This window comes from Halegenticoccus tardaugens (genome assembly GCF_004116405.1).
In the GTDB taxonomy this organism is placed as follows: Archaea; Halobacteriota; Halobacteria; order Halobacteriales; family Haloferacaceae; genus Halegenticoccus; species Halegenticoccus tardaugens.
In genome coordinates, this window is the sequence record NZ_SDIC01000002.1 from 403,701 (window position 1) to 460,989 (window position 57,289).

Sequence of the window (57,289 nt, forward strand, 5' to 3'; positions counted from 1 at the left end):
GCATTCACGTAATCGCCGAAGCCGTAGGAGAGACCGGTAACGCTCGGGAGTGACTTCGCGCGTGCCGCGATACTCGAAAGGGCGAATAGCCCCGACGGCGTTTCAATCGTCGGAATCGCCTCCGGCGGTGATTCGCTCAGCTGCTCTGCGACAGCCACCATCGTTTCGAGTTGTCGCTCCGACTCGATCATCGGCAAGATCACCGTGTCGATCGCCGCGCCAGCAAGCGCCTGGAGATCCTGGATCCAACTCTTAGACTGGTATCCGTTGATTCGGACGCAAACCTCAGTGCTATCGAACGCCGTTTCCTTCGTGACGGACGCGATCCGGGCGCGCGCTTCCGGGACCGCCGCTGCAGGGATCGCATCTTCGAGATCGAAGATAACGGCATCCGAGGGGAGCGTTGCGCTCTTCTCCATCATCGAGCGGTCATCGGCGGGCGTGTAGAGGAACGACCGACGCAGCGGTCTGCTCATCGGCCGTCCCCTCCGATGACGGTGACGTCCTCGGCCGCCAACGTCTGAATCTCTGCCGGTGTGAGGGAGGTTTTCTCCGTCAGCACCTCGAGCGTGTGCTCACCGAGGCTCGGGCCCGGGTGGTCGATACGTCCGGGTGTCGCGGACAAGGTCGGGAAGACGCCGCGCATCGTGACTTCTCCGAGTTCGTCAGTTTCGACGGGCCGAATGGCCTCTCGATCGCTGAAGTGCGGATCGCTAAAGATATCCTCCATGTTATACACCGGACCGATCGCGGCTTCGTGTTCTTCGAACGTCTCGATGATCTCGTCACGCGTTCGGTCGACCATCCACTCTTGGACGATTGCGTCGAGTTCTTCGACGTGAGAGAGGCGCGCCTCCATCGTCGCAAAGCGCGGATCGGTCGCCAGTTCCTCTCCGCCGATGAGTCTGAGGATCCGGTCCGCAATGCTCGGCGCACTCCCAGAGATTGCGACCCAGCGGTCGTCCTTCGTTCGGTAGACGTTTCGTGGCGCGGTTCTCCGACTCCGATTGCCCGATCGGCGATGATCGGTCCCCTTGACGTCGTGTTCGATCACGTGATCGCCTAGGATACCGAACATCGATTCGAGGATCGAGGAATCGATGTACTGACCCGTCCCTCCCTCGAGGTCGCGCCAGTACAGCGCCATCATCGTGGCGTAGACCGAGTGAAACGCACACACGGAATCCGCCATCGCGACCGGTGGGAGCGTCGGTGGACCATCCGGCTGTCCCGTCGAGTACGCGTAGCCGCTCATCGACTCGACGAGCGTTCCGAAACCCGGGCGATCTCTGTACGGTCCCGTCTGGCCGAAGCCGGTCGTTCGGACCATGACGAGTCCGGGGTTGAGCTCCGAGAGCGTGTCCCACCCGAGCCCCCAGCGTTCGAGCGTTTCAGGTCGGAAGTTCTCGATGAGAACGTCGGCGTCCGCGGCGAGATCCTTGAGAACCGCTTGTCCGTCGGCTGTGTGCAGATCGAGCGGGGTACTCTTTTTATTTCGGTTGACCCAGAGGTACGAGAGTTCTTCCGGGTAATCGCCGAACTCCCGGAGCGGATCACCGGCGGTCGGGTGTTCGACTTTGATGACCTCCGCGCCGAAATCCCCGAGTATCATCGCCGCTAACGGTCCCGCATAGAGGGACGCGCAATCGATCACCGTGAGATCGTCTAACGGGGTTTGGCTGCGTTCATGCATTGGACGTGGATGTTGAAGCTGCTGAGAAGTCAGGTTGGCCGAGTTCCGTGCGCCTTTTGTGCGTGTTGGTGGGCTGGACTCGTTCGACGAAGGCGCTCCACGCGTCCCCGTTCGGGAAGTGCAACGCCCCGTCGCCGTCCCAGATGTACCCTGCGCGTTTCAGTATCCGGCGCGCTTTCTTCGGCTCGTACGTGTAATCTTTCGTCTTCGTAGTGTACCACCGCGTCAATTCGGAGATGTAGTTTTCACCGTCGGGGATGGATGCTTCGCCGAGCAGCACGTTTTCGACGAACGATCGTCTGTCGACGGATTTCGCGAACGCCACCCGGAACTCCTTGTCTCGAATGAGGGGATTCGAGTGCATCAGTTTGACCGCAACGGGCGCGAAGTTCTCCGCGGACATGCGTTCGATGCCGGCGGTAGACGCTGCGCGGTCGGCTTGCGCGTTCGAGAGCGTCGAACCGATCGCATCGAGTTCGCCGTTACTGAGCGCGCCGAGCATCGCATCGACGTTACCGACGTTGATCCACACGACACGTTCGATACCGGGGCCGCGCGTCGCGTGGTCGCCGAGGATCTCCGCGCGCCACTCGTCGTCGAACATCCAGTGGCTGTCGTTCCGTTTGACCACGAACCGCGTTCCCTGATCCCACGCGACGAATTCGAACGGTCCGGTCCCGATCGGGGTGTCCGGATTGTACTGCGCCGGGCTCTCGACGCGTCTCCACCGATGTTTCGGGACGATTGCGCTCCGAACCATTCGCTGAGTGGTGAACGAGGCGTCGGGCCGTTTCAAGGAAAATGCGACGCGGTGCCGAGAGAGAATCTCGACGCTTTCGATCGGTTCGTAGAAGGTTGCTTGGCTGGTCGACGACTCGTCGATGAAGAACTCGGTCGAGAATTTGACGTCCTCGGCGGTGAACGGCTCGCCGTCGTGCCATTCGACGTTCGGTCGAAGGTCGACTTCGACGGTCGTCGCGTCCGTGAACGTCGCATTGGTCGCGAGCCCGGGTATGACCTCGAGTTCGGGGGAGGCATCGAACAGCCCGTCGTAGATGAACTTGAGCCGTTTTTCTTCGTCCCCGCCGGCGGCCCAGGGGAGATTGAGCGAGTTCATCGACGTCGTCACGCCTTTCACGTACGTCGTCTCGTCCGTCCGTGGCTGGAGGTTTACCTCGCTCCATTGGAACGAATCGCCCGTCGGCCCGTTTCCCGGGGTTGGGACGTAGCCGTCCCACTTCTCCGTGTTAACGGCGGTAGTCACGTTCGGAAACAGGGTGACGATATCACCGACGTCTTCTGCAAAGATCCGTTGTATCCGCTCGACCAACTCGGCGCGCTTTTCGGTCCGGTCCGTCAGCTCACGCTGTGTTTCGAGCAGTTCGTTGACCCGCGGATGCCAGTAGTTGGTGTAATTGGAGCTGTTGTCCCCGTGAAACCGCATCAAAAATGGATTCGGATCGAGGCCGCGCTGAGGATCCGGACCGTGTGAACTCATCGAGACCATGTGTTCGAGCCCTGGCGTGTCCCAACTCTGCGCATAGAGTTGATTGAGCGGCCGATCGATCATCTCGACGGGCGCGCCCAAGTTGTCCAGCGCGCGCTGGATCAATAGCGCGTGCTCGCGCATCCACGGATCGTCTTCGCTCGCGTATTCGACCGTCACTGGGTCCAAGACCGCCCCCGGACGAGCGGTGTACTCCATGGGCGGTGTGCCGTCTTCTATCGTCGACCACTCGTGCCAGTAGCGCGTTTCCACGGCGTCAGGTGCGCCCTCCGGAACCTTCGGCTGGATCTCGTTCGCTCCGCTGCCGCTGCAGCCGGCGAGGGTGCTTACCCCCGCCGTCCCGGCGAGCGCCGAGGCGCGAAGCCAGTCGCGCCGCGATAGCAGCGGAGGCGACTGGCCGCCCGCGTGCGAGCCCCTTCGACTGTCATCATTTGCCATGTTGCATGTCGCCGACTAACAGGTAGAACAAAAGAGCTACCCCCGAAGTGCCGTGATACGTATCGTTCTTTATAAGCGGACGGGGGCGTGCGGGGAGCATCTCGGCTCGGCAGCCTTCGAGCACAGCGACGCGTAACTACTCCGACGGCGCGTCGTCCTTGCTCGCACCGAATATCAATCCGAGGAGCGTGTTCTCTGCCGTCCGGATCCGTTCGCTAAAGTTCGATTGGCTGATGTCGAGTTCTTCGGCGACGTCTGTCGCCGACGCTCGGCGAGGCACGGCGAAATAGCCCATATTGTACGCCGTCTCCAGTAATTGCAGTTGCTCGTCGGTGAGCTTCGTGATGAGCGTTTCAGAGAGGCGGCCGCTATCGAGCGGTTCGCCGAGATTGTCGATCTGTGTCACACGCTGGAGTTCGAAGTGCCCTAACTTGTTCTGTATGTCGTCGGCGACTGCTCGGAAGTGCCCCCACTCGCGGACAGTGGCAACGACACGGCACCGGTCGTTTTGCAGGAGGATTCGGTTAGGTATCGCTTCTTGTCGGAGGAGAAGTCCGAGAATGAACGGGTACGACTCCCGCGCTGTCACGATGAGCCGTTCGACGACCATTCCAGTCGGTCCGCTCGGGATCCGACGGTGAGAGAAGAGATCGACGCCGGAGATGGAGTCGACCATCGCTTCGCAGTCGAAATCGGATGCGACGGTAACGGTAAGAGACTCGATCCAGGCGCCGTCCTCCACGTAAAAGGCATTATCGAGTTCGATACTCCTGAGATCGTCGATACTGTCATCGAGCGTGTCGATAAACCCAGTCGGTTGTGTCTGAAACTCGATTCGAAGAATGACGAGACACCAACGGAACGAGAAACGGACTACGATAAACCAGTTTCGCTTCGACAGAAGCCGTGCCCGCAACCGGGGTTTCAGCCGCTCGAATCGGTTCTGCTCTCTTCTGCTATATTTTAGGATGACGAGGCCGTCGGTGAGAGAGTCGGCTACCGAAATCAGGGACGCGAAATCGGGGTGAAATGCGCTAAGAGGTGTTCCGCCCACCGATGGTTCGCATCCGCAGTCCGTCCCGCGATATGGGGCGTGTGGACGACGTTGTGTCGATCCAAGAGCGGGTCAGATAACGAAAGCGGCTCTTCGTCCCAGACGTCGGCGGCGAGCGCGATTTCGTCCGCGAGAACGCGCTCCCGCACCGCGTCCATGTCGCAGACGCCGGCGCGTGTAATCAACACTAAGAGAGCACCCTCGGGAAGCGCATTAACGTGGTCGGCCGTGATGAGACCTTTCGTCGCGTCGGTGAGTGGAACCGTCGGCGCGAAGACGTCGGCGTCGTGGACTAGCTCCTCTAAGTCGTGGACGCGTCGCGCTCCAGTCCGATGAAAACACGGTTCGTCGGCGTAGGGATCGTAGGCGGCGACGTCCGCGCCGAGGAAGTCAGCCGCGGAAGCGTATCGACTCCCAATATTCCCGACGCCCGCGACGCGTACACGCTTGCCGGCGACCGTTCCGTTGACGAACGTCGGGTCGTCGGCGAACTGGTGTCCGCGCGCCCCCGGGACCTCATTGTGTAACTGATCGAGGTCCCACGGACCGTGGCTTTCTATCATCGCTTTGTACTTTTGGGGGAGTTGACGGAGTCCGTTGATCGTGAGTGCGATGCCGAACTCGGCCACGGATTCGCTCCAGAACCCTTCGTTCGTGTGGTCGTGGACCGTGACGCCGCGCTCCTCTAGCTGTCTCTTTCGCTCCTCGTCGACGGCGTACATCGAGTCAGTCATCACGAAGGCTTCCTCCAGGTTATCGAACCGGTCGAGGCACGCCGGCGTCACTTCGACACCGAGCGAGACGAGTTGCGTCGCGGCCGAGTGCTCCTCGATCGCGCTTCCTAACGGCCGTTCGCGTGGTTCGGCAAGCCGGACGAGTTCGACCGGTCCGTCCTCCTCGGAATGCCGTCGAAGATGGTCGGCGACGAGCGGCCAGACGTCTTCGAAGAGCGGATCGACGACGATGTATCGAGTCATGATGTGTGGTGATGTCGTGGGTGTGTGAAAGCGTCGTTTGGTGTTCTGCTCGTTACTCGACCGGGTTACTTCGGCTCGAACACGTGTCGCACGTTTTCGAGTACCTGTTTCGGCATCCGTTCGGGAGACGACGGATACGCTGGAACCTCCGCGGTGATCCACCCTTCGTATCCGATATCGGTCAGCGCCGAAGCGACGGATTGCCAGTCGATGTCCCCCTGAAGCGGGTACGTCGGCCGATGTGCCTCGGTGAGCCAATCCTTGACGTGTACCTTCGCGATCCACTCGGAGAGTTCGCGGATCCAGCGATCGGGTAATCCCCAGCGGAATCCATTTCCGACGTCGAAGTAGGCGGCGACCGTTCCGGCGTCGGACACCGTCTCGAGGAATCGATCGAATTCGATCGGCGAGTACAGGAAGTCGTTCTGAACGTTCTCGATCGCGACCCTGACGTCCGTGTCGGCGGCATAGGTGACGAGTTCACGGACCGACGCGACGGCACGCTCGTGCGCCCGTTCGTAGTTCGTCCCGGGGTCGACGACGGCGGGAACGATGAGTACGTCGTCAGCGCCGAGCACCGACGCGGCGTCTATCATCCCCCTCGCGATTTCGAGTCCCTTCCGCCGCGTGCTCGGGTCGTCGCTCGACAGCGGATACTCCCAGTGGAGCGTCGTGGAGACGGCCGGTACGTCGAGATCGAACTCCGTTGCGGTTGCGGCGAGTCGCTCTCGTCCCGCCGTCGACGTCAGCGGTCCGGAGCCGGTGTAATTCGGTTCGACGCCGTCGTAGCCCGCGCGCGAGAGGTTCTCACAGGTCTCGCGGAAGTCCGACGTCGGGAAGCCGGCCTGATTGAGGCCATATCGGTGTCCCATGGGCGTTATCGCGCACCGTCTTCGACGCTGGACGCGCGACGGAAGAGGGCGGTCAAGAACTCCGCGTGACACCACGCCAGCGGCATGGCGAAACGGACGGCGTCCCGTTCGTCGGTCTGCGCTTCGAGGTCACGGTACGCGTTTTTCATGTGGCTCAGCTCTTCGGCGATCAGGTCGAAGGACACGTCCCGGAGCGTCGCGTCGTCGAACTCCTTCTCGAAGTCTCGCCGCGTGTTCCACTCCTCGTCGAAAAACGCCTCGAAGCGCGTCCGGGTAGTCAGGTGCTCTGGGATGTAGCCCTCCCTGTCAGCGTATCTGGCGATCGTTTCGAGGATCCGATCGCCCCGTTCGAGTTCCCCCGCGGCGAACCGGTACTGGGCGTGCCACGCGGTGTACTGCATCCACGGACCGTTGCCGCCGTGGTGCTGGACGTCGAAGTCCCCGTAGAATCCCATGAACCGCTGTAGACCGCCCAGCTCGGGATCTTCGAGCGCGGTCGAAGCTCGATCGATCGCTCCGTGGAGCTGGTCGCCGAAGAGGTCCTCGAGATTGAAGTAGAAGGGGGCGAACAGCGTCACGTCGGGTCGGACGTCGATGTCACCGTCCGGCGAGTACCGCCGCGGAAGCTCGCGAGTGCTCGTAAACGCGCGCTCGACGCCAGCTTCAAGGTGGGAGCCGAACGAGCTGAGTCGTTCGTCGAGGGCGTCTGTGTCCTCGGGGACGCGCGAAAGAGCATCGCGCGCTCGGCGGAGGGCCGCGATCATCGTACAGTTGACCCAGAGGGTATATCCGGATTCGATCCGGCCCTCGTGAATGCTCGTGGTGCTTTTGACGAGGTGGGCGTTCGGATCGAAGAGATCCGATTCGATGTGAGCCGTTGCGCGGTCGATCGCATCGACGATCGACCGTCGAAGCGAGTCCTCGACGCCGTCGAGTCTCTCCGTTTCGTCGAGCGCGCTGATCGCGTGCGCGAGAATCCGAACGCCGTGGCCTACGTTGTCCTCCTGTCGATAAAATCCCTTGTCGGTTCCGTCGAGCGCGTACCGCTGACGCCACTGCCCGCTTTCTTCTTGGACTGCGAGGAGGAATCGGGCGCTGTCGAGGATGCGCTGGCAGCACTCGGTCGGACGTACCCCGGCATCGATCGCTGCGAGCCACGCCTTCGTGATCGACGCGATATCTCGCGGGTACGCGTAGGGATACCGGTTATCCGGATCGCTCGCGAGCGGAACCGCACCGCCACATTCGGCCGGGTAAACCAGTTCGTCGAGAACGTCGAGATGGAACGCCGGATCGACGAGTTCGCTTGCTACCTGTGCGTCGTCTATGTGCATATCGTCGGGTGAAGTGGTGAACATCGTGTGTTCTTGGTTGTGCTGGACGATCTATTCGGACGCGGAGAGTCGCCGTTCCGGAGTCGAGCGGGAGGTGAGTCCCCTCGTTTTGAGGGAACGCCCCGTCTCGGCGTCGAAGAGATAGATGTCTCGCGGAGCGATCGAAACGTCGACCGTTTCCCCCGGTTCGGGATACGTCTCGGGCGGGACGCGCGCGGTGAGCGCCTGATCGGCCGCCGAGAGGTGGATGAAGTTGTCGTTCCCCTGGTATTCGGCGACGGTGACCGTCGCGGTGAACGTGGGCGCTCCTCGCGACGAACCGAGACGAAGGTCCTCCGGACGCAGGCCGAGCGTTACGGGATCGGTCGTCGGGAGATCGAGTCTCTCCGCGGGCACCGTCGCCAGAACGGCCTCGCCTCGCCGGAAGCGGTAGGCGTCTCCGACACGTTCGACCTCCGTTTCGACGGTGTTCATCGCTGGGCTCCCGAGGAACGTCGCGACGAACTCGTTCACCGGGTGATCGTACGCGACCTCGGGAGCGTCGATCTGCTGAAGCGCCCCGTCGTTCATGATGGCGATTCGGTCCGCCATCGTCATCGCCTCGGTCTGGTCGTGGGTGACGTATACCGTCGTCACGCCGAGCTCCGTCTGGAGTCGTTGCAGTTCGGTTCGCATCCGCGAGCGTAACTTCGCGTCGAGGTTCGACAGCGGCTCGTCGAGGAGAAACACGTCCGGATCACGAACGATGGCGCGACCGAGCGCGACGCGCTGTTTCTGCCCGCCGCTCATCTCATTGGGGACGTCGTCCAAGAGCTCGACGATATCCAGCAACTCCGCGATCTCCTCGACCTGTTCCGATCGTTCCTTCTTGGTCAGACCGGTCGAGTGCTTCAACCCGTAAGCCATGTTCTCCCGGGCCGTCATCTTGGTGTAGAGCGCGTAACTCTGGAACACCATCGCGACCGACCGTTCGCTCGGTGCCAAGTGCTGGACTTCGCGATCGCCGATTTCGATGGTTCCGTCGGTGACGGTCTCCAGACCGGCGAGCATTCGCAGGGTCGTCGATTTGCCGCAACCGGACGGGCCGACGAAGACGACAAACTCCCCGTCCTTGACCGTCAGATCGACTGACTCGACCGCCGTTTCGCGTCCCTGTGCGTCATCGTAGACCTTCGTCACGTCAGTGAGCTCAAGCGTCGTCACGGTGAACACCTCCGAGCTGATGGGAGGGGAGCCGGTCGGCAATCCAACCACGGGGTTCGGTGTCCCTCATCGAATCGCCTCCCCGTCCGCGTCAAACGCGTGTAGCTCGTCGCGGTCGAAGGCGACTTCCACGTTCGACCCTGTCGACACGCCCTCCGGGAGGCTGCGAAGGCGTGCGACAAACGACGTTTCCTCCCGGGCAAATTCGATCTCGTACGCGTTGCCGAGCGGTTCGACGACCGCTACCTCCGACGCGAACGGTTCCGTGAGATCACGAGTGTGACTGCCGTCACGGCCGGTATCGTACTTGGGGAGGTGGACGTGCTCCGGTCGAATCCCAGCCCGTTCTGCGGTTTCCGGGAGCGTCATCTCGAGTTCGTGCGGCGTCGTCGTCTCCCCGAACGCGATAGAAGGGCCGGGGGCCACGTCGAAGAAGTTCATTGGCGGATTGCCGATGAACCCGGCGACGAACTCGTTATTCGGCTCGGTGTAGACCTCCTTGGGAGTTCCGACTTGTTGGAGTTTTCCACCCTCCATAATGGCGATCCGATCCGCGACGCTCATCGCTTCCTCCTGATCGTGCGTGACGTAGATCGTCGTCGTGCCAAGCTGCTGTTGGAGGTCGCGAATCTCGAACCGCGTGTTCACGCGGAGCCTCGCGTCGAGGTTGCTGAGCGGTTCGTCCATCAGGAACGCCTTCGGCTCTCGAATGATGGTTCGGCCGACCGCGACGCGCTGTCGTTGGCCCCCGGACAGCTGCCCCGGCTTCTTTTCGAGAAGCTCGTCGATCTCGAGCAGCCTCGCGGTCTCTTCGATCTTCCGCCCTTTCTCATCGTCGCCGACTTCCATTTTCCCGAGGGGAAACGCGAGATTCTCTCGGACGGTCTTGTGCGGATAGAGCGCGTAGCTCTGAAAGACCATCGAGAGGTCGCGCTTCTGCGGGAGCGTCCGGGTGACGTCGTCCTCGCCGATCTCGACCGCTCCGCTCGTCGGCGTCTCGAGGCCCGCGATCATCCGCAGGGTCGTCGACTTCCCGCAGCCGGAGGGCCCGAGAAGGACGAGGAACTCCCCCGGTTCGACGTCGAGCGAGAGGCCGTTGACGGCGACGACGTCGCCGTACTCTTTTCGTAGATTCGAGAGCGTGACGCCCGCGGCATCCGCCTCGACGACCGGCGATTCACGTTCTGCCTTGTATTGTGTTTCTGCTGTCATGTGTTAGCCCTCCACGGAGCCGAAGGTCAGTCCCTCGACCATGTACTTTTCAAGGTAGACGAAGAGGACGATGATCGGAACGCTCGTCAGGATCGACGCGGCCATGATCTGTCCCCAGACCTGGTGGAAGCCCGACGAAAGCGCTTCTAATCCGATCGGGAGGGTGAATTGCGCCTGGTTTTGCAGGAAGATACTGGCGAAGAGGTACTCATTCCACGCGATCATGAAGGTGTAAATGAACACCGCGACGATCGCCGGCGCGGACAGCGGAAGCGTGATACGGAAGATCACCTCCAGCCGAGAGTACCCGTCCATCATCGCCGCCTCCTCGATTTCCGGCGGGACGCTCCGGAAGTAGTTTCCGAGCATGTAGAGCGAGACCGGGAGCGTCTGTACGAGATACGTGATGACGAGGCTATCTAGCGTGTCAACCAGTCCGAGCCAGACGACGATTTGGAAGAGTGGCACGACGAGAAGAATACCTGAGAACATGTAGACGAGAAGGACGCCCCGCGAGAAGAGACCTCGACCGCTGTACTTGAGGCGGGCGAAGCTGTACGCGCCGAACGTCGCCACGATCACGGAGAGCACGCCCGTGATCACAGAGACGATGAAGCTGTTCACGAAGTAGGTCACAAACGGGAACGTCTCGGGGCTGAAGATGCTCCGGTAATGTTGGAGCGTCAGTTCGCCAGGTAGCAACGACGGGGGGAGCGTGTAGATGGCGTTCTCCGGTGTGATGCTCGTAAGGACCATCCAGTAAAAGGGAAAGAGCGAGACGAGGAGCGTGAGAACGAGGGCGAGATAGAAGACCGCCCGTTCGAACCGACTCGTTTCGATGCGGCTCTGCCCGAACGCTGAGCGGAACCCGTCGACGGTCGTCGAGAGGATCGTTCCTACCATCGTTACCACTCCAGAATCCAGCTGACGTACACAAGGACGAACCCCATGAGCGCGAGGAACAGTACCATCGCGATGGCGGCCGCCTGGCCGTGATTGTAGTTGGCGAACGCGGTCTGATAGGCGTAGATCGGCAGCGTGTTGACCTCCCGGGTGAGAAGCCAGATGTCCGCGAACTTGTTGAAGTTCCAGATCCAGCGGAGCAAGAACACGGTCGCGAGAACGTACTTCAGTTCGGGGAGCGTGATGTCCTTAAACTGCGCGAATCGGCTCGCCCCGTCGATTTTGGCGGCCTCGTACATGTCGGATGGGATCGCCTGAACCCGTGCGATGATCATCAAGAACGCGAACGGGAAGTATCGCCACGCGTCGAAGACGATGACCATCGCGAGCGCTGACTTCGCGTTGTTCAGGAGATCGATCTCGCCGCCGTACAAGCCCAGAAGGTCGCTGAACACGAACGGGATGAGGCCGTAGAGCGGGTCCAAAAGCCACTGCCAAACGAACGCGACGGCGATGAGCGGCGCGACGTACGGCAACAGGATGAGTCCACGGAAGAGCCGTCGACCGCGGAACTTCCGATTCAAGAGGAGCGCGACCGCGAGTCCGCCGACCGTCGCCAGCGTGTCACTGAAGAGCGTGAAGACGACGGTCGTCGCGAGCGCATCCCAGAACTCGCTGCTCGATAGTAGCGCCTGATAGTGCGCCAACCCGACCCACGTCGGCGACTCGTTCGGCGTCAGCGGGACCTGCGTAAAGCTCAGGTAGATGTTGTAGACGACCGGATACAGAATGACCGCACCGACGAGGAGTATCGCGGGCGCGATGAGCAGGTACCCGAGGAGGGCCTCCTTCTGTTCGATTGTGAAGTTCCCCTCCCTGAGGTCACGTAGCGTCGAGATATTGGCTGAACTCATGTGTAAATCACGAATTCGATCATTTCGACTCACTCGGAGAGCGTCTGGCGCATCTTTTCGGCCTGTTCGGACGCGACTGTTTGAGCGTCCTCCCCATCGGTGACTCGCGAAACGGCCTCGGCGACGTGGAACTGATTCGTGATCTCCCCGAACTCGGGGAACACCTCTCCGTTGACGTATCCGAACCGCTCGATGTTCTCGAACGCACCAGAGATGTCTTCAACGGTCGATCCCCACGCCTCGAGCGTCTCGTTGCTCTGGTATTCATCGCTCTCCGCGACCGGTTTGAGAACGGGGTTCATGCCGCCGGGTGCCATGTGAAGCCAGTCGATGTACGCATCGCCAGTCATGAAGAACTCCGAGAGCGTCTTCCCCTGTTTTAACTCCTCGCCCGACGAGGATTTGAAGAGGTTGAGCGCGACGACCTGTCCGAACGAGCTCTTCCGTTTGTTTTCGATGTGCGGCGCGAACTTTGAGTCCTTCACCATCTCTTTGCCCTTGTCGCCGACGTCGCCCATGAGGTAGGTCGAGTATTCGACGAGGTGGCACTGGTCGTTGAGGTACGTGTTGTTGGCGGTCTCCCACGAATCCTTTCCAGGCGGTGTGAATTCGGCGAGTCTGGCGTAAAATTCGAGAGCTTCGACCATCTTCTCGCTGTCGAAGACGATTTCGCCGTTCTCGTCGAAGACGCGCGCGTCGTTCGAGCGAGCGAAGGGTGTGAAGCATTGCCGTGCGAACGAGGTCGGCTTCGTCCCCACGACGATTCCGAACTGGTTCTGATCGGGCTTGTGTAGCGTTTCCGCCGCGGTCAACAAACTGTCCCACGTAGTTGGCCTGTCGAGACCGTGTTCCTCGAAGACGCTCTGGCTGTACCAAAAGCCCTGAAGCCATCCGTGCATCGGAATTGCGAAATGGGCGCCGTCGGGTCCCTGCGTCAGATCGAGAACTCCCTGGTAGAACTTGTCCTTGCCGATCGACTCGATGACATCGTCGGCCGCTTGCGTCGAAAGAACGCCGTTGCTCCCGAGTTTCTGCATGTGCGACAGGCCAAATTCACCGACGACCGGAAGGGTATCCGACGCGCGTGCCGACGAGATGCGCGTGGGAAGATCGTCTTCCTGGATTGAAATCATCTGGACGGAACTCGATTTTTGCGACTCGAATCTCCCCAGTAAATCTCGAATGACCTGTTTTCGGTCGTTTTCGACTTGCGTCGTCCAAAACGTGAGGCCCTCTCCATTACCTTCGCTCGATTGTGAACCGTTTCCCCCGCTTCCACCTCGAAGTCTGCTGATACAGCCCGCGAGTCCGGTCGTTCCGAGAGCACCGAGCCCTGCTACTACTGTCCGCCGCGTCCGGCCGTTCGTACCATCATCATCATCGTTCATACTATCTCGACCTACAGCCACATGTAGGGTAAAGATATATAAATCTTTGCTCCTTAGTTGCTACTACAGTGAATATAATTGTACACGGTTCGTCATCCCCGAAGGCGTCGAATATCGGGTGCAAATGCTCTTCGAACGGCGGAAAGACACCGAGATAACGATGGAAACCGAGAAACTCAGAAAGGGCCTTTCCGAAGCGGGTCTCTCGAAGTACCAAGTGAACGCCTACGTCACGATCCTGGAGCTAGGAACGACACAGGCGACAACCGTGGCTGAGAAGGCAGACATCCCTCGGTCGCGCGTCTACGACGTCCTTCGCGATCTCGAAGACGAGGGGTACGTTGAGACGTTTAAGCAGGATTCGCTCAGCGTACGGGCACGAGAGCCGAGTGAGGTCTTCAGTAAGTTACGGTCACGCGCCAACCTCCTCTCGGAAACTGCGGCGGAAATCCAAGACCGGTGGGAGCAAACGAGCGTCGGCGGTCATCGGATCAGCGTTTTCAAGCGAGTCGATACCGTCGTCAAGCGAGCGGAAGAGGCGATTCGAAACGCAACGAACCAGGTGCAGCTCTCGCTCACACCGACCCAGTTCGAGCGTCTCTCACCCGCCCTTCGCGAGGCGTACGCCGACGAAGTATTCGTCTCCGTCTCGTTCAACGAGTCCCCACATCATCCCGAAGAGTTACCGCCCGACTCAGCACTAGCCGACACCGTTACCGAAGCGCGTCACCGTAACCTCCCAGCGCCGTTTCTCGTACTCGTCGACCGAGACCTCACCTGCTATGCGCCACACGAGCGTCCGATCGACCAATACGGCGTGGTCTTCGAGGACCCGATGCTCACCTACGTGTTCCACTGGTATTTCGAAGCCGCCCTCTGGGAATCGTGGCCCGTGCTCTTCACGAAACGAAGCGGCTCGCCGCCCGAAGAGTACGTTTCGATCCGGAGTTGTATTCGCGATATCGCACCCGTATTGGGAGAGGGTGCCAGAATCACTGCCTCGATTCGGGGGAGCAAGCCCGGCCAGCGGAGGGAGGTCACACTCGAAGGTGAAGTCGTCGACGTTCTCTTCGCGAGCGCATCAGACCGCTCGGGACCGTCGACGCCGACACTCTCGATGTTGGCCGGACAGGCGACGATCGTGTTAGAAACTGACGACAGCGAGTATGGCATCGGCGGCTGGGGCGCTCTGCTGGAAGATATCGAGGCCAAACGAATCGTCATAGAGTCGGTGAGATTTCCCGACGAAGGGGAGAGTCAACGGTAGCATCAGCGGGCGGCAGCGGGCGGAAACTGACGACAAACTGTCTTCGGTCCGATTGGAGCGTCGACAAAACACCTCGGATAGGCGTCTATCGACCGACCCACCGGACGGGCACTCGGTAGTTCAAAGGCGTCAAGTGAGTCGATCGCATCCGCGGTCAGATCGCACGGCGTGTTCCGATCGCGCTCTTCGGACCGGTCGTCGTTCCGATCGGCGGTGCGGTAGGTATCGAACCATCGCCCGGAGCCGATTCGACCGTTCGTCGAACGAACGGAGCGAGTTAGACCTCGAGAACGCGACAATCAGGCATCGATACCTCAACGTACAGCTAAGCCGCTCAGAAGCGTAGAGAAAGTGCGACGTCGGGAGGTGACCAAGTGTGACAACAGCTGAAGACAACGAGACGATCGCCCGCCGGATTTTCGAGGAGGTCTGGCAGAACCACAACTACGACGTTATCGACGAACTCGTCGCCGAGGACTACGTCCTTCACGACCCATCGATGCCGGAAGAGACCGAGTGGCCCGGCGGCCGCGAGGGCTACCGGATGATGGCCGAGATGGGTGCAGCCATCATCGACGGACCGCTCGACATCGAGCAGGTCGTCCCAGGGGGTGACCACGTCGTGGTCCGTTGGGCGCAAACCGGCACGCACGTCGGCGAGATGGGAACCATAGAGCCGACGAACGAGGAGGTGACCGTCACCGGGATCGAGATCGACCGCTTCGAGGACGGCAAGCTCGTCGAGACCTGGCAGGAAGTCAATATGCTTCCGATGCTCATGCAGGTCGGGGTCGTCCCGGAGGATCTGTTCTCCGACGAGATGCCGGCGGACGACTGATCGATCGACGCATCCTTCTTTTCCGACGCTCTGATCTACGAACTCGCGCGCGAGGGCGTCAGTCCTCAGTCGTCGAAGAGGTCGTCGTCGTCCCGCTGTGAGTCGATGAGAGCGCCGTTCGCGTCGTAGATCCGGTGGACGTCGTCGCCGTCCTCGTCGTTCTTCTCGTACACGCGGAGCGTCCCGTTCTCGTCGAACCACCACGTCCGCTCTTCGTCGTCGTCCTCTTCTCGCCGGAACCGGAGGGTTCCGTTCTCGTCGTAGATCCGTTCTTCCTCCTCGCCGTCCTCGTCTTCGGTCGTCCGGCGACGGATCAGCCCGTTCCGGTCGAACTCCGCACGCTCCTCGTCGCCGTCGTCGTCGATCTCTTCCGTGAATCCCCCGTCGGATCCGGCGCACTGTTCGAACTCTTCTCCGTCCCTTTCCTCGTACTCGACGAAGCGTGTACACCGATCGGTCGATCCACTCCGGAACTCGACGATGTCGTCGGCCCGAGCCCGGCCAGTAGCCCTCGAACTCCACGCAACCCCGGCGAAGAGCGCTGCGGCCGCTCTCAGGAAGGCGCGTCTATCGGTGGGGGATGCGGTCATACTAGATGTTGGTTCCCGACCGGCTTGAATTGGTGTCTTCCAATTCCATCGAATTCGCCCGCGACGTAGCGGTAGTCCGGTAGAACGACGAAATTGACATCCTCCCCGCGCTGGAGCGCGAGGTGTGAATTGCGGTTTCCAGAGCGAAACGAAAACGCAGATCGGATCAATGGACAGTCCAAAGACTTCCTGTTCGAGTTCCCCTCGGAAGCAGCCATCGCCACGTACGAAATCAACGACGATCCGACTAGGAGTGGTGGAGAAGTGAAGAGATAAATCCAAATACAAAAGTCATGCCAACCGGACCACCAGTTCTCCACTGCCTGATAAATGTTATTTGTTCGATATACGAGGAGCTACGCTGTTGAACGATTCTTCCGCCAAAAACCGCGGTCACGACATTCGTGTGTTGGGTTAATTGGCACATTATTGCCTTCATTTCCGAACTGTGAAAGCTTCTCGCCGTACCTCCACATTGTTCGAAGTTCCACATGTCTCACCATTTTTATGTGTGAGAGTCTGAGAAAATTCGGCGTCGATTCCTCGATATTTCTCGTTTTTAGCTTGAAATGGGGGTTTGTTTTCAGAAATAGTTGTGAATAGTTTGATTAGGTTTTTGAAGACATTCAGCCGTACATGAATTCTCTCCAAAGAACGAGACGAGAACGCTCGTTTTCAACACGGCTATCTGCGTTGTCGATCGCAAGTATTTGGAATTTATCGACGGGACTACCTACAGAGGGTCTCTTTAGTGGGTCAATTCACCGAATCGGGCTACTTGGACAGCGTATCGTCGATCGATATCATTCCCTTCACGATCGAGGGCTCCATCGACCGTCGGAACGCACGATCGATATCGGTGAGCGGAACCGTGAAGTCGACGATCTCATCGACGTCGACGACGCCGTCGGCTAACAGGTCGACCGCCGCGTCGTAGGTGTTCTTGTACCGGAACGAGCCGAGAACGTCGATCTCGTTGTCGATCACTTCCAGAACGTCGAACGGAACCGACGCCTCGGTGGCCAATCCGACGAGCACGACCGTTCCGCCCCTCCGGACGGCGTCGATAGTCGACCGGATGGACGACTTCGCCCCGGACGCCTCGATCACGACGTCCGCGCCGACGCCGTCGGTGTACTCCCCAACGTGATCCACGAGGTCCTTCTCGGAAACGTCGACGGCCAGATCGGCCCCTCGCTCTCGAGCCAATTTGAGTTTCTCCGGGACGACGTCGGTCACGATGACGTCCGTCGCGCCCGCTGCGCGGGCGGCTTCCATCACCAGTAGACCGATGGGACCCGCTCCGGTGACCAGGACGGTGTCGCCTCTGCCGACGCCGCCCCGACGGCTGGCGTGGATGCCGACCGAGAGGGGTTCACAGAGCGCCCCTTCGACGGTCGAGACGTTTTCTGGGAGCTCATAGGCGAAGTCGGCTGGCCAGGAGACGTACTCGGCGAACGCGCCGTCGTGGGGCGGCGTCGCCATGAACCGCACGTCCTCACAGAGGTGGTACTCACCACGTTTGCAGTGGGCGCACCTGCGACACGGGATGCCAGGTTCGAGAGCGACCCGGTCGCCAGCGGCGAGGTCGGTGACGTTTCCCCCGACGTCGACGACTTCGCCCGCGCTTTCGTGCCCGAGGATGAGCGGCTCCTCGACGACGTAGTCACCGATGCGGCCGTGTTCGTAGTAGTGGATGTCCGACCCACAGATACCCACTTTGTGGATAGCCACGAGAACGTCGTCTGGACCGGGCGATGGCCGGTCGCGTTCCTGCAATTCGAACTGGGTAGGCTCGACTAACACCGCAGTTTGCATGGCTGAGGACAGGAAGGGCGGCTACTAAAATGTACGGGGAAGCTTGGCCGAGGACGGCGAGTCGGCTCGATAATTCGGAACGAGCGAAACGTCGATACCGCCGCTACCCATCCCGAATCTATCCGTTGCAATCACCATTCGGCAACGCTACCATCCTCGTGGTGCCAGAGTGGACTGTACCAGTTGACCTGCGTCCGAGCCTGCTCGCGAAGATACGCTTCGTCGATTTCAATCCCGAGACCGGGGCCCGTCGGGCGGTCGACGTAACCGTCCTCGAACCGGAACGTCTCGGGGTCTTTGAGGAGAGCGAGTCGTTGACTCGATTCTGAATCGTGCAGCCCGAGGTCCTGTTCCTGCATTATGACGTTCTGTGAGCAAAAGCCCACCTGAAGGCTGGCGGCGAAGGCGACGGGGCTCAGGGGGCAATGCGGGATGACGGCGACGTCGAAGGATTCGGCCATCGAAGCCACCTTCTTCATCTCACTGATTCCTCCGACGTGGGTGACGTCGGGTTGGATGACCGAAACCGCTTCGTCGACGAACAACCGCTTGAAATCGTACCGCGAATACAGTCGTTCGCCGGTGGCGATCGGGATACGCGTTTGTTCGCTGATGCGCCGAAAGCCGTCGGCATGCTCCGGGAGTAACGGCTGATCGATGAACATCAGGTCGTACGGTTCAAGTCGTCTAACGAGTTCGGTAGCCATCGGCTTCGAGACGCGACCGTGAAAGTCGACGCCGAGATAGACGTCGTCACCAAGAGCGTCCCGGACAGCCGACACCCGTTTGACGGCCCGATCCATGGCCGCCGCCGTCTCCAGCGGTCGGAACTCGCGGACGAAGTTGAGCTTGAACGCACGATACCCCCGATCCAAATCCTGACGGGCCGACGCGGCGGTATCGTCGGGGTCGCTTCCACCCAGCCACTGGTAGACGAGCATACGGTCGCGGACGTGTCCGCCGAGCAGTTCGTGAATCGGCGCCCCGTAGTGACGTCCCTTGATGTCCCAGAGCGCCTGATCAATTCCAGCGAGTGCGCTCATCAGAATCGGCCCGCCGCGAAAGTAGCCGCTCTGGTAGAGCTTCCGCCAGTGATACTCCGTCCGAAGTGGATCCGCCCCGATGAGATACACCTCCAGCAGTTCGGCGACGGCCGCCCTGACGGTTTCGAGCCGACCCTGGACGATCGGCTCTCCCCACCCGGCCGTTCCCTCGTTCGTCTCTACCTTGAGTAACAGCCACCGCGGGGGGACAGCGAACAACTCGTAATCGGTGATTTTCATACCAGCGTTACGTGTGAGCGAATACTTGAATCGTCGGGCTCTCTGCGGTTCCGATCTGGATCGCAGTAAGTTTATTAAGGCACAGCGCGTCTTTGGAAACGGGAAATTCTGTCCTCAGTGAGGCCGCAAGGCCGAGTAAAACAGGGTAGTTCGCCGGTCATGGGAGTCAACCTCTAGCCTAGTGAATTAGCCATCGATAATAAAACTGTCCATCAGTCATACTCGTTACGTTCCCCCGGAATTCGATCGTAGCAAGGTTTTAATAGCCGTCCGAACACCTACTCATGAGACGGAATCGATGGGAACCGAGTGCGACTTCACTCCGTACTGTGGGCCGATCAACGACGCGACGTCGAAGGACCGCCCCAATTCGGACTGAGACACCGCGACAGTCAGATAACACCCACACAGCAGCCACATCGTATGAAACCCGACGCCCAATGCGCCTACGACACGAACCGAAACGCAGCGCTCAATGACGACCAGTTGAAGGAGAGTGAACGCTGATGCGCGCGACGACGCTGACAGATATCGGTGAAATCGCGGTACAAGACCGCGATCGGCCGGAACCGAGGGCAAACGAAGTGCTGGTTCAGGTCGGTGCCTGCGGCGTCTGCATGACAGATTATCACATGTATCACGGCTCTTTCCCCGTGGAGACGCCGCTGGTGCTCGGACATGAGAGCGCCGGCGAAGTCGTCGCGGTTGGCGAAGGAGTATCGTACGTGGGCGTAGGCGACCGCGTCGCCGTTAACCCGACGGTCCCGTGTAACGTCTGTTCGTACTGCAAGCGGGGCGAGACGCACCTCTGTGAGAACAACACGACCCTCGGCGGTGCTGGCGATACCATCCTCGACGGGGCGTTCGCGGAATACGTTCGCGTACCCGCTACCAACGTCGAGAATATCGGTGAAATGTCCTTCGAACGGGCCGCCTTGGCCGAGCCGCTCGCCTGTTGTATCCACGGCGTCGATCAGGTAGATCTCACACAGGGGGATAGCGTCGCTATTATCGGAGCCGGCCCTATCGGTCTCCTGTTGATACAGTCGTTCCGCAACGCGGGGGCCAGTCCCATCGTCGTCTCCGAACTCGACGTCGAGCGCCGAAAACACGCCGCCGAACTCGGTGCAGACGAGGTCGTTGACCCCGTAGAGTCAGATCCGGTCGCAGCCATCAAAGAAGCTGCGGGAGGCTGCGTTGACGTCGGCGTCGAGGCGATCGGGGGCGTTTCAACGATCGAACAGGCAAACGAGGTGACCGCGAGCGGCGGAACGACGCTCATCTTTGGTGTTCCGGACCGAGAGGCCGTCATGGAGGTCAGCCCCTTCGATATCTTCTTCGATGAGGTTGGCTACCGGGGATCGTACTCGCTCACCACTGAAGACTTCGAGCGTGCGGTGACGATGCTTAGATACGGACGGGTCGACGCCGAGAGGCTGATCACCGAGCGCCTCTCGCTCAATGACCTTCCTTCGGCGTTCGAACGGATGGAGAACGCCGAGGGACTGAAGAAACTCGTTATTCCGCGGGATACGTAGTAATACTGTGCTCCTCCACAGTCTTCTCCTGTAGACCTGGGAACCCTCGACTCGTGTGATCTTCGTCATCCGGATCTTCGAAGGCGTCGCATGTGCCACATCCGTTTCTCGTCGTCTACCGATTTTGTAAACGTGCTCGGGGCGAGGATGAGGTCGAAATTCAGTCCTGCAGAACGCATATATTTCGGTGGGAATAGCAGGGGCGTTCCTTGACGTTACCTATAAATCATGATTAACTAGCCGTGGTTCCTCTGTACCATCCCGCCCTCAATTGTTCTGCTCTCATGAACAAATTTTTCACCTAGGGATTCGTACGCGTACTGAGAATGAGCGATACATCGCCGTACGCCGTAGAAGCGACCGGGACGTCGATAGCAATCCTCGAAGCCCTCATCGAAATCGGAGAACCTCTGGGCGTTACGACCCTGGCAGATCGCGTCGGCGTTTCCAAGAGCGTTGCTCACAACCACCTTTCGACGCTCCGTACCCATGGATACGTGATCAAACGAGGGAGACAGTACGGGCCGTCCTTGCGAGCGCTGAAGCTCGGCAAACACGCGCGAGAAAATCTGGCGGTCTACCGGGCCGCAAAACGAGAGCTGGACAGTCTCGCTGCAGCGACCGGTGAAACAGCGACGCTATTCATTATCGAGGAACACAGTGGCGTACCAGCGTACGTCACGAACCCGGAGGATGGGTGGTCTCCTCCGTTTCTCGAAGGGGAACGGATGCCGCTGCACGTGAACGCTCCCGGAAAAGCGCTCTTGGCGTCACTTTCGGGGGAACAGTTGGAGGCGGTCCTCGATGCGACGGACCGTGTGATGTTCACGAACGCGACCATCACCGACCTCGATGAACTCACCGCTCAGCTTCGTCAGATCCGTGATGACGGGATTTCGTTCTGCAAAGAAGAACACTCTGAGGGGATCGTCGGCGTGGCCGCTCCGATTCCGTCCAGTAACGGAACTCGTACCGCCGCAGCCGGCGTCTGCGGCCCGATGGATCGACTAAATGGGCGCTATTTAGAGGAAGATATCGTCGGACAAGTCCTCAGCGCCACCAAGGCGGTCCATGCTACCCTTAGTGAACTATCCCACCCTACTCGCTCGCTTTCGCTCGCTCGGTGAGGGTGGGGCTTCCTGTTTCCACGACGCGCTTTGCAGGAACCACTGTGGTTCCCGTAGGGAGCGCAGTCTCCACAGGCGGTGATTCGGAGCGTCCCGCTCCTACTTTCGTGATACCACGCCGAAGGATGTTCCACGAGGCGTTCCAGTCTCGGTCGGCGGTGAACCCGCACGCCGGGCACGAGTGTTTGCGGACCCACAACGGCTTGTCGGTCTTGACACCACACGCCGCACATTCTTTCGTCGTGTTCCGCGGATCGACCGGAATGAAGTGTGTTCCTTCTCGCTCGCACTTGTATTCGAGCATCCGCAGAAAAGTCCCCCATGCGGCGGATGCTCGGTTACGCGAGTTTGAATTGAACTGCATCATTCCGGCGACGTTCAAGTCTTCGACGGCGACGAGGTCGTACTCTCGAGCGTAGTAGTTCGAGAGCTTATGCAAGAAGTCACGGCGCTTCCGTCGAAGGTCTGCGTGACACTTCGCGACCCGATGCCGTTGTTTCTCACAGTTGGCAGAGCCGTGTTGCTTCCGCGAGAGCTTCCGTTGTGCGCTCCAACCGCTCACGTTCGGAAGACAGGTCGAGCGACTCGACTGCTGTCCCGTCGGTATCGTGGGCGTACGTGAGAATCCCCACGTCGATACCAACACACCGCACGGGATTCCCGGGCCTCGTCGGCGGTTCACGGTCGAGTTCGACGCCGAAGGTAGCGTACCACTCGCCGGTCGGTTCCTTCTTGAGCGTGACCTGCTTGAGTTTCGCGTTGTCGGGGATGGCGCGGTGAAGCCGTATCGGAATGTCGCCGGGTTTTGAGAGGCACAGTCGCGTCCGACCGCCCTTCTTGTCGAGCTTGAAGCCGGATTGACTGTACGTGAAACTGCGGAACTCTCGTGGCGGTTTCCACGTGAGTTGGCCGACGCTGTAGCCGTTCTGTTTGAGCTTTCCGAGTGCGTTGACGTTATCAGCAATACGCATGACGGTCGTCTGAAGCACCGTCGAGTAGACGGTGGGAAGGTCGTCCCACCACTGTTTGAGGTCGGGGAGTTCGTCACGGATTGACTGGACGCGCTGTGTAACAGTGCCCACGTTGTCGGCAATTTGATTGAATCGGTAGAGCGCGTGATTGTACAGTTGCCTACAAATATCGCGGTGGCGGTCCAACTCCTCGCGGTGAGTGTCGGACGGCTTGAGACGATACTTGTAGGCGTAATACATACGCTACTCGCGTTCCTCGATGAGTTCGTCCAATTTGTCTTGAACGAACCGCGAGAGATTCAGGTGGTTCTCCTGAATCCATTCCTCTTGGTCGTCGCGTATCGAGATATTCTTGCGCTTTACCACACTATAAGTTACATAAGATACGTAGTTAAGTGTTACGGAACGTGGGCCTGTGGGCCTGCCACCGAACACGTTTGAGAACTGTGCGACGCTGTCTCCTCTCCCTGCTCGCGGCTTCGCCGCTCACTGATGAAGGGGGGCTTAGCGCCTCAATTCAGCTAACGATCACGAGCGGCATTGATCGGCACCAATAACGCGTGGTTCCGTAGAACACGTCTCAAGGACAATGCTCACTCGTTCACTGTACTGTGGACAACCACGATGCCGCGTCTCCACATTTACAGAGATAGGGGTGTAATGAAAACGGAAATAATTTGTCTATTGCTTTTGAACCAGATTCGGTTGGGAAAGAAACGTACGGTGTGAAGGCACAGAGCGGTTCGCACGCCTGTCTGCCGCCGCACCCCAGATTAGCGAGGATACGTTATCGAGAACATGAGACATGCAATAGAGTTAGAGATATCACCTGCTGCTCCTAGCAGAAACAGGAGGTCAATGGCGGCGTAGCTGCTTGGTATTCCGACCGAGGCCAGCGAGTATCTCGTTCGAAAAACCTTGAAAGAAGAGTGTGGGTTTCGAGGGATTCGTCGTCTCCGGTTGGAACTCGTTTCGAAAGTTCATCTACCACGGAGTAGCCGGCGACGAACGGGATGCAGCCCAGTTTGCCATCGAAGCCGGACCCGACGTGGACATAGTGAAACACATCTTTACCTAATTGAGGCGCTAAGCCCCCTTCATCAGTGAGCGGCGATGCCGCGAGCAGGGAGGGGATACAGCGTTCACAAGAGCGAAGCTCTTGTGTGCGAACGAGACGCTGCGCGTCTCGTCAACGTCGCGAGAAGCCGTAGACTTCTGGTTGGCAGCCAGAACGCTTCCGCGTTCTGGCGACGCCCGCACAGTTCTCAAACACATTCAATGCTCGGCCCATAGGCCCACGTTATCGGAAGTGTCATGTTTGGACAGTGTCTAAACACCAGTGATGGACAGGTACTCAATCGAAGGTCACGAGGTCCACGAGGTCCACGAAGGGACCGCTAAACCGACCGGAAACGGTGCCTATGTCCTCGTCCCAAAACTCTGGCTCGGTGCGGACGTAAAGGTCGTCCGCGTGTCCGAACCAGCCCAAACCGACGAGTAATGAACTTCAACTACAGGTATCGACTCCGACCGTCCGACGTCCTCGAAGAGCAGTTAGCGTGGACAGTTGATACCTGTAGGCAGGTCTATAACCACTTCCTGCATCGACTCAACCGAACCGACGATACCTCGGCACACTCCGAACAGAAACTCTTGCCGAGTCTCAGGAAGTGGTGGAGCGGCCTGAAAAGCGTTCACTCGAAGGTGCTACAGAAGGTCGTACAACGACTGTACGACAACCTCTCTCGGTTGGCGGACGCCAAGAACGCCGGTCGGAAGGTCGGTCGGTTGAAGTGGAAAGCGCCGGGGGAGTACCGCAGTTTTACCTACAGTCAATCCGGCTTCACGCTCAAGAACACGAGCGGTCGGACCCGACTGTGGCTCTCGAAACTCGGTGACATCCCCATTACCTTCCACCGCGACCTGCCAGACGACGCCGACATTAAGACCGTTACGGTCAAGCAGGAACCGACCAGCTACTGGTACATCATCCTCGGCGTCGAAACACCCGACGACCCACCCGCAAAACCGGAGACTCCCAAGAAGTGCGTCGGTATCGACGTGGGGATTCTCACGTACGCCCACGATACGGACGGTACGGCGATCGAATCGCTCGACCTGTCCGACGAACGCGAGCGGCTGGAGCGCGCCCATCGCGACCTTTCGCGGAAGGAACACGGCTCTGCGAATTGGGAGAAACAACGCCGCGTCGTGGCCCGACGGTACGCCGACCTCAAGCAGAAACGGCGCGACTTCCTCCACAAACTCTCGAACTACTACGCTCGGGAGTACGACCTCGTAGCGGTCGAGGACCTTGACGCCGCCGGACTGGTCGAACTGCCCGGTAACTCGCGGAACCGGGCAGGGGCGGCGTGGGGGACGTTCCTGCGGATGCTCGAATACAAGTGCGAGCGCGAAGGGACGCACTTTATCGCCGTGAATCCGAGAGGGACGACCAAGGAGTGCGCGGCGTGCGGTGTTTCGACAGACAAGCCGTTGTGGGTCCACGAACACTACTGTCCTGCCTGCGGACTCGAGGCGGACAGGGACGCGAATGCGGCGTGGAATATCCTTTCTCGCGGCATCAGGCGGGTAGGAGCGGGACGCTCCGAATTAACGCCTGTAGAGACTGTGCACCCTATGGACACTTCTGTGTCTGCAAAGCGCGTCGTTGAAACAGGAAGCCCCACCCTCAAGCGCGAGCCGTCAGGCGAGCGGTAGGGTGGGGTAGTTCACCGCGCCGGTAATCGGGAGCCGCTACCGCACGTGTGCAGCCAACAGGTCTTCGGACTCGACGACGCCGGTCTCGTGCTCCAACGTCTCGGCGTGGGCGTCGCGACCCGTCTCTCGGAGTCGTGCCGCGTACGCCGCTCGATTTCCGCGCTGGTAGAACGGCTGCCCTTCCCGGACGACCGCCAGGAGGGGATCGACGAGCGCATCCGACGCTTCGGAGATTCCGCCGGCGTCGCCCGTCGCATTCTCGATCATGCGGGCGCTGTACCAGCGCTGGAGCAAGCTGAGTCCGCGGTCGACTACACGCGGGCGTTCCACCACGAGGTTCGTCGTCTCGTGTGGGTCCGTCGTGAGGTTGAACAGCGCGAGCGGGGAGAACTCTCGCCAGCCATCGTGGTATGTCTGGATGAGCAACCAGTCATCCCAACGAACAGATCGTTGACAAGTCCATGTTCCCTGACTGAGGACCAGAAATTCGCGCCCGGCACCGTCGCAATCAGTGAGCGAGTCAGCGAACGAACGGCCGTCCCAACCCGCGGGAACGTCCCCGCCGACGAACTCCACGACGGTGGGCGCGAGGTCGATATTGTAGTGGAGACCGTCGTCGACTCCGGGTTTGACGCCGGGACCAGAGACGATGAGTGGCACTCGACAGGTCCACTCGTCGGCAAGTTGGTGGTCACCATACACGTTGAGTTCGCCCTGGTTTTCACCATGATCGGCCGTGACGATGAGCAGGGTTTCCTCGAGCACCCCTTTTTCCTCGAGGAGATCCAGAATCCGCCCGATGTGGTCGTCCATGTACCGAATACCCGTGTCGTAGCCGTCGATCCACTGCTTGAACGTCTCGCGGTCGCGGATCTCGTCTGGCGTTCGTGGGAGATCGTCCAACTCCCGACCGGTCATGTATTCGTGGTGGAGATCCCGGGCGCTGTGTGGGCCGTAGCTCTCGCGCTGTTCGTCGATTCGCTGCTGCGTGAGCCATCCGGGTGCGGGGTCATCCTCGAACGGGTTTCCGTACTCCTGGGGCGTGTCATAGTTGGTATGGGGATCCCAGAAGTTGACGTGGAGGTACCAATCGTCTTCCTCTGCGTGTCCTTCGAGCCATTTCTCAGCGTAGGGATAGACGACTTCAGCGCGCTCGGTGCCGCCGCCCTTCGTGTCGTGCCATTCGTTGAATCCATCGAGGACGTGCCAAGCGGCATGCCGTTGCGGGAACGGGCTGATGAACGCCGTGTGGTACTCTCGATTGCGCAGCGCCGTCATCCACGTTCGATAAGCGCCTGTGTTCGCTTCGTCGCGACCCGCTCCTTGCGACCGGAGGTCAGCCGCGGCGCCACCGTGGTTGACGACCCCCGTGTGGATGCCGAAGCGCCCGGTGAACAGCGCCGTCCGCGACGGGAGACAGGGAACGTCGGAGGCGTAATAGTTCACGAATCGGCGTCCCCCCTCGGCGATCCGGTCAATATTCGGCGACGTATTACGGTCGTAGCCGTAACATCCGAGGTGGTCGGGCCGCAGCGAGTCACAGTCGATGTACAGGATCCGCATGTACTCACCATCAAAGCGAGCTCATATGAAACATGAAGGTTCGCGTGTTTGCCATCCCACCTGCATATAGAATTCGCGTGGAGGTCGCTCTGCGATTGTGCTGGTCACTATTGGACGTGGGGACGCAAAATGAGAGATGTGCGACGAACCGAACCGTCTCATGGCTGCCGATCGCCCTCGATGAAACGAACGGCGTCGGCGAGGAGGCAGCAGGCGATCTTAGCCGGATCGGAAGGGATCGAGCCATCACCCCTCTGACGTGTTCATTACCGATCGGCGGATGATCCGGGCCGGATAGGTTTTGGCTGCCGCCCGCTTTCCGTCGAGGCGGGGTGCTGATACCCAAAACGCTTCGATAGGACGTCCCGATTCGCGACCCATGACAGAGACGCTCAGTCTCCTGATCGTTGGACCACACCCGGACGACTGCTCGATTAAGGCCGGCGGCATCGCCGCGAAGTACGTCGAGGCGGGTCACGACGTGACGTTTCTCTCCGTGACGGACGGCAGCGCGGGCCACCACGAGATGGGTCCCCGCGAGCTCGCCGCCCGCCGGAAGCGCGAGACGGAGGCCGTCGCTGAAACCCTCGGCGTCGGGTACGAGGTGTTCGACAATAGAGACGGTGAACTCGAACCGACGGTGGCGAACCGCCGGCGGCTCATCCGATTCGTCCGGGACGTCGACCCGGACCTCGTGCTAGGGCCCCGTCCCAACGATTACCACCCCGACCACCGCTACTGCGCGCAGTTGCTTCAGGACGCCGCCTACATGCTGATCGTCCCGAATGTTTGTCCCGACACGCCGCCGCTGAGCGCAAACCCCGTCATCGGGTACGTCGCCGACCACTTTCGGAAACCCGCGCCGTTCGAGCCGGACGTCGTCGTGGACGTAACCGACGTCGAAGCACGCAAGATAGATGCGCTCCACTGCCACGAATCACAGGTGTACGAGTGGCTCCCCTACACCTTCGGCGAACTCGACGCGGTTCCCGAGGGCGACGACGAGCGGCGCGAGTGGCTCGCCGACGACGGCCTGAGCCATCTGGTGGCGAACACCGAAATGAACGTCGCCGATCGCTTCCGCGAGGAGTTGGTGGATCGCTATGGTGAGGAGGCCGGCGCGCGCGTCAAGCACGCCGAAGCCGTTGAAATCTCGGAATACGGGGCTCCATTGAGCGGCGAGCTTCGGGAGACACTGTTCTTTTTCTGATGCCGTTTCACCTCGCCCGCGCTGAGTCGGACCAGAAAATTGCTCCGTCTTGCGGAGGTATCGTCGCGCCGGGGAGCGGCGAGGCCACGCTCCGACTTCGGAGGTTCGCCGCTGCAGAACCGACGCGAGCAGCGCGGTGCCGGCAGTGATCGGACCGAAACCGCGCCCACGAACGGCTGAGTCACCCGCTCGACGCTCACTAGCGAACGTAAGCGTTCCATTCGATGACACCCATAGACCTGTAACACAGACAGAGGCGTCGTTCGACCTTCTCGAACACCGACCGATCGCCGATACACCGGGCATTAACGGTGTGTGTGGAGGTGTACATGCGTTTTCCGGATATTTCCGTCCACCAATCGACGGATGTCCGTTCGTCATGAATGAACAACTATTTACACGTACGCTAACAACCCACTCTCCAACCATGAAAAAGGAATCGGACATAATCCAAGCGTCGCTCACGACGTTTCGCGTCGCGGAGGCGCTCAAACACCTCGAAGGGGCCGGCGTCACCGAACTCGCCGCCCACCTCGGGCTCCCGAAAAGTACGGTACACTACCACCTCCAAACGCTGATGGAAGCGGAGTTCATCGTCGCCGACGACGACGAATACCGCATTGGCCTCCGATTTCTCGACTTCGGAGAGTTCGTTCGTGACCGAGTCGAATTACTGGGTGCGGCGGAACCGGCGTTGCGTAAACTCGCCGAGGAGACCGGTGAGATCGCGAGTCTGATGGTCGAAGAGCACGGGAGAGGCGTCTATGTCGCCCGCGAGAAGAGCGAGGGAGCGGTGCAGACGAGTTTTCACACGGGCAAACGTGTTCCGCTCCATCAGACGTCAGCGGGAAAGGCGATACTTGCGTTCACCCCGCGTGAACGGGTCGAAGAGATCATCGACCGACACGGCCTTCCGGGGAAGACGCCGAACACGATCTCCGACGGGGACCGCCTCTTCGAGACGCTCGACGAGATACGCGAGCGAGGGTACGCGTATGACGACGAGGAGTGGCATCGCGGCCTCCGCTGTATCGCCGCGCCCATCAGGGACATGGACGACCAAGCGATCGGCGCCGTCAGCGTGGCCGCACCGCTCAGTCGAACGCGCGGGGACCGCTACCGGAGAGACCTCCCCGACGCCGTACTGAGCACGGCGAACGTCATCGAACTGAACATGGAGTACTCGTAGCCGGCGACACCGCTGCGGGGATAGATTCTTACCGGCGTCGGGGATAGCTACTCTCATGCAAACTGGGATAAACCTGTTTACGCTCAGAGGCATCCACGAACCGCTTCCACGGGTGCTCGAACGCGTCGCCGATGCCGGTTACGACGGGGTCGAGTTCCTGCACCGCCTCCCGGGCGCAGATGAAAACGAAGTGGTCAGAACCCTCGATCGGACGGGCCTCGCCGTCCCCGGAGCGCACCTCGGGCCGTTCACGGACCTGTCGGGACTCCCAGGGGAACTCGAACGGACGCTCGGCCTCTACGACGCGGTGGGCTGTGAGGCGCTCGCGGTGTCGATAGGCGAGGAGCGACTCGGCTCTCGGGACGTTATCCATGAGACGGCGACGCGACTGGAGAAGCTCGCCGCCCACGCCAGGGAGCGGGACGTCGGGCTCCTGTATCACAATCACCACTGGGAGTTCCGTCCGCTCGACGGGTCGACGCCCTTCGACATTCTGCTCGACGAGCTCGACGAGCGCATCGGCGTCGAACTGGACGTCGGCTGGGCAGCCGCCTGCGGCGACGACCCCGTCAAGCGGATTCGCGCCCTCGGGAATCGGCTGTCCATCCTTCACGTCAAGGACGTGGACGTCACTCGGAAGGCGTCGGTCGAGGTGGGCACAGGCGATGTCGATCTAGCGGCCTGCATCGAGGCGGCGGCGGCGGAGGGCGTCAAGTGGTGCATCTACGAGCACGACGAACCGGACGACCCGCTCGACTCACTCGACCGCGGCGTCGCGTTCCTCGAACGGTTCCGCTGACGCCGCTTACGACGGATCGACGTCGACGCGGCGACCGGTTCGGGCGGACTCGTATGCTGCGGCGGTCAGCGCGACGGCGCGGAACGAGTCAAGTGCGGTCGCCGGCGGTTCTTCGCCCGTGTCGAGTGCCTCAACGAACACTTCGACCTTATTCTGGTCGTCCTCTCGGTCGACGCGCGGCAGGCACTTGTTTCCCTCCTCGTCGATCAGTACCACCTCGTCCTCGTTGAACCGAATCTCCTCGTCGTCGGTCCAGACGCGGATGCGCTCCGTGAACCGGGGGGTCCGACCCGACACGGCCACGCTTCCGGTGGCCCCTCCTTCAAACGTGACGCTGAGCGCCGCGTCGGACTCGATCCGCCGGTCGTCGTCCTCGAACGACATCTCGGCGGAGACGCTGGCGGGGGTCAACCCGGTCGTCCAGAGGAGGCCATCGATCAGGTGGTTACCGGTGTCGTACGTGACGCTCCCGCCGCTGAGTTCGGGTGTCGTCCGCCACGTCCCGCCGAAAAGCTCCATGTACGGCTGGGTGATTTCGGCATCCACGTAGACGATGTCGTCTGACGACGCCGCGAGGTGTTGACGAGCCGTCCGGTACGCGCCGTTGAGGTGGCGCTGGTAGCCGAGCATCACCGTCCGATCGCTTCCTTCGACCCGATCGGCGATCTTCGCCGCGTTCGCCGGGTCGACACAGAGCGGTTTCTCGCAGAGCACGTCGAGTTCGGCGTCGAGCGCCGCGGCGACCTGCTCGTGGTGGAACGCGTGGGGGGTAGCGACGACGACGGCGTCGAGTTCCTCGGTCGCAAAGAGGTCCCGATACGTCTCGTACAGCGCCGCGTCTGGCAGCGCGAGTTCCATTCCGGCGCGTCGGCGCGCCTCGGGATCGACGTCGGCGACGGCGACGACACGCGTCCGTTCGTGGTCTCGAACCTGTCCCCCAATCACCCCGCCGAGCCACCCGTAGCCGACGACGCCGAATCGGTACGCTTCAGTCAAGTCATCGCTGTGTTGTCGACTCACATAGAGTGCCTCGCTGCAACCGAATTAAACCTTCTGCCGGCGGCGACGGATCACGGGTCGCGGTCCGTGGGCCGCGCTCGCGGCTCGCCGAACCAGCGGCCCATCGGCGGTCGCGGAACGATCGACGCTCGGTTCCCGTCTGGCTTCGAGTGTCAGTGGTCGATAGAACGTTCGAACCGCCCTTCGTAGCCGTCGAGGAAGTCTCGGAGTTCGTCGTACGTCGGCGGCGCGCCGTTCCGGACGAACCATCCGGCGACGGCGCTCCCGACGGCGAGTTGTGCGCCGCCATCGACCGCCGCGAGTTTCCCGACGAGGAGGCCCGCGTTGAAGTGGTCGCCGGCGCTCGTGGTGATCGTCGGTTGGGGTTCGCGCGGAATGGAGATGCGCCAACGTCCTTCGTCGTTGACCATCGCCGCCTCGGTTACCGCGTGGACGACGACTTCTGACACGCCGAGAGTGGCGTGCAGCGCGGCGGTGACGTCACCGATTTGCGTCTCATCGACGTTCGACCCGCCGAGGTTCGCTAACCGGAGCGCTTCAGCTCGGTTCGTGCTGACGGTGATGGGGACGACATCGTCGAGGGCGCGCAGTGAGGCAATACCCTGCGTGAGCGTCTCCGTCGAGAGCCGCCGTATGTCAGCCGGATCGACGAGAACGCGGCGAGGCGGATCTCGGAGGCGCGGCCAGAGCTCTTCTCGGAGCCCCGTCCAGATGGTGGGCATCCGGGGGATAGTCGCCCAGTAGCCGAGACCGAGTAGTTCCGTCCGGTCGACCGACGCGGCGAGCGAATTCAGGCCGACGACCGAGCTGATCCCCTCCCAGTCGAGATTCGCCAACCGGCGGGTTTCGCTCAGCAACACCTTTCCGTCGTCGAACTCGATGGCGTCGGTGACCGGCGCCTCACCGAGCGAGACGAGACGCGTGCGGTCGTATTCGCGCGTGAACGTCTCGCGCGGCGGCGACCCGTACGTCCCGACGATCGTCGGCCGGTGACCGAGCCGTTCCATCGCCCTGCCGAGGTGAGCTGTGTGGCCGCCGGCGCGTTTTCGTTCGCTAAACCATTCGATGCTGCAGGAGGTGTCGAGTGCCGCGGCGTCGACGATGCGCGTGCCGAACTCTTCGAGCGTCCCCATCCGTTCGTACTCCTCGGGGCCGGCTCGCGTCGCGACGGCGGTCCGCACACGATCGATGACGCCGTCGAAGCCGAACGCGACCTTTCGTTCTGCGAGCGACGAGGGCAGTTCACGCCGACAGGCGTCGACGTGTTCCCGTGTTGTGGTATCGAGACCCATGAGTGATAGATCGTGCTGGTGAGTCTACCCCCGGTGACTAAACTATTGCCCCGGGCGGGAGGCGCGTCGTTCCTCGGCCGCGGTCGAAAGATCGGCCGGACGGTCCGCGAGCCGCGGTAGCGACGCGAATCCGGGCGACAAGCGGTGGGGGCGACGATCGGTGGCCGGGACACACCGAACTGTCGCATCCAAAACTGCTTTGACGGTGCCTCGGGTATGGGTGGACGTTACATGCGCTCAGTAGCCGAGACGCCAGTGTGCCGGAACGGACGGTCGATTATCATCGCAATGGATCACGGCCTCGAACGCGGCCCGAGCGTGTTCGAATCCCTGCCCGAACGTGCGAACCCGTCGACCGTGTTCGATATCGCGACCCACGACGCGGTGACGGGATTAGCCGTCCAGAAGGGCGTCGCCGAGACGTACTACCCCTCCTACGAGGACGACGTGACGCTGGTCGCAAAGCTGAACGGCAAGACGGGGATGGTGATGGGTGACCGGTACTCGCCGCCGATCTGGACAGTCGAGGACGCGGCGGCGCTGGGTGCCGCCGCCGTCGGGTACACTGTCTACGCGGGATCGAACCGCGAGGCGGACATGTTCGAGGAGTTCAGCAGGGCACGCGACGAGGCTCGCGAGGTCGGTCTCCCGGTCGTCCTTTGGTCGTACCCGCGCGGGCAGGGCGTCAATGACCACGACGCCCCCGACGCCGTCGCCTACGCGGCGCGGATCGGCCTCGAACTCGGCGCGGACCTAGCGAAAATCAAGCACCCCGGGACGCGGGAGGCTGTCGAGTGGGCCGTTCACGTCGCCGGCGAGCTCCCTGTACTGATGAGCGGTGGGGCGTCGGTGAGCGAGGAGGCGTTCCTCCGCGACGTGCAGACGTTCATGCGCGCCGGCGGCCGGGGGCTGACCGTCGGTCGGAACATCTGGCAGCGCGAGAACCCGGCGGCCACCCTGGACAAACTCGAACGGCTCGTCTACGAGGACGCCGCCCTCGACGATGTCGTCTGAGCGCGACGAACGCCTTCGGCACATCCCGACCACCCACCGATGAAGATCCTCTACGTCGACTGCGATTCGCTCCGGGCCGATCACCTGGGTTGTTACGGATACGATCGGAACACGACGCCGACCGTCGACGCGCTCGCCGCCAACGGAACGGGATTCACCGAGTACTACGCGTCAGATCTCCCCTGTCTCCCGTCCCGGACGGCGCTCTTCTCCGGACGATTCGGCATCCACACGGGGGTCGTCAACCACGGCGGGCTCGCGTCGGAGCCCCGGCGGACCGGCCGAGAGCGGGGCTTTTCGGCCGACGGGCGATTCCGAACGCTGCCGGCCGTCCTTCGGGACGCCGGATACCGCACGGCGCTCGTCAGTTCGTTCCCCACCCGGCACGGCGCCTGGCACGTCCTCGACGGCTTCGAAGACTGGCGGGATCCCGGCGGGCGCGGGTTCGAACGCGCCGACGAGGTTTACGACCGCGCAGTGGGATGGCTCGACGAGCACGCGCGCGATGGGGACTGGTACCTCCACGTCACCTTCTGGGATGCCCACACGCCCTACGACACGCCCGCGGAGTACGGCAATCCGTTCGAGGGCGACCCAGCACCCGAGTGGCCCGACGAGGCGACGATCCGCGACCACTGGGAGGGGTACGGCCCGCACAGCGCCCGGGACCTCCACGGCGTCGGCAAGACGCCCGATGAGCACGTCGACTGGGGCGCGGATCCGGGTCTGGAACGGACGCCGGCGCGGATCGGCTCCCGCGAGGAATTCCGGCGGTGGATCGACGGCTACGACGTCGGGATCAGGTACCTGGACGACCACGTCGGGAAACTCCTCGCGCGACTCGAACGCCACGGCGTCCGGGACGAGACGCTGGTGATCGTCAGCGCGGATCACGGCGAAAATCAGGGCGAGTGTAACATCTACGGCGATCACCACACGGCCGACCTGCCGACCGGGCGCGTCCCGCTGGTGATGAGCGGCCCGGGCGTCGGCGTCGGCGTCGACGACAGCTTTCACTACGCCCTCGATCTCGCGCCGACGCTCGCAGAGCTGATCGGGGTGGAGGCGGCCGACGGGTGGGACGGCCGATCGTTCGCCCCCGCACTCGCCGACGGAGGCGGAGGGGGCGAGGGCGGCCGCGATCATCTCGTCCTCGGTCAGGGCGCGCTGACCTGCCAGCGCGGCGTCCGCTGGGACGACTGGCTCTTGCTGCGGACGTACCACGACGGGATTCACGACTTCGACGACGTCGAACTGTACGACGTCGATGTCGATCCGCACCAGACGACGAACCTCGCAGACAGACGCCCCGGCGTCGTCGCCGAGGGCACGCGCCGCCTTGAGGCGTGGCACGCCGCCCGGATGGAGGAGTCGGCCCGCGGCGAGCGCGGCGGCAACCCCGACGCGCCGACCGGACTTCGGGATCCGCTCTGGACGGTGATCGCGGAGGGCGGCCCGTACCACGCCACCCGGCGTCCGGAAAAGCTCCGGCGCTACGTCGACCGCCTCCGCGACACCGACCGCGCGGCGGCCGCGGACCGGATCGAACGCCAGTACAGTGACGTTCTTTGAGGCCTCGCCCGGCGAGGCCTCGGGTATCGAACTCAGACCGAGCCCGCGTCGACGCGCTCGACGCTCGTTTCCGTCGCGTACTCGCGGCCGCCGCGCGGAACCTCGTAGCGGTCGCCGACGACGTCGAAAGTCTCGGTCGCTTCGACGGCCGCGGCGGAGCGGCCGATCCGGACCTCGAACGGTCCGGGTTCGACCGCCAGGGTCATGTCCAGATCGTGGGAGGCCAGCATCGACGCCGACAGGTCGAACGAGACGCGGACCACCTCGCCCGCGTCGAGGTGGACGCGCCGGAAGCCCTTGAGCTCCTGAACCGGACGGACGAGCGACGGCTCGCGCTCGCTGACGTACAACTGGACGACCTCGTACCCGGCCCGTTCGCCCGTGTTCTCGACGGTGATCGCGGCAGTGATCGTTCCCGCCGGGCCGATCTCGCGGTCGGAGAGTTCGAGGTCCTCGTACGCGAACTCCGCGTACGAGCAGCCGTGACCGAAGGGGTACAGCGGGTCGCTGTCCGTGTAGACGTGCCGCTCGTTCCGGCTGTTCGGCCGACGGCTGTAGTACACGGGGAGCTGGCCGACGCTCTTCGGAATCGAGATCGGAAGGCGACCGCCGGGGTCGTGGTCCCCGAACAGCACGTCGGCGATGCCGTGGCCGCCCTCCTCGCCGGGGAGCCAGGCGTGGACCACGGCGGGAACGTGTTCGTCGGCCCACGTGAGGGTGTGGGGTTTGCCGCTGACGACGACGACCGCGAGCGGCGTTCCCGTTCCGTGTAGTTCTTCGAGGAGGTCGTTCTGCACCCCCGGTAGCGAGAGGTCGGTCACGTCCGCGCCCTCGCCGCTGGTGGGGAGATCGGGCCGTTCCGCCCGCGATTCGACGGCGTCCGAGAGCGCGAGCGCCGATCGGGCGCCGACGAAGGCGACGGCCACGTCGCTATCGGCGGCGGCGGCAGCGGCCTCGTCGAACCCGTCGGTCGCCGAGCCGGTCGTCGTACACCCTTCGCTGTACGCGACGGCGTCGTCGCCGAGTCGCGCCTCGAACGCTTCGAGCGACGTCACGACGCGACGGGTCGTCTCCTCGTCGGGGTAGTGCGCCGGGTAGGTGTAATCGCCGAGTTGTCCGACGGGCGCGTCCGCCTTCGGCCCGACGACCGCGACCGAACTGGGCTCCGAAAGCGGCAGGAGGCCGTCGTTCTTGAGCACCGTCACCGACTCGCGAGCGAGTTTGCGGGCGTACTCACGGTTCGCGTCGGGTCCGAACGCCGCCGCGGCGGCGTCGGGGTCGACGCCGCGCGATTCGAACAGCCCCTTCCGGAACTTCTGTCGGAGCACACGCCGGACGGCGGTGTCGACGGTCGCTTCCGAGAGGTCGCCGGCGTTGATGGCGTCGATCAACCGGTCGTAACAGTCGACCGCCGGGAGCTCGACGTCGATGCCGGCGGCGAGCGCCCGGACGGCGGCCTCGCGCGGCGTCTCGGCGACGCCGTGTTCCGTGACGAGGTGGACGACGCTGAAGTAATCCGAGACGACGGTTCCGTCGAACCCCCACTCCCCGCGAAGCACGCCGGTCAGCAGGTCGCGGTCGGCCGCGCAGGGGACGCCGTCGATGTCGTGGTAGGCGTTCATCACCGACTCGACGCCGGCCTCCCGGACGGCGACTTCGAACGGGTAGAGGTGGACGTCGCGTAGCTCCCGTTCGCCGAGGTGGACCGTCGGGCGGTTCTTGCCGCCCTCGCCGACGCCGTGGCCGGCGAAGTGCTTGACCGTCGCTGAGACGCCCTCCTCCGGCCCCTCGCCCTGGAGACCGTGGACGTACGCGCTACCCATCTCGGCGACGAGCTGGGGGTCCTCGCCGAACGTCTCCTCGGTCCGACCCCAGCGGGGGTCTCGGGCCACGTCGAGCACCGGCGAGAGCGCGTGGGCCGTCCCGATGGCGAGAAGTTGCTCCCGAATTCGCTCCGTCATCCCCTTGATCAGGTCTGGATCCCACGTGCTCGCCAGCCCGATCGCCTGCGGGTACGTCGTTCCGTCCGGGCCCATGTAGCCGGCCAGACACTCCTCGTGCGGGATCGCCGGGACGCCCAGGCGCGTCTCGGAGACGAGCACGTCCTGGAGTTCGTCGGTCACCGCGGCGGCGCGCTCGGGATCGAGCCCGCCGCCGCCACCGACGCGGGTGAGGTGCCCGACGCCGTGTTCGAACAGTTCGCGAGCGCGGGGGCGGTCGACGGTCCCGTCCTCGTCGATCACCGCGCCGTCGCTCCCGGGAAATCCGGCGACGGGGATCGGGGAAACCGACGTGAGCTGTGCGACTTTTTCGTCGAGGGTCATCCGATCGAGGAGGTCCTCGACCCGCCGCTCGGTGGGCACCGACGCGTCTCGATACGGTGCTTCCGGCCGATCACCTGACATGGCCTGTCACACGCACGACGCCGGCTAAATCCTTTGCCTTTCGCCGCACCGCGGCGGGCGCTTTCCGGTTCGACTCGCGTTCGAAACCGCTCTTCGGCCCTCGTGCGGTTGCCTGCGATGTGGACGCCGAGTGATCTTCGAACGTGAGCGGTCGTCGAAAGTGAGCGTCGTCGGTCGGTTGCCGGTCGAGGAAACTATTAGTGGCGACGCCCACAGAACTGGTGTGACGCGTGATTCCGTGCCGCGACCGGAGTATCCGCGGCCGCAGCTTCGTCGCGACGAGTGGCGGACCCTGAACGGTCGGTGGGCGTTCGAGATCGACCACGGGGCGAGCGGACGGGCCCGAGGGCTCCCGGAGGCCGACGCGCTCGACTCCGAGATCACCGTCCCGTTCGCCCCCGAGAGCGACCTGTCCGGGATCGGGCACGCAGACTTCATGGACGCCGTCTGGTACCGCCGCGAGATCGAAATTCCGGAACGCTGGTTCGACGGTCGCGTGAAACTTCGGTTCGGCGCGGTCGATTACACGACGGAGGTCTGGATCGATGGCGAATCGGTCGGCACCCACCGCGGCGGCTACACCCCGTTCGGCGTCGACGTTACCGATGTCGCCGAACCGGGACCCACCGTCGTTACGGTCTGTGCGGAAGACGATTCCCGGTCGGATCTCCAGCCCAGCGGCAAGCAGAGCCAGCAGTACGCCTCCCACGGTCCGCTCTACACGCGCGTGACGGGGGTCTGGCAACCCGTCTGGCTCGAACCCGTCCCGGAGACCTACGTCGAGAGCGTCCGGTTCGAACCTGATCCGGAAAACGGTGCGCTTGGCGTCGACGTCGTCCTCGCGGGCGCGCTGCAGAGCGGCGACGTGCGGGCGACCGCGCTGTTCGACGGCGACGCGGTGGGCGAGGCGATCGCCGCAACCGACGGTCGACACGCCGCGTTGAGACTCGACGTGGACGAAGTCCACCGATGGAGGCCCGAAGAGCCGAATCTCTACGATCTCGAACTGGCGTTCGTCACTGGCGGCGAGACTGTCGACACCGTCGAGAGCTACTTCGGCCTCCGGTCGGTGACACTCGGCGACGACTGCGTCTACGTCAACGGCGAGCCGGTGTTCCAGCGGCTCGTCCTCGATCAGGGTTACTACCCCGACGGATTGTACACCGCTCCAACCGACGACGCGCTCGTTCGCGACATCGAACTCGCACAGGAGATGGGGTTCAACGGCGCTCGCCTCCACCAGAAGGTGTTCGAGCCGCGCTTTCTCTATCATGCGGACCGCCTCGGATACCTCGTCTGGGATGAGCACGCAAACTGGGGGCTGGATCACGGTCGATCCGAGGCGCTCGGTCCTTTCCTTCAGGAGTGGCTGGAGGTCGTAGAGCGCGATTACAATCACCCGTCGGTGGTCGGCTGGACGCCGTTCAACGAAACCAAGCCCGAGCAGGACGAGGATCTCGTTCGAACGGTGTACCGCGTGACAAAGGCGTTGGATCCGACGCGGCCCGTCATTGACGCGAGCGGGTGGGTCCACGTCGAAACCGACCTCGTCGACGCGCACGACTACGAGCAAGACCCCGAGGCGTTCCGCGAGACGTACGGCGAGATCGACGGGCCCGTCGAACCGAGCGGGCACGGCTTCGCCGACTGGAGCGAGGAACTGAGCTACGTCAGCGAGTACGGGGGCATCCGGTGGAGCCCGGACACAGACGCCGAGGGCTGGGGGTACGGCGACCGCCCCGAAGACGAGGCGGCGTTCTTCGAGCGCTACCGCGGCCTGACCGAGACGCTGCTCGACAACGAGCAGCTGTGGGCGTTCTGCTACACTCAGCTGTACGACGTCGAACAGGAGACCAACGGACTGTACACGTACGACCGTAGGCCGAAGTTCGATCCCGGACGTATTCGAGAGATCAACGAGCGGCCCGCCGCCTTCGAGCGTCGGTCGTGACGCCGACGCATCCCGCAGGAACGATCGGCGCGTCGCGCGACCGTCGCCGTCGGGAACGCACCGTCGCGTCGGATACCGTTCCAATCCGTAACTATTTGTGAGACGGCCGGTTGTACGTAGGTATGAGTAGGCAACCCACGACCGAACAGGTCGCACGGCGAAGCGACCGGATGCGGGCGGTCGTCAACTACGAACCAGAGCGGGTCGACCTCCGCGAGGTCGACGTCCCCGAGATCGACGAGGGAGAGGCGCTGATTCGGGTCGAGGCGGTGGGGATCTGCGGCAGCGACGTCCACCAGTGGCACGGCAGTCACAGTTGGGACGTGAACTATCCGGTCACGCTCGGCCACGAGTTCGGCGGGGTCGTCGAGGAGATCGAGGGAAGCGGCGAGTTCGCGCCCGGCGACCGCGTCGTCAGCGAGACGGCGGCCGAGATCGACGAGACGTCCCCGCTCAGTCGTCGGGGCTTGTACAATCTGGATCCCTCCCGGGAGGGGTTCGGCTACGGGACCGACGGCGCGATGGCGCGGTACGTGGCCGTCCCGGTCCGGTGTCTCCACCACATCCCCGACGAGCTCCCGTTCGAGCGGGCCGCGCTGACCGAACCGTGCAGCGTCGCCTACAACGCCGTCTGCGAAAACGCCGACGTCGACCCCGGCGAGAGCGTGCTCGTAATCGGCCCTGGCCCAATCGGTCTCCTGTGCGTTCAGATGGCGGTACTGGCCGGCGCGAGCACCGTCATCGCGAGCGGTTTACCCGCCGATCGAGACCGTCTCGACGTCGCCGAGGAGCTCGGGGCGACCCACGCCGTGACCGGCGATCCCGCGGGGGTGATCGACGACGTCGGCGACGGGCTCGGCGTCGACACCGTCATCGACGCGTCCGGCGTTTCGGCGGCCCTCGAGACGGCGATGGAGGCGGTCCGCCCGGACGGTCACATCACGAAAGTCGGCTGGGGGCCGCAGCCGATGGAGTACAGCATGGACCCCGTCGTTCAGAAAGCCGTCACGGTGCAGGGCAGCTTCTCGCACACGTGGCCGGTCTGGGAGAGGGTCATTACGCTACTCGACACCGGACAGCTCGACGTCGAGCCGATAGTCGATCGCGTCGCGCCGTTAGAAGCGTGGCGCGAGTGCTTCGAGGGGATGCACGACCGCGAGTACATAAAGTGCGTCCTGACCCCGAGCGCATGAGCCGGAAGTCGTCGCGGACGGGGCGAACGGGGGTGACCTTCTGAGATGCCGCTCGCCGCGTTTCCGAAGTGCTACCTCGGACAGCTGATGGACAGCAAGATGAGCCTCGACGCGTGGTTCGACGTCGCGAACGACATCGACGTCGACGGCGTCGAGTTCTACTGGGGGATCACGCCCGCGGACGACGCCGCCGAACTGGATCGCCTCCGGTCGGCGGCGGCAGACCGGGGACTCTCGATTCCGATGATGTGTTACTCGCCGGACTTCACGCATCCAGATCCGGCGGTCCGCCGAGCGGCGGTCGAACAGGAGAAACGAGCCATCGAAGTGACCGCGAGACTCGGCGGCGGGTACTGCCGCGTCCTCTCGGGGCAGCGGCGACCGGACGTCTCCAGGGAGGAGGGGCTGACGTGGGTGAGCGACTGCATCGGGGAACTGCTCCCCCACGCGGCCGACCACGAGGTGACGCTCGTCCTCGAAAACCACTACAAGGACGACTACTGGGAACACCCCGAGTTCGCCCAGCGGATGGACCGGTTTCTCGACCTGCTCGACCGGATCGACGAGAGCCCGTGGTTCGGCGTCAACTACGACCCCTCGAACGCCGTCATCGCCGACGACGACCCGATCGAACTGCTTGAGGCGGTGGCGGACCGCGTCGTGACGATGCACGCCAGCGATCGCTACCTCGAAGGCGGGACAATCGAGGACCTTCGCGTGATGGATGCCGAGGGCGGCCAGGGGTACGCCGACATCCTCCAGCACGGCGTCGTCGGCGAGGGGATGATCGACTACAACGCGGTGTTCTCAATCCTCGCCGACGCCGGCTTCGACGGTTGGATCTCGATCGAGGACGGCTACGACGCCGAGAAGGGGAAGGAGCACCTCGACCGCTCGGCGCGGTATCTCCGCGAGAAGATGGACGAGTACGGCCTGTCGTAGTTCCGAACCGACTAACGTCCGCGAACTCCTCTGCGCAGACGCGCGAATTCGACACCTATTCGAGAGCCCCGAACGTGGTCTTCCGGCGGTTGAGGGCCCCCGTCACCCCTCGACGAGTTCGAACATGCAGCCCTGTTCGACGTGGTGGACCGGCACGTCGGGGAACGCGCCGTCGAGGTGTTCGGCGAGCAGTCCGACGCTCCGCTCCTCGCTCGTCGCGTGGTTTACGACGACGACCGGCACGCCCGCGTCGACCGCGACGTGTCCGTCCCGCCAGTAGGAGAATCCATCGTCCGAGCAGACGACGAGGTCCGGGTCGTACGCGTCGAACATGTGTCGGAAGGGCGTTATCGCGCCCGTTCCGACAACGATACGTGAGATGGGTGTCGCGCCGTCGCCGAGTAGTTCGACCGCAGTCTGCCCGACATCGCCGAATTCACCGGCCATCTGACGGGCCACCTCTCGCGCTGGTCGCTCGCCCACTTCGTAGACGCGGTAGTAGTCTCCGGGGCCGAACGCTCTTGGCGGTTCGGGCATCCTGCCGACTGGCACCTCGTCCACCTCGTTGAAGCCGAGGTGGGTACCCCACGCGTCCGGGACGCCGATTTCCGGGTACTGGTCCCAGAGGTCGTGACACCGGAGTATGACGAGGTCGTGTTCCTCGACGAACGCCTGCTTCTCGTCGATCAACTCCACGACGCTCGGTGGGTGGTTGTCCCGAATCGGCTCGTCCTCGTGGTCGTAGTACGTTCCCTCATGGGTGAGGAAGACGTTGCAGCCGAGGTCGACGGCGCGTTCGAGTGCCCACCGGTAGCTCATCCAGCCGACGGCGACGCCCTCGACCTCGGCGTCAGGGTCGCCGGCCTTGAACGTGTCGACGGTGTCGTCCCACTCGACCCACCCGCCGTCGAGCGACCGCAGGTACTCGCGGAGCTCTCTCGCCTTCATCGGCTCACCTCCGCAGAGAGACGGACCACGCGGAGTTCGCGCGGGGTGAGGTCGACCTCGACCGCACCGTCGCTCGTCCCGAGCGACCGCCTGCGGTCGTCCTCTCCAAGCAGTCCAACAGTCCTCGCCGCCTCGACGCTGAAGACGCCGGGGGTGACCGTCGCGGTTCTGTCCTCGTCACTCGCGTTCAATAGGCCGACGTCGAATTCGTCCGCACCTCCGCCGGCAGTCCTCTCCACGGAATCCGCACCGCCGACGGACGCGTCTCCGATTCCAGCCGCCCGCGACGGGCGGACGAAGCAGACAAGCACGGGCGGTTCGGGGAGGTCGAGGACACGCCCACGCTCGGGGAGCGTCAGTTCGGAACCCACCTCGGCGATTGGCTGGACGAGCGGGGTCGCCTGTTCTGCGGCCGCGCCAACGGTGTGCGCCCGACCCTCGTCGAAGGGACCGTCGTGCGGGTGCAGGTGGTAGCGCGCTCGGACTCGGCCGGGTTGGTGGGCGCGGAAGTTCGTGTTGTAGTAGTTCGTGCTCACCCAGCCGAGCAGGAGCGCCCAGTCGAGGGAAAACTCTCGGTTGTGCTCGCCGAAGCGGAAATCGCCGAGCTGCACCATCGGGTTCAGCGGACAGCCGACGGTGACGCCGCGCTGCTCGTTCGACAGTTCGACCCACCGCTGGACCGTGTAGTAGTCGCGACAGGTCCCGGCTAGCTGGTCGGTTCCGGGACGCACCGCTTGTCCGCCGACGTCGACGTGCGCCCGCGGCTCCGGCAGGTCGAACGGGAAGACAAGATACGTCGAGGCGGGGTGGGTCGCGCGGCTCTCCTCCCAGGTCGCCTCGGCGACAACCTCGGTCCCCTCGTGCGGGACAGTCACCCGGAGGTCGACGGTGGAGTCGAGACCCTCGACCGAGAGCGTCTGCCGGACGTCGTAGCCGTGCGGCGTCCGGTAGACCCGGTGGCGGAGCACACGCTCCGGGCCGTACCGCTCGGCGTGCCAGTCGCGCTGGTAGCCCCACGTCGGCGCCTCCCACGTGTTGTCGGCGCCGGCCTCGGCCTCGACGAGGTCAGGCGCAGCGTTCCATAGTCCGTCGGGGTTATCCTCGCCGGCGGGCGGCGCCCGGAACAGTCGATCCCGCGGTGACTCGTCGCTCGAATCGGCGAGTCGCTCGCGCACGATGCCGGCGAGGGGATAGTCGCCCGCCTCGTCGACCCACTCGCAGTCGAGGCGCTTATCCCGCCAGCTGGTAATTCCGCCGCGCTCCCGATCGAACGTGATGCGGTAGTCGTCGGTCTCGACGACGTGGCGCTCGTCGAACGGCCAGCCTTCGTTCGGCGTGAGGTCACCTGTTGGGACGACGGCATAGCCGTAGCCTGGGACGTCTGTTGGCGGGAGGAGGTAGGCGTTGTCGTTGAACGAGCGGTCCTGCCAGTGACGGGCAGAGAGGTCGTCGTCCCCTCGGCCGCGTGGCTCGACGGCGTATTTCGAGACGGGACCCGAAATCGTCCGCTCCCACGGGAGCGGATTCGTGATGAGCACACGGTCGAACTCGTCGCTCATCGGTCACCCCCTGCGTCGGCGACACAGCGCGCGAGTTCGGCCACCGCGTCTCGACGGAGCAGGAGACTTCGACTCCGCGCGTCGTAGGCGTGTTTCGCTTTGTGGTGCCACTGGCTGCGGGTGTCCTCCGACTCCGGGCGTTCGACCGAGACGTCAGCGCCCCACGTGTGCTCGTCGTACATCGTCACGGCGCGCCAGGCGCGTTCTCGCTCGGCCGGTCCGCTCCGTCGGACGGGTGAACGGTTCTGCGGTCCGGAGTCCGCCGCCGTCAGCGCCGCCTCGATCGCGTCGGCGGTGCGCAGCCGACGGCGGCTCTCGCGCGTCACCGCCGTCTCGCGCGCACTCGTTATCGACCCGAAGCTCCAGTAATCGCTCCAGTCGCCGCGGTACACCGGAAGCTCTGCGTCGCAGGCGTCGACGGCCTCCCACCACTCCGTCGGTGTCGCGACTCGCAGCGACGGGAGTTCGCCGTCAGCAACGTCCGGCCTGTCGTTCCACTCGCGGACGAACGCTGGCAGCTCCGCGAGCGGTGGATTGTTGTCGAAGAAGGGATGGGTCGTCTGGACCATCAGTATCGGCAGCGGGTAGTCGATGTGATCGAGGAGCTCGTCGAGGTGAGGGAGCCACCGATCGGCAAGCGCCCCGGTGTCCCGGCCGATCCCCATGTTGTACCCGCCGCCGTACTGAAAGCCGTTGTACGTCGGGAGCGTTCGGCCGCTCGGACCCTCCCAGCGGAACGCCATCGGTCGCTCCACCGGGGCGCTCCCCCAGTGTCTGTTGACCGCCATCGAGAAGCCGTCGATGCCGGCGTCGAGCAGGCGATCGACCACGGGCCAGTTGTGCCCGTTCACGTCGCCGTTCATCGCGGTCCTGATCTCGAACCCGTACGCCTCGCGGAGACGCCGGAGCGGTCGAAGCGACTCGACGAACTCCGCTTGATCGTACAGCGGCGTGAGGTTGCCGAGCATCGCGGTCACCTCGATTCGACCCCGCTCTTCGAGCGCCCGGAATCTGGCGATGCGCTCGTCGTCCGCGATCCGGAGCCATCGCAGCAAGGGTTCGATCGTCTCGACCGTCCACCGGAACGCCTCGTCGTCCGGACGGTCGAGGTCGCGTTCGGCGAGGTCGATAACTCTCTCGATAAACCGGCGCTGGAGATCCCAGACGACCGGCTGGTCGTGCGTGTATCCGATGTCCGTATGGCAGTGGTGGACGACGAATATCTCGTCGAGTTGGCTCATCTGAACGGTGCGTTCGTCATGCGCCACCATCATATACGTTTGCCTCCCCGACCCGCGCCGAACGGTAACGTCTATCACCGTCGGCGCCGTCGGTGCGGCCGTCGATGAATCGGCCAAACGTCGTCTGTTTCGTCCTCGACCAGCTGCGGTACGATCACCTCGGCTACGCCGGCAATCCGACCGTCTAGACTCCGTTTATCGACGCGCTCGCCGAGCAAGGGGTCGCGCTGTCGTGCGCGTACGTCGCCAACCCGCTGTGTATGCCAGCTCGGGCAAGTCTGTTCACCGGACTCACGCCTCGGGATCACGGCGTCCGGACGAACGGCATTCCGCTCGACCCCTCGCTTCCGACGCTGCCTGGCGCGCTTCGAGACGCGGGGTACCGGACGCACGCGGTCGGGAAACTCCACCTGCACACCTACGACCTGCCGAACGGGACCGACGTCGCGGCAGAGATCGACTCAGCGGGAGACGCCGACGTTGTCGCGCCCGAGGAGTTCCCCGAGGCGCAGTCGCTGTGGAACGGTGGCCGTCACCGGGCACTGCCCGAACCGTACTACGGCCTCGAAACCGCGGACTTCACCGGCGGGCACGTGAGCTGGATCTTCGGGGAGTACCGTCAGTGGCTCGAAGGCGAGCACCCGGACGTGGCGGCGCGCTTGCGCGAGGATCACCCCGACAACGACCCTCGGCCGGCCCCGCAGACGTTCGACTGATCGCTCCCCGCAGAGCTTCACTACAACCGGTGGATTGCCGACCGCTCCCGTGAGTTCATCGACTCTGTGGGAGGTGTCGATCCGTTTTTCCTCTGGTGTTCATTCCCAGATCCGCATCACCCCTTCGCCGCGCCCGAACCGTGGGGCAGCAGGTACGACTCCGCCGACGTGACCCTCCCGACCCGACGCGAGGGAGAACTCGACGATCTGCCGCCGTTCTATCGCGAGTCCTACGCCGACACCGACACGCAGCTCAGCGGGTTCCACGGAACGAGCGATCTCTCCGACGATGAGCTTCGGGAGCAGATCGCCGCGACGTACGACATGATTAGCTTCGTCGATCGCGAGGTCGGACGCGTCCTGACCGCGCTCGACGAGGCCGGGCTTCGCGAGGGGACACTCATTGTGTTCATGTCCGATCACGGGGACATGATGGGCGACCACTGAATGCTCCGCAAGGGGCCGTTCCACTTCGAGGGGCTGCTCCGCGTGCCGATGGTGTGGGGTTGGCCGGGAGAACTACCGGCCGGTCGGCGGAGCGACGGACCCGCCAGCGCCGTCGACGTCGCGCCGACGGTACTGGACCTCTGCGACGTGCCGGTTCCGGAGGGGCGGGTGCCGCCCAAACGCAAGGCGGCGAACGAGCCGCCGGCGTGGCCGGGTCGATCGCTCCGTCCGCAGTTGACGGGCGAGGTCGACGCCGTCCGCGACGCCGTCGTTGTCGAGAACGACGAGGACTACCTCGGCCTCCGGGTCCGGACGTACGTCACCGACCGCTACAAGCTGACGGTGTACCCCGGCGAGCCGTACGGCGAGCTGTTCGATCTGCGCGAGGATCCGGACGAGCTGTACAACCGGTGGGACGACGAGCGGTACGCCGACGTCCGCCGGCGACTACGCCCGGAGTTCTTCGAGCGGTACGTGCTCTCAGAGCGGGGGCTCCCCCGGCGGTTGTGCCACGCGTAGGTCGACGCGCGCGATCGGCTCCGGGGGACGCGTCCCCGCCGCGTCGAACCGGTCGCCGAGCCGGCCGGGGCGTTAGGCGATCGCGTCGGCGCGCGCCGCGTCGAGGAAGTCGGGGACGTTCACCGGTTCGCCGTGCTCTGCGCTCTTCGGCGACGACGCGCAGTCGATCATCCTCAACTTCGACGGGTCGCCGCCGTCGAGCCACTCGACGAACTGCTCGACGAGCCAGGCGTTGCCCCACTTGTCCCGGTCGAGGAGGGGGATCTCCTCGCCCACGGGGTGGAGTCCGACCCAGTTGTCGTCGTCGGGATCGCGGTCGAACTGTTCGAGCGTCCGGTGGTCGAGGACGGTCGTCGCGTCCCGCGACTCGGCGCGGACGTACTCGTGGCCCCAGCCGTTCAGCCCGACGGCGTGCTCGTCGCCGCCTCGTTGAGCGCGCACGTTCCGTCCGCGAACGTTACGGCGGCGAGCGACTGCGCTCCGTTCCGAAAGTCGCTCCACGGGGGATTCCACGACTGGGCGTACACGGTCTCCGAGGCCGCGTCCGCGAGGTCGCAGAGAAGATCGAGGTGGTGGATCGCCCCGTCCATCAGCAGCGGATCGTCGACGTCGTACAGGCGGTCGTCCCACGCGCCTCGGGTCCGGTAGTCGCAGGTGAACCGGAACGCCAGATAGTCGAGCGGGCCGCCCGCTCCGGATCGAATCTCCCGCCTGAGCGTCATCTTGTCCCGGTCGAACCGGTGGGTCATCGTGACGCCCATTTTCCTACCGGCGCGGTCGATCTTGTCGGCGATGCAGACCGACGCCGCCATGGTGTCCGTGATCGGCTTCTCCGAGAGGACGTCCATCTCGTAATCGAGCGCCACGTCGACGACCGCCTCGTGGACGTGCGGCGGGACGACCACCGAACAGAAGTCGGCGTCGTGCTCGGCGAATGCCCGTTCGAGGTCCGCGTAGCACCGATCGTCTGGCAACCCGAGGTGATCTCACGCCGGCTCCATCGCGTCCGGGTTCACGTCAACCGCGGCGACGACGTTCACGAGTCCGTCCTCGGCGTTCGGCGGCAGATACTGCTCGCACCAGCGCGAGCCCTGGAGACCCACGCCCACCTGAATCATGTCGTACGTCATCGATTCCTTCGGATCGATAATTCCACCCTCGGACGATAAAACCCACCCCCGACGAGAAATCGGAGGCGGGGAAACCGGAGGGTTAGTCTCCCCGTTCGAAGGTGGAGGCGACGTCGAGAAGGTCCTTCTCCGCGTACCACGGACCGACCAACTGGAGGCCGACCGGGAGGCCGTCGACGTCGCCGCAGGGGACGCTGAGCGCCGGGTGACCGGTGACGTTCGCCGGCGCGAGCGCGCCGTTCGGCGGCGGCATCTCTTCGGTACCGAACGCGCCGAGTTCGGGGGCGACGGTCGGCGTCGACGGCGTTACCAGTGCGTCGTACTCGTCGAGTGACGCGTCGACGACGTCGGTGAGCGCCGCGCGGAGGTTCTGCGCCCTGACGTAGTGGTAGCCTCCGTGGTCGAACAGGAGGTGCGCGCCGAGCAGGATGACCTCCTTGGGGACGGCGCTGATGTCGTCGCTCGTGGCCCGGCGAACCCGCTCGAACCCCTTCGCGAGGCTCGGGATCCCTGCCCGCCTACGCCACAGCCCGACGTCGTTCGTGAGGTACGCGGCGGCGAACTCCGCCGGACCGATCCCCCACCATGCCGCGCCGACGTGGTCGAGTTCCGGCACTTCGATCGTCTCGATTGTCGCGCCGAGCGAGTTGAGGCGGTCGAGCGTGGCATCAAACTCTTCCACCACCGGGTCGCGGGCGAAGCCGTCGGCGTACCGATCGATCACGCCGAGTCGCGTCCCGTCGAGATTGCGTCCGAGATCGTCGACGAAGCGCTCGCGCTCCCCGCTGGCGAGCGGGTCGGCGATGACTTCCATCCCGCGAGCGGCGGTTTCCACGTCGATCGCCATCGGTCCGATCTCTTCGAGGGAGTCGCCCTGCGTGACGAACCCGCGCTTGGAGACGCGCCCGTGGGTGGGCTTTATCCCTACGACGCCGCAGTAGCTCGCCGGGATGCGGACGCTTCCTCCCGTGTCCGACCCGAGCGCGAGGTCGACGGCCCCGGCGGCGACGGCGGCACCGCTCCCGCCGGAGGAGCCGCCCGCGACCCGCTCGGCGCCGTGCGGGTTTGTCACCGGTCCGAACGCGCTGCTCTCGCTCGTCGGGCCCATGGCGAACTCGTCCAGGTTTGTCTTCCCGCGGAGACGAGCGCCGGCGTCGAGGAGGCGCTCGACGACCGCCGCGTTCGCCCCGGGGACGAACCCCTCGAATCCACGGGAGGCGTTCGTCAACTCCGCGCCGCGAACGCAGATGTTGTCCTTCACGCCGACCTCGACGCCCGAGAGGAGGCCGTCGGCACTCGGTCGGACGAGGTCAAAGCGGGAGATCCACGCGTTGTGCGGGTTCCCCCCGCTCGTCGGGCGGCGAGGTGGCGCTTCGTAGGCATCGCCGCTTCCCGAGAAGTCGCACAGCGCGTCGAGGGGTGCAGACTCCAGGTCGGCGTACGCGTCGGAGTCGGAGTAGGCGGCCGCCGACGCCGCCTCGCCCTCGGTCAACGTCATCCCGATCCGTTCTGCGAGCGCTTCCGCGTCGGCCTCCGTGAGTCGCCTGTATCTGCTCATCGTCGTCGAGCGTCAGTAGTCGAGATCGACGTCGATCCGTTCGCCGGTCCACGCGGACTCGTAGGCCGCCTCGGTCACCGCCGTCGACAGCAGGCCGTCGTGGACAGTGGCCGGCGGCTCGCCGTCGGTCTCGATGGCCTCGATGAAGGCGTCGGCCTTCGGAAGCTCCGATCCGAGGTTGAGGTTCGGCGCGTGGATATCGCCGTCGCTGTCGACGCGGCGGAACCTGCGCGGGTTCCACTCGTGTCCATCGATGAGCGTCGCCCCTGCTTCGCCCCAGAACTGGTACGCCTCACTCACGCGCGGCGCGTCCCCCGAGACGGCGATGGTCGCGACGCAGCCGTTTTCAAACTGGACCGTGAGCCCGGCCTGGATGTCGATCCGTTCGTCGTCGTCGTGGAACGTCATCTGCGCCGTCACAGACGACGGGGTTTCGTCCATCACCCACAGCACCGCGTCGACGACGTGACTCCCAGAGTCGTACAGCTGCCCGCCGCCGCTCAGGTCGGCGTTGGCCTTCCAGGATCCGCCCACCGCGTTGATCCAGTTCTGGGTGAGCTCGGCGGTCACGAACTCGGGGCTCGTCTCGCGCTCGCTCCAGTAGTCTCGGGCCGTCCGAAAGGCGGTGTCGAGGTGTCGTTGGTAGCCGAGCATCACCGTTCGGTCAGACCGTTCGACGCGACGGGCGAGATCCTTCGCGTCGTCGAGGGACGTACAGAGCGGCTTTTCACAGAGGACGTGGAGGTCATGCTCCAGCCCCGCGACGATCTGTTCGTGGTGGAGCCCGTGGGGCGTCGTTATCACCAGCCCGTCGAGATCTTCCTCGTCGAGCATCCGCTCGTAATCCTCGTACCGCGATCCCTCGGGGACGTCGAGTTCGTCCGCCGCCCCGACGAGAACGTCGGGATCGAGTTCGGTCAGTGCGCCGACGGTCGCCCGGTCGTGGCGGAGGAACTCCCGTCCCATCGCCTTGCCGAGAAACCCGGTGCCGACGATTCCCGCACGAAACGGTACGTCAGCAGAGTACGTGCTCTCCATGCTACGATTCACCACTATCGTGCGGTGTGTTAAACGTTTTCAATCGAGCAGCGAAGGAAACGTCGGCCCGTCTCACTCGGTTCGAACGACGACCGACCCGTCGAAGTTGAGGATGATCGACTGCGCGTCGTCGCCGAAGAGCGCCTTCCCCGTTGGCGACCGATTCGCGCCCGTGATGAAGACGTAATCGCAGTCGTGTTCGCGCGCCGCCGCCAGGATCTCCTCGCGTTTCTCGCCGAGCGCGCCGACGGCGGTGATCGTGACGTCCACGTCGCCGAGGAGTTCGGTGCCGACATTGGCGGCGTACTGTCTGGCACCCTCCTGGGCCGTCTCGACGCTGTACATCGACGTTCCCGACGACCCCTCGGCGAGGCGATCCTGATTCTCCCGAAACTCCTCTTCGGTCGTCACGTGTAAGATCACGACCTCGGCGTCGACGCCAGCGGCCAGTTCGCCGGCCTCGTGCACCATCTCCCTCGATCGTTCGTCCGAATCGACGACCGCTAACGCTCGTTGCATGGTCTACAGTTCAACCGTCCGTATTTATGTCTTGTTAGTGATTCGGGCGGGTTGGAGTGTCGAGCGGACAGGGGATCGTGCGGCGGGCGCGTTCGGTGATAGATACCTTTTTGCACACCCCGCGAAACCAGTTCAGACGCGATGGTTCAGGTCACCGTATGGAACGAACACCGTAGCGAGACGAAACACGAACGAGGCCGCGAACTCTATCCGGACGGTATCCACGCCGAACTCGCCGCCGTACTCGAGGCCGAGGGTCACGAGGTGCGGACGGCGACGCTGGACGAACCCGAACACGGGCTGACAGACGACGTGCTCGAAACGACGGACGTTCTGCTGTGGTGGGGACACGAGGCTCACGATGAGGTCGCGGACGACGTCGTCGAAAAGGTCAAAGCGCGGGTGCTCGACGGGATGGGTCTCCTGGCGCTGCACTCGGCCCACTACGCCAAAATATTCCGGGAGCTCATGGGCACGACCGGGTCGTTGAAGTGGCGCGACACGCGGCTGACCGACGGCGAGCGTGAACGGGTGTGGATCGTCGAGCCGGGGCACCCGATCGCCGACGGCTTGGATGAGGAGTACATCGAGATCCCGCAGGCGGAGATGTACGGTGAGCGCTTCGACGTCCCCGCGCCCGATACGCTCATCACCATCAGCTGGTTCGAGGGCGGCGAGGTGTTCCGCTCGGGATGCTGCTACCAGCGGGGGAAGGGCCGGGTGTTCTACTTCCGTCCGGGTCACGAAACGTACCCGGTCTACAAGCAGGACGAGGTTCGGACGGTCATCGCCAACGCCGTCGAGTGGGCGGCGCCCGTCGACGGGCCGGAACCGGCGTTCGCCGACCAGCGCGAACCGCTCGAAGCGATCGAGGAAGGGCTCCCTCCCGAGCACCGGTAAGCAGACGCCGTCTCGGCCGCCCCCCGCGTGCTGAACGGGAGGTCGTCCGGTCGCTCGGTGCCGACGCGAATCGACGCCGCCGGATCGCGGCGTGCACTCAATCGAGGGTCATCGGCCCTTCGACCGCGACGTCGTCCGATTTCAACCGGACGAGACGGCCGTCGTGGTCGCTCGATCGATAGATGCCCTCGATGACGCGCTGGACGACGAGCGCCTCGTCGATGGTGTTGATTCCCGGGGATTCGCCCGTCGCCACGGCGTCTAGAAAGCACCGCGCCTGCGCCTCTTTGCAGTTCCGTTCGGGGACGGCCACCGTCGAATCGACGTGGTGAGCGGTGCCGACGTCCCGGGTCTCGTACAGCGTCAGGTCGCCCGCCGCCTTGTCGAGCGTCGCGCCAGCCTCCGTTCCCCGCAGGGAGATGGTCTCCTCCCGCTCGCCGTTCGTCGCCCACGCGACGTCGAGCGAGACGGTCTGGCCGTCGGCGGTCTGCAGCATCGCCATCGCGGAGTCCTCGACGTCGAACGCGCCGGTGCCGGCGTCGTCGCCCCACATTTCGAGGTACGCGTAGTCGTCGCGGCTCCCGAACTCGGAGCGAGCGACGCCGGAGACCTGGGTCACCTCGGGGTAGCCGAGCACGTGCAGCGTCAGGTCGATGATGTGGACGCCGATGTCGACGAGCGCGCCGCCGCCGGCGATCTCGCTGGAGGTGAACCACGATCCCCGCCCGGGGACGCCCCGGCGTCGCAGGTAGTTCGTCTCGACGCGGGTCACGTCACCGAGGTGACCCTCCTCGACGTACCCCTGCAGCGCGGTCGCGGCGTTCGAAAACCGGTTGTGGAAGCCGACCATCCCGAAGGCGTCGGAGTCTTCGGCGGCCGCGGCGATTCGCTCCGCGCTGTCGAGTGTGTGCGCCAGCGGTTTCTCCAGGAGAAGGTCGACGTCCGCCTCGAAGGCGTCCACCGCGGCCGGTTCGTGAAACTTGTTCGGCGTGGTGACGATGACGGCGTCCAACCGCTCGTCGGCGTACAGGTCCTCGTGCGACGCGTAGGTGTCGATCCCCCACTTCCGCTCGTAGTGACGGCGCGCGTCCTCGACGACGTCCGCGCCGGCGACGACGTCGCCGCCCGCGTTTTCGACCAGTTCCGTGTGCCAGTGGCCCATCGAACCGAGTCCGACGATGCCGACCCGGATCTCCTCGTTACGTCGTTCCATGCTATCGGTTCACAGTTCAGTCACAGGCCCCTACGTATTACAGTTTTCGGGGGATATCCTCGACGAGTCTCTGAAGATTCCCGAGCCGCGCGACGCGAACGCGCTCGCGGCTTCACCGCTCCGTTCGCACCGGATGATTTTTCGGGTCGGGTGGGTAATCGGAGGTATGGTTCGAGAGAGCACACCGCGCGACGCGACCAGCGTCGGCGGCGTTCGAGGGACGCTCAGACGACGGATCGAGCGGCGAAAACGGGCCGGGAGTAACCCGATCGAATGACGCTCGAAAGTCCGGACGGGTCGGTCGGCGCGGAGTTCGAACTCGATAGCGATGGACGACCGACCCTCGCCGTTCGCTCCGCCGGGACGGTGGTCGTGGAACCGTCGCCTCTCGGCCTGCGGACGTTCGAAACCTCGTTCGTCAACGACCTCTCGGTCGAGAGCCGCGAGCGGCGGACGACGGAGGTGGCGTACGAGACGCCCGCTGGGAAGCGGCGACGACACCGCTTCGTGGCGAACGAGGAGACGGTGACGCTCGCCACCGCCGACGGCTCGGTCGTTCGGATCGACCTCCGGGTCTCGAACGACGGGGTCGCGTACCGCTATCGGCTCCCAGGTAGCGGGCACGTCGTCGTGACCGGCGAGGAGAGCGCGTTCCGCCTCCCCGAGGGGGCGTCGGCGTGGCTGATGCCGTTCGAGAAGAAACACGAGGAGGTCTGGCGCTCGACGTCGGCGATCGAGGCGGCCGGCCGGTACAGCTTCCCGTCGCTGTTCGAGGTAGACGGTCGATGGGTGCTGCTGACGGAGGCTGGCGTCGACGGCCGCTACGTCGCGTCGCGCGTCACCGTCGGGAAGGACGACACGAGCTTTCGGGTCCAGTTTCCGGACTCCGAGCGCCACCGGATGGCGACCGAACCCTCCCACGTGAGCACGACGCGACCGCTCGCGACGCCGTGGCGCGTCGCCGTCGTCGGCGACCTGTCGGCCGTCGTGGAGTCTAACCTCGTCGCGGACGTGGTCGACGCGCCGTCGTACGGCACCGATCCGTGTCGGATCGAGGATCGGTCGTGGATCCGGCCCGGTCGCGTCGCGTGGTCGTGGTGGTCCGACGGTGCCAGTCCAGGCGATCTCGACATCCAGCGTGCGTACGTCGAGTACGCCGGCGACCGCGGGTGGGAGTACGTTCTCGTCGACGCCGGGTGGTCTGAGGAGTGGATGCCCGATCTCGTCCACTACGCGACCGAACGCGGCGTCGACGTGCTCGTCTGGTCTCGGTGGTCGGATCTCGACACGGAGGCGAAACGGATGGCTCGTCTCCCCCGGTGGAAGTCGTGGGGCGTCGCCGGCGTGAAGGTCGATTACATGAACTCCGACAGCCAGCGGATGATGGCGTTCTACGACGACCTCGCGGCGGCGACGGCCGACCACGAACTGCTCTTAAACGTCCACGGATCGATTACTCCGAAGGGATTGCGTCGGCGCTGGCCGCACCTGCTCACGTACGAGGGCGTCTACGGCGCGGAGAACTACCACCCCGTTCCGCAGACGATCCCGCCCGAACACAACGTTATCCTCCCGTTCACCCGCAACGTGATAGGACCGATGGACTACACGCCGGTGACGTTCTCCGCGGAGACCCGCACCACCACCGTCGGTCACGAACTCGCGCTCGCGGTCGTCTTCGAGTCGGGGCTCCAGCACTTCGCGGACGACATCGAATCCTACCGGCGTCGACCGTCGGCGGAGGAGTTCCTCGAAGCCGTTCCCGCCGCCTGGGACGCGATGCGGTTCGTCGGCGGCTACCCGGGGGCGGAGGCGACGATCGCTCGTCGGAGTGGTGAGCGTTGGTTCCTCGGTTCCATCACCGCGGGCGAGGGTCGCACGGTTGAGGTTCCGTGCGAGTTCCTCGACGCGAACCGATCCTACCGCGTCGCTCTCTATCGGGACGACGAGACGGGCGAGTCGATCGCACGGGAGGAACGCGAGGTCGCGGACGACGATGCGTTCGCCGTCCTCGTGCCGGACGACGGCGGATTCGCGGCGATTCTCCGTCCCGTCGATCGGACGTGACGGCGACCCCGACGCGGTACGTCGACGACGAACCGTGACGCCGACAGTTCGCGTCGAAACGCGCGATCGATCGGGACGATCGACACGTACGTTTAACTCACCCGCGCCCAATGGGCACTGTGACAATGGCTACCAGGAACGAATCGACCGGCTCCGAATCAACCGCCCTCGACAGCGTTCGCGAGTTCGTCGACAAAAACCGGTTGCTCACGTACTTCCTCCTGATTGAGGTGAGTCTCGTCGTCACAGCGTACTGGCTCGACACGTGGACGTCGTTCACGCTGGAGGAGGGTGGGGCGGATCTCACCGACATCACGGCGGGGCTGCTCGGCGGCTGGGCGGTCGTGTTCGGTCTCCTTGGGGTCGTCGGCTTTCTGCTGATGGCCGCTTCGAGGCTCTGGATCCGGATCGACCGCCGATAGCGGGGATCGGATCGCCGGTCCACCCCGTTCGTTACTTTCTTCGAGGTAGCGATGCCTGTGGTGAAAGATCGGGACTAGAGCGACCATCGATCCGTCGCGGTGGAAGATCGCCCTCGGCCCGATCCTCCGTGACCGACGCACCGACGGTTTCGATCGACATCGCCTCCCCGGCGGCGATGTCGATCGGTCGGTTTCTCTTGTTCAACTACGTTGAACAACGATTCACCTCCGTTCGCGAACACGCAAAGGTCGGTAAGAAGCCGTCTTCGGGATTTATGCGCCTCGGTCTCGATCGCCGGGTTCATCTCGTTCGGTCGTGTCGATTCGACAGTTGATCGGTCTTATTCGCTAACTGAGAACTCACCGGGCGGTACGTGAATCGCCGCACGGAATGCATTACAAAAGTAGATTTGTAAATGTGAGGGATTCTATGAGCTTCGGTCCCGTCCCCGACTCGATCGATTGCGAGCGGCCCTCGTGTTTCGCCACCGTGTACCCGCCCGTTCGGCCACATTCTCGCAGTTGGGGGACATACACGTTCGGATTGAAACGATATTCGTTCACTAGCGACGAACGCAATACTCGGAGGCCACAGAGTAGTTTTCGACTGAAAGTCCGGGAAATTGCAGTGTCGATCGATTTTACGCCCACTTCTATTTATTGCTGCGATCATTTGAAATCAACTACGTTGAACGGTCGGGGCGAACCGCGCTAGTGAACCCGCCCGGCGAGGTACACGGATCCAGTGAGCGGACGCCCACATTCATTACGAGCGAGCGTGAACCCTCGCGCATGCCACGATACATCGAATACTGCCGCACCAACGTCGACGAGGACGCCCGGGCGTCGTTCGCAGATCTCGACACGAAGGTCGTAGAGAAGTGCTGTCTCCGGCGTTGCGGAACCTGTTATGCGGGTCCGTTTCTGATCGTCGACGGCGCGCCGCGGCGGGACGACAGTCACGCGGCGCTCGTCGGTGCCGTCGAGGGAGACGAATGAAGGTCCTGTTCGTCTCCATCGACAGCCTGAACCGGCACTTTTTGGACGCGTACGATCCGAGCGTCGATCTCGACGTCGAGACGGACAACCTCGATCGGTTCGCGGAGCGGGCGACCGTCTTCGACTCCCACTACGCGGGGAGTTTGCCGTGCATGCCCGCTCGTCGGGAGTGGCTCACCGGCACGCAGGAGTTTCTCTGGCGTCCCTGGGGTCCG

General features: G+C 63.6%; 52 protein-coding genes and 1 pseudogene (2 of these 53 only partly in view). 22 read left to right on the plus strand and 31 right to left on the minus strand.

From position 1 onward, the window contains the following. The 12 genes from C3L37_RS06115 to C3L37_RS06170 form a co-directional block, all read right to left on the minus strand. Positions 1–476, minus strand: the 5' portion of a protein-coding gene (locus C3L37_RS06115; protein ID WP_129113725.1) for an HpcH/HpaI aldolase/citrate lyase family protein. 379 nt of this gene lie to the left of the window's left edge; only the first 476 of its 855 coding nucleotides appear in the window; it begins with the start codon at positions 474–476; its stop codon lies off the left edge, out of view. Beyond that, positions 473–1,693 (minus strand): CaiB/BaiF CoA transferase family protein, encoded by a 1,221-nt coding sequence (locus tag C3L37_RS06120; protein WP_129113726.1) that lies wholly within the window; start codon positions 1,691–1,693, stop codon positions 473–475. Before C3L37_RS06120 ends, C3L37_RS06115 begins: the two co-directional genes overlap by 4 nt. Then, the gene (locus C3L37_RS06125; RefSeq protein WP_129113727.1) at positions 1,686–3,638 is read right to left on the minus strand and encodes an ABC transporter substrate-binding protein; all 1,953 of its coding nucleotides are present in this window, start codon (positions 3,636–3,638) and stop codon (positions 1,686–1,688) included. The genes C3L37_RS06120 and C3L37_RS06125 overlap by 8 nt, the downstream gene beginning before the upstream one ends. 136 nt (positions 3,639–3,774) lie before the next feature. Next, a complete protein-coding gene (locus tag C3L37_RS06130; RefSeq protein WP_129113998.1) occupies positions 3,775–4,443 on the minus strand; it encodes a helix-turn-helix domain-containing protein in 669 nt (222 codons plus the stop codon). 200 nt (positions 4,444–4,643) lie between these two features. Next, positions 4,644–5,669, minus strand: coding sequence for an NAD(P)-dependent oxidoreductase (locus C3L37_RS06135; protein WP_129113728.1), 1,026 nt, complete (start codon positions 5,667–5,669; stop codon positions 4,644–4,646). Between the two features lie 65 nt (positions 5,670–5,734). Next, positions 5,735–6,541 carry a sugar phosphate isomerase/epimerase family protein gene (locus tag C3L37_RS06140; protein WP_129113729.1) on the minus strand — a complete coding sequence of 269 codons (807 nt, stop codon included), beginning with the start codon at positions 6,539–6,541 and terminating at the stop codon, positions 5,735–5,737. 5 nt (positions 6,542–6,546) lie between these two features. Further along, positions 6,547–7,875, minus strand: a complete 1,329-nt coding sequence (locus C3L37_RS06145; protein WP_129113730.1) for a glucoamylase — start codon at positions 7,873–7,875, stop codon at positions 6,547–6,549. A 51-nt stretch (positions 7,876–7,926) separates the two neighbouring features. Continuing rightward, on the minus strand, positions 7,927–9,078 hold the full coding sequence (locus C3L37_RS06150) for an ABC transporter ATP-binding protein (RefSeq protein WP_129113731.1): 1,152 nt from the start codon (positions 9,076–9,078) through the stop codon (positions 7,927–7,929). Positions 9,079–9,144: 66 nt separating this feature from the next. Then, entirely contained in the window at positions 9,145–10,290 is a 1,146-nt protein-coding gene (locus C3L37_RS06155) for an ABC transporter ATP-binding protein (RefSeq protein WP_129113732.1), read from the minus strand. Positions 10,291–10,293: 3 nt separating this feature from the next. After that, a complete protein-coding gene (locus tag C3L37_RS06160; protein ID WP_129113733.1) occupies positions 10,294–11,193 on the minus strand; it encodes a carbohydrate ABC transporter permease in 900 nt (299 codons plus the stop codon). A gap of 2 nt (positions 11,194–11,195) precedes the next feature. Continuing rightward, complete coding sequence (locus C3L37_RS06165) at positions 11,196–12,107, minus strand: carbohydrate ABC transporter permease (RefSeq protein ID WP_129113734.1); 912 nt, start codon at positions 12,105–12,107, stop codon at positions 11,196–11,198. Between the two features lie 29 nt (positions 12,108–12,136). Then, on the minus strand, positions 12,137–13,495 hold the full coding sequence (locus C3L37_RS06170) for an ABC transporter substrate-binding protein (protein ID WP_129113735.1): 1,359 nt from the start codon (positions 13,493–13,495) through the stop codon (positions 12,137–12,139). A gap of 124 nt (positions 13,496–13,619) precedes the next feature. Here C3L37_RS06170 and C3L37_RS06175 point away from each other — a divergent pair, with 124 nt between their 5' ends. Continuing rightward, on the plus strand, positions 13,620–14,762 hold the full coding sequence (locus C3L37_RS06175) for a TrmB family transcriptional regulator (protein ID WP_228546133.1): 1,143 nt from the start codon (positions 13,620–13,622) through the stop codon (positions 14,760–14,762). A gap of 376 nt (positions 14,763–15,138) precedes the next feature. After that, on the plus strand, positions 15,139–15,600 hold the full coding sequence (locus tag C3L37_RS06180; protein WP_129113736.1) for an ester cyclase: 462 nt from the start codon (positions 15,139–15,141) through the stop codon (positions 15,598–15,600). 65 nt (positions 15,601–15,665) lie between these two features. Here the strand turns inward: C3L37_RS06180 and C3L37_RS06185 are convergent, their stop codons facing one another. The 3 genes from C3L37_RS06185 to dgoD form a co-directional block, all read right to left on the minus strand. Beyond that, the gene (locus C3L37_RS06185) at positions 15,666–16,190 is read right to left on the minus strand and encodes a hypothetical protein (protein WP_129113737.1); all 525 of its coding nucleotides are present in this window, start codon (positions 16,188–16,190) and stop codon (positions 15,666–15,668) included. A 774-nt stretch (positions 16,191–16,964) separates the two neighbouring features. Next, complete coding sequence (locus C3L37_RS06190; protein ID WP_129113738.1) at positions 16,965–18,008, minus strand: NAD(P)-dependent alcohol dehydrogenase; 1,044 nt, start codon at positions 18,006–18,008, stop codon at positions 16,965–16,967. Positions 18,009–18,139: 131 nt separating this feature from the next. After that, on the minus strand, positions 18,140–19,291 hold the full coding sequence (dgoD, locus tag C3L37_RS06195; RefSeq protein WP_129113739.1) for a galactonate dehydratase: 1,152 nt from the start codon (positions 19,289–19,291) through the stop codon (positions 18,140–18,142). 506 nt (positions 19,292–19,797) lie between these two features. Between dgoD and C3L37_RS06200 the strand changes: the two genes are divergently transcribed. Both C3L37_RS06200 and C3L37_RS06205 read left to right on the plus strand, forming a co-directional pair. Next, complete coding sequence (locus C3L37_RS06200; protein ID WP_129113740.1) at positions 19,798–20,829, plus strand: zinc-dependent alcohol dehydrogenase family protein; 1,032 nt, start codon at positions 19,798–19,800, stop codon at positions 20,827–20,829. A gap of 326 nt (positions 20,830–21,155) precedes the next feature. Beyond that, a complete protein-coding gene (locus C3L37_RS06205) occupies positions 21,156–21,956 on the plus strand; it encodes an IclR family transcriptional regulator (protein WP_129113741.1) in 801 nt (266 codons plus the stop codon). Here C3L37_RS06205 and C3L37_RS06210 read toward each other — a convergent pair. Together C3L37_RS06210 and C3L37_RS25260 are read right to left on the minus strand one after the other, a co-directional pair. After that, positions 21,928–23,167 (minus strand): annotated as a pseudogene (locus C3L37_RS06210) (RNA-guided endonuclease InsQ/TnpB family protein). The gene C3L37_RS06205 and the pseudogene C3L37_RS06210 overlap by 29 nt on opposite strands. Before the next feature lie 3 nt (positions 23,168–23,170). Next, positions 23,171–23,293: a hypothetical protein gene (locus C3L37_RS25260; RefSeq protein WP_267195304.1), complete on the minus strand. Its 123-nt coding sequence runs from the start codon at positions 23,291–23,293 to the stop codon at positions 23,171–23,173. Positions 23,294–24,269: 976 nt separating this feature from the next. Between C3L37_RS25260 and C3L37_RS06215 the strand changes: the two genes are divergently transcribed. Together C3L37_RS06215 and C3L37_RS06220 are read left to right on the plus strand one after the other, a co-directional pair. Beyond that, the gene (locus C3L37_RS06215) at positions 24,270–24,428 is read left to right on the plus strand and encodes a DUF2080 family transposase-associated protein (RefSeq protein WP_129113742.1); all 159 of its coding nucleotides are present in this window, start codon (positions 24,270–24,272) and stop codon (positions 24,426–24,428) included. Further along, positions 24,428–25,648: an RNA-guided endonuclease InsQ/TnpB family protein gene (locus tag C3L37_RS06220; protein ID WP_129113743.1), complete on the plus strand. Its 1,221-nt coding sequence runs from the start codon at positions 24,428–24,430 to the stop codon at positions 25,646–25,648. Before C3L37_RS06215 ends, C3L37_RS06220 begins: the two co-directional genes overlap by 1 nt. 36 nt (positions 25,649–25,684) lie before the next feature. Here the strand turns inward: C3L37_RS06220 and C3L37_RS06225 are convergent, their stop codons facing one another. Beyond that, entirely contained in the window at positions 25,685–27,211 is a 1,527-nt protein-coding gene (locus tag C3L37_RS06225) for a sulfatase (RefSeq protein ID WP_129113744.1), read from the minus strand. Between the two features lie 379 nt (positions 27,212–27,590). Here C3L37_RS06225 and C3L37_RS06230 point away from each other — a divergent pair, with 379 nt between their 5' ends. The 3 genes from C3L37_RS06230 to C3L37_RS06240 all read left to right on the plus strand — a co-directional run bounded on the left by C3L37_RS06230 (position 27,591) and on the right by C3L37_RS06240 (position 30,409). Further along, complete coding sequence (locus C3L37_RS06230) at positions 27,591–28,421, plus strand: PIG-L deacetylase family protein (RefSeq protein ID WP_129113745.1); 831 nt, start codon at positions 27,591–27,593, stop codon at positions 28,419–28,421. 427 nt (positions 28,422–28,848) lie between these two features. Next, on the plus strand, positions 28,849–29,610 hold the full coding sequence (locus C3L37_RS06235; RefSeq protein ID WP_129113746.1) for an IclR family transcriptional regulator: 762 nt from the start codon (positions 28,849–28,851) through the stop codon (positions 29,608–29,610). A 55-nt stretch (positions 29,611–29,665) separates the two neighbouring features. Continuing rightward, entirely contained in the window at positions 29,666–30,409 is a 744-nt protein-coding gene (locus C3L37_RS06240) for a sugar phosphate isomerase/epimerase family protein (RefSeq protein WP_129113747.1), read from the plus strand. 6 nt (positions 30,410–30,415) lie between these two features. Here C3L37_RS06240 and C3L37_RS06245 read toward each other — a convergent pair whose 3' ends face one another. Both C3L37_RS06245 and C3L37_RS06250 read right to left on the minus strand, forming a co-directional pair. Then, positions 30,416–31,429, minus strand: a complete 1,014-nt coding sequence (locus tag C3L37_RS06245) for a Gfo/Idh/MocA family protein (protein WP_129113748.1) — start codon at positions 31,427–31,429, stop codon at positions 30,416–30,418. Between the two features lie 152 nt (positions 31,430–31,581). Then, a complete protein-coding gene (locus C3L37_RS06250; RefSeq protein ID WP_129113749.1) occupies positions 31,582–32,721 on the minus strand; it encodes a PfkB family carbohydrate kinase in 1,140 nt (379 codons plus the stop codon). 231 nt (positions 32,722–32,952) lie between these two features. On the opposite strand from C3L37_RS06250, the gene C3L37_RS06255 reads away from it, so the two are divergent. Together C3L37_RS06255 and C3L37_RS06260 are read left to right on the plus strand one after the other, a co-directional pair. Further along, positions 32,953–33,735: a class I fructose-bisphosphate aldolase gene (locus C3L37_RS06255; RefSeq protein WP_129113750.1), complete on the plus strand. Its 783-nt coding sequence runs from the start codon at positions 32,953–32,955 to the stop codon at positions 33,733–33,735. A gap of 39 nt (positions 33,736–33,774) precedes the next feature. After that, positions 33,775–35,307 (plus strand): sulfatase family protein, encoded by a 1,533-nt coding sequence (locus C3L37_RS06260; RefSeq protein ID WP_129113751.1) that lies wholly within the window; start codon positions 33,775–33,777, stop codon positions 35,305–35,307. A gap of 32 nt (positions 35,308–35,339) precedes the next feature. Here the strand turns inward: C3L37_RS06260 and C3L37_RS06265 are convergent, their stop codons facing one another. Then, the gene (locus C3L37_RS06265; protein WP_228546134.1) at positions 35,340–37,712 is read right to left on the minus strand and encodes a glycoside hydrolase family 3 N-terminal domain-containing protein; all 2,373 of its coding nucleotides are present in this window, start codon (positions 37,710–37,712) and stop codon (positions 35,340–35,342) included. 223 nt (positions 37,713–37,935) lie between these two features. On the opposite strand from C3L37_RS06265, the gene C3L37_RS06270 reads away from it, so the two are divergent. From C3L37_RS06270 to C3L37_RS06280, 3 genes are all read left to right on the plus strand, one after another. Then, positions 37,936–39,663 (plus strand): glycoside hydrolase family 2 protein, encoded by a 1,728-nt coding sequence (locus tag C3L37_RS06270; RefSeq protein WP_129113752.1) that lies wholly within the window; start codon positions 37,936–37,938, stop codon positions 39,661–39,663. A 122-nt stretch (positions 39,664–39,785) separates the two neighbouring features. Beyond that, positions 39,786–40,856: a zinc-binding dehydrogenase gene (locus C3L37_RS06275; protein ID WP_228546135.1), complete on the plus strand. Its 1,071-nt coding sequence runs from the start codon at positions 39,786–39,788 to the stop codon at positions 40,854–40,856. 45 nt (positions 40,857–40,901) lie between these two features. Further along, on the plus strand, positions 40,902–41,798 hold the full coding sequence (locus tag C3L37_RS06280; RefSeq protein ID WP_129113753.1) for a sugar phosphate isomerase/epimerase family protein: 897 nt from the start codon (positions 40,902–40,904) through the stop codon (positions 41,796–41,798). Between the two features lie 102 nt (positions 41,799–41,900). On the opposite strand, the gene C3L37_RS06285 is transcribed toward C3L37_RS06280, so the two are convergent. From C3L37_RS06285 to C3L37_RS06295, 3 genes are read right to left on the minus strand one after another with little or no spacing between them, the layout of a single operon-like run. Then, positions 41,901–42,746, minus strand: coding sequence for a Nif3-like dinuclear metal center hexameric protein (locus C3L37_RS06285; RefSeq protein ID WP_129113754.1), 846 nt, complete (start codon positions 42,744–42,746; stop codon positions 41,901–41,903). Then, positions 42,743–44,305, minus strand: a complete 1,563-nt coding sequence (locus tag C3L37_RS06290) for a glycoside hydrolase family 38 C-terminal domain-containing protein (RefSeq protein ID WP_129113755.1) — start codon at positions 44,303–44,305, stop codon at positions 42,743–42,745. Before C3L37_RS06290 ends, C3L37_RS06285 begins: the two co-directional genes overlap by 4 nt. Continuing rightward, the gene (locus C3L37_RS06295; RefSeq protein WP_164974687.1) at positions 44,302–45,546 is read right to left on the minus strand and encodes a glycoside hydrolase family 38 N-terminal domain-containing protein; all 1,245 of its coding nucleotides are present in this window, start codon (positions 45,544–45,546) and stop codon (positions 44,302–44,304) included. Before C3L37_RS06295 ends, C3L37_RS06290 begins: the two co-directional genes overlap by 4 nt. Before the next feature lie 197 nt (positions 45,547–45,743). Here C3L37_RS06295 and C3L37_RS06300 point away from each other — a divergent pair, with 197 nt between their 5' ends. Genes C3L37_RS06300 through C3L37_RS06310 form a run of 3 tightly spaced genes read left to right on the plus strand, consistent with a single transcriptional unit; the run spans position 45,744 to position 47,228 of the window. Beyond that, positions 45,744–46,262 carry a sulfatase-like hydrolase/transferase gene (locus C3L37_RS06300; RefSeq protein WP_129113757.1) on the plus strand — a complete coding sequence of 173 codons (519 nt, stop codon included), beginning with the start codon at positions 45,744–45,746 and terminating at the stop codon, positions 46,260–46,262. Between the two features lie 33 nt (positions 46,263–46,295). Then, the gene (locus C3L37_RS06305; protein ID WP_129113758.1) at positions 46,296–46,709 is read left to right on the plus strand and encodes a sulfatase-like hydrolase/transferase; all 414 of its coding nucleotides are present in this window, start codon (positions 46,296–46,298) and stop codon (positions 46,707–46,709) included. After that, complete coding sequence (locus C3L37_RS06310; RefSeq protein WP_129113759.1) at positions 46,710–47,228, plus strand: sulfatase/phosphatase domain-containing protein; 519 nt, start codon at positions 46,710–46,712, stop codon at positions 47,226–47,228. 72 nt (positions 47,229–47,300) lie between these two features. Here C3L37_RS06310 and C3L37_RS24740 read toward each other — a convergent pair whose 3' ends face one another. The 6 genes from C3L37_RS24740 to C3L37_RS06330 all read right to left on the minus strand — a co-directional run bounded on the left by C3L37_RS24740 (position 47,301) and on the right by C3L37_RS06330 (position 51,473). Beyond that, a complete protein-coding gene (locus C3L37_RS24740) occupies positions 47,301–47,669 on the minus strand; it encodes a hypothetical protein (protein WP_228546136.1) in 369 nt (122 codons plus the stop codon). Next, entirely contained in the window at positions 47,627–48,202 is a 576-nt protein-coding gene (locus C3L37_RS24745) for a Gfo/Idh/MocA family protein (protein WP_228546137.1), read from the minus strand. Before C3L37_RS24745 ends, C3L37_RS24740 begins: the two co-directional genes overlap by 43 nt. A 12-nt stretch (positions 48,203–48,214) precedes the next feature. Further along, on the minus strand, positions 48,215–48,358 hold the full coding sequence (locus C3L37_RS24750) for a hypothetical protein (protein WP_228546138.1): 144 nt from the start codon (positions 48,356–48,358) through the stop codon (positions 48,215–48,217). Between the two features lie 82 nt (positions 48,359–48,440). Then, positions 48,441–49,916 carry an amidase gene (locus C3L37_RS06320; protein ID WP_129113760.1) on the minus strand — a complete coding sequence of 492 codons (1,476 nt, stop codon included), beginning with the start codon at positions 49,914–49,916 and terminating at the stop codon, positions 48,441–48,443. A gap of 12 nt (positions 49,917–49,928) precedes the next feature. After that, a complete protein-coding gene (locus C3L37_RS06325) occupies positions 49,929–50,954 on the minus strand; it encodes a Gfo/Idh/MocA family protein (protein ID WP_129113761.1) in 1,026 nt (341 codons plus the stop codon). 72 nt (positions 50,955–51,026) lie between these two features. Then, positions 51,027–51,473, minus strand: coding sequence for a universal stress protein (locus C3L37_RS06330; protein WP_129113762.1), 447 nt, complete (start codon positions 51,471–51,473; stop codon positions 51,027–51,029). 141 nt (positions 51,474–51,614) lie between these two features. On the opposite strand from C3L37_RS06330, the gene C3L37_RS06335 reads away from it, so the two are divergent. After that, entirely contained in the window at positions 51,615–52,373 is a 759-nt protein-coding gene (locus C3L37_RS06335) for a ThuA domain-containing protein (protein WP_129113763.1), read from the plus strand. 97 nt (positions 52,374–52,470) lie between these two features. Here the strand turns inward: C3L37_RS06335 and C3L37_RS06340 are convergent, their stop codons facing one another. Beyond that, positions 52,471–53,586 carry a Gfo/Idh/MocA family protein gene (locus C3L37_RS06340; RefSeq protein ID WP_129113764.1) on the minus strand — a complete coding sequence of 372 codons (1,116 nt, stop codon included), beginning with the start codon at positions 53,584–53,586 and terminating at the stop codon, positions 52,471–52,473. Positions 53,587–53,859: 273 nt separating this feature from the next. Between C3L37_RS06340 and C3L37_RS06345 the strand changes: the two genes are divergently transcribed. From C3L37_RS06345 to C3L37_RS06360, 4 genes are all read left to right on the plus strand, one after another. Then, a complete protein-coding gene (locus C3L37_RS06345; protein ID WP_129113765.1) occupies positions 53,860–55,653 on the plus strand; it encodes a glycoside hydrolase family 97 protein in 1,794 nt (597 codons plus the stop codon). A gap of 125 nt (positions 55,654–55,778) precedes the next feature. Continuing rightward, the gene (locus C3L37_RS06350; protein WP_129113766.1) at positions 55,779–56,075 is read left to right on the plus strand and encodes a hypothetical protein; all 297 of its coding nucleotides are present in this window, start codon (positions 55,779–55,781) and stop codon (positions 56,073–56,075) included. Between the two features lie 792 nt (positions 56,076–56,867). Next, on the plus strand, positions 56,868–57,074 hold the full coding sequence (locus tag C3L37_RS06355) for a DUF1450 domain-containing protein (RefSeq protein ID WP_129113767.1): 207 nt from the start codon (positions 56,868–56,870) through the stop codon (positions 57,072–57,074). Beyond that, positions 57,071–57,289, plus strand: partial view of a sulfatase gene (locus C3L37_RS06360; RefSeq protein WP_129113768.1) — the 5' portion only. 1,317 nt of this gene lie beyond the right edge of the window; the window shows 219 of its 1,536 coding nt (coding positions 1–219); it begins with the start codon at positions 57,071–57,073; its stop codon lies beyond the right edge, outside the window. The genes C3L37_RS06355 and C3L37_RS06360 overlap by 4 nt, the downstream gene beginning before the upstream one ends.

Bases quoted from the DNA above. Each gene is read 5' to 3' on its own strand.
- C3L37_RS06120 (WP_129113726.1), bottom strand. From the start codon at position 1,693: ATGCATGAACGCAGCCAAACCCCGTTAGACGATCTCACGGTGATCGAT.
- C3L37_RS06125 (WP_129113727.1), bottom strand. From the start codon at position 3,638: ATGGCAAATGATGACAGTCGAAGGGGCTCGCACGCGGGCGGCCAGTCG.
- C3L37_RS06135 (WP_129113728.1), bottom strand. From the start codon at position 5,669: ATGACTCGATACATCGTCGTCGATCCGCTCTTCGAAGACGTCTGGCCG.
- C3L37_RS06140 (WP_129113729.1), bottom strand. From the start codon at position 6,541: ATGGGACACCGATATGGCCTCAATCAGGCCGGCTTCCCGACGTCGGAC.
- C3L37_RS06145 (WP_129113730.1), bottom strand. From the start codon at position 7,875: ATGCACATAGACGACGCACAGGTAGCAAGCGAACTCGTCGATCCGGCG.
- C3L37_RS06155 (WP_129113732.1), bottom strand. From the start codon at position 10,290: ATGACAGCAGAAACACAATACAAGGCAGAACGTGAATCGCCGGTCGTC.
- C3L37_RS06160 (WP_129113733.1), bottom strand. From the start codon at position 11,193: ATGGTAGGAACGATCCTCTCGACGACCGTCGACGGGTTCCGCTCAGCG.
- C3L37_RS06165 (WP_129113734.1), bottom strand. From the start codon at position 12,107: ATGAGTTCAGCCAATATCTCGACGCTACGTGACCTCAGGGAGGGGAAC.
- C3L37_RS06170 (WP_129113735.1), bottom strand. From the start codon at position 13,495: ATGAACGATGATGATGATGGTACGAACGGCCGGACGCGGCGGACAGTA.
- C3L37_RS06175 (WP_228546133.1), top strand. From the start codon at position 13,620: ATGCTCTTCGAACGGCGGAAAGACACCGAGATAACGATGGAAACCGAG.
- C3L37_RS06185 (WP_129113737.1), bottom strand. From the start codon at position 16,190: ATGACCGCATCCCCCACCGATAGACGCGCCTTCCTGAGAGCGGCCGCA.
- C3L37_RS06190 (WP_129113738.1), bottom strand. From the start codon at position 18,008: ATGCAAACTGCGGTGTTAGTCGAGCCTACCCAGTTCGAATTGCAGGAA.
- dgoD (WP_129113739.1), bottom strand. From the start codon at position 19,291: ATGAAAATCACCGATTACGAGTTGTTCGCTGTCCCCCCGCGGTGGCTG.
- C3L37_RS06200 (WP_129113740.1), top strand. From the start codon at position 19,798: ATGCGCGCGACGACGCTGACAGATATCGGTGAAATCGCGGTACAAGAC.
- C3L37_RS06205 (WP_129113741.1), top strand. From the start codon at position 21,156: ATGAGCGATACATCGCCGTACGCCGTAGAAGCGACCGGGACGTCGATA.
- C3L37_RS06215 (WP_129113742.1), top strand. From the start codon at position 24,270: ATGGACAGGTACTCAATCGAAGGTCACGAGGTCCACGAGGTCCACGAA.
- C3L37_RS06220 (WP_129113743.1), top strand. From the start codon at position 24,428: ATGAACTTCAACTACAGGTATCGACTCCGACCGTCCGACGTCCTCGAA.
- C3L37_RS06225 (WP_129113744.1), bottom strand. From the start codon at position 27,211: ATGCGGATCCTGTACATCGACTGTGACTCGCTGCGGCCCGACCACCTC.
- C3L37_RS06230 (WP_129113745.1), top strand. From the start codon at position 27,591: ATGACAGAGACGCTCAGTCTCCTGATCGTTGGACCACACCCGGACGAC.
- C3L37_RS06235 (WP_129113746.1), top strand. From the start codon at position 28,849: ATGAAAAAGGAATCGGACATAATCCAAGCGTCGCTCACGACGTTTCGC.
- C3L37_RS06240 (WP_129113747.1), top strand. From the start codon at position 29,666: ATGCAAACTGGGATAAACCTGTTTACGCTCAGAGGCATCCACGAACCG.
- C3L37_RS06250 (WP_129113749.1), bottom strand. From the start codon at position 32,721: ATGGGTCTCGATACCACAACACGGGAACACGTCGACGCCTGTCGGCGT.
- C3L37_RS06255 (WP_129113750.1), top strand. From the start codon at position 32,953: ATGCGCTCAGTAGCCGAGACGCCAGTGTGCCGGAACGGACGGTCGATT.
- C3L37_RS06260 (WP_129113751.1), top strand. From the start codon at position 33,775: ATGAAGATCCTCTACGTCGACTGCGATTCGCTCCGGGCCGATCACCTG.
- C3L37_RS06265 (WP_228546134.1), bottom strand. From the start codon at position 37,712: ATGTCAGGTGATCGGCCGGAAGCACCGTATCGAGACGCGTCGGTGCCC.
- C3L37_RS06275 (WP_228546135.1), top strand. From the start codon at position 39,786: ATGAGTAGGCAACCCACGACCGAACAGGTCGCACGGCGAAGCGACCGG.
- C3L37_RS06280 (WP_129113753.1), top strand. From the start codon at position 40,902: ATGCCGCTCGCCGCGTTTCCGAAGTGCTACCTCGGACAGCTGATGGAC.
- C3L37_RS06285 (WP_129113754.1), bottom strand. From the start codon at position 42,746: ATGAAGGCGAGAGAGCTCCGCGAGTACCTGCGGTCGCTCGACGGCGGG.
- C3L37_RS06290 (WP_129113755.1), bottom strand. From the start codon at position 44,305: ATGAGCGACGAGTTCGACCGTGTGCTCATCACGAATCCGCTCCCGTGG.
- C3L37_RS06295 (WP_164974687.1), bottom strand. From the start codon at position 45,546: ATGAGCCAACTCGACGAGATATTCGTCGTCCACCACTGCCATACGGAC.
- C3L37_RS06310 (WP_129113759.1), top strand. From the start codon at position 46,710: ATGCTCCGCAAGGGGCCGTTCCACTTCGAGGGGCTGCTCCGCGTGCCG.
- C3L37_RS24750 (WP_228546138.1), bottom strand. From the start codon at position 48,358: ATGACGTACGACATGATTCAGGTGGGCGTGGGTCTCCAGGGCTCGCGC.
- C3L37_RS06320 (WP_129113760.1), bottom strand. From the start codon at position 49,916: ATGAGCAGATACAGGCGACTCACGGAGGCCGACGCGGAAGCGCTCGCA.
- C3L37_RS06325 (WP_129113761.1), bottom strand. From the start codon at position 50,954: ATGGAGAGCACGTACTCTGCTGACGTACCGTTTCGTGCGGGAATCGTC.
- C3L37_RS06330 (WP_129113762.1), bottom strand. From the start codon at position 51,473: ATGCAACGAGCGTTAGCGGTCGTCGATTCGGACGAACGATCGAGGGAG.
- C3L37_RS06335 (WP_129113763.1), top strand. From the start codon at position 51,615: ATGGTTCAGGTCACCGTATGGAACGAACACCGTAGCGAGACGAAACAC.
- C3L37_RS06340 (WP_129113764.1), bottom strand. From the start codon at position 53,586: ATGGAACGACGTAACGAGGAGATCCGGGTCGGCATCGTCGGACTCGGT.
- C3L37_RS06345 (WP_129113765.1), top strand. From the start codon at position 53,860: ATGACGCTCGAAAGTCCGGACGGGTCGGTCGGCGCGGAGTTCGAACTC.
- C3L37_RS06350 (WP_129113766.1), top strand. From the start codon at position 55,779: ATGGCTACCAGGAACGAATCGACCGGCTCCGAATCAACCGCCCTCGAC.
- C3L37_RS06355 (WP_129113767.1), top strand. From the start codon at position 56,868: ATGCCACGATACATCGAATACTGCCGCACCAACGTCGACGAGGACGCC.